Below are 57,671 nucleotides of genomic sequence, written 5' to 3'. Positions count from 1 at the left end.
TTCTCGGTGTCCTTGCCCAGCAGCACGTCGACCAGATGGCCGACGCCATAGCGCTGACCGGTGCGGAACACCGTCGACAGGGCTTGACGCGCAGGCTCGGTGGCATCCCAGGTCTGCACATTGTCGACACAGTTGTCACAATGCCCGCACGGCTGCTCGAGCACTTCGTCGAAGTAGGCCAGCAACGACTGGCGACGGCAGCGCGTCTCCTCGCACAGCGCCAGCATGGCGTCGAGCTTGTGCTGCTCGATGCGTTTGTGGCGCTCGTCGCCCTCGGAGTTCTGCAGCATCTGCTTGAGCATCACCATGTCCTGCAGGCCGTAGGCCATCCAGGCGTCCGAGGGCAGGCCGTCACGGCCGGCACGGCCGGTTTCCTGGTAATAGGCCTCAAGCGACTTGGGCAGGTCGAGGTGGGCGACGAAGCGCACGTTGGGCTTGTCGATGCCCATGCCGAAGGCGATGGTCGCGACCATGATCAGCCCTTCCTCGTTGAGGAAGCGGTGCTGGTTGGCGGCGCGGGTCTCGGCGGCCAGGCCCGCGTGGTACGGCAGCGCCGGGAAACCCTGGTCGCACAGGAAGGCAGCGGTCTCATCGACCTTCTTGCGCGACAGGCAATAAACGATACCGGCGTTGCCGCGGCGCTCGCCGAGGAACGCCATCAGCTGCTTGCGCGGCGACTCCTTGGGCACGATGCGGTAGAAGATGTTCGGCCGGTCGAAGCTCGACAGGAAACGCTCGGCGCCCTGCAGGTGCAGGCGCTGGACGATCTCCTCGCGGGTGCGCATGTCGGCGGTGGCGGTCAGGGCGATGCGCGGCACATGCGGGAACAGCTCGGCGAGCTGGCCCAGTTGCAGGTATTCGGGACGGAAGTCGTGACCCCATTGCGACACGCAGTGGGCCTCGTCGATGGCGAACAGGGCGATGTCCAGGCCACGCAGGAAGTCCAGCATGCGTGGCTGGACCAGGCGCTCGGGGGCCAGGTAGAGCATCTTCACCTCGCCACGGCGCAAGCGCCCGGCCAGGTCGCGCTGCTGCTCGGCGCTGAGGGTGGAGTTCAGCGCCGCGGCGGCCACGCCCAGTTCGTCGAGGGTGGCGACCTGGTCGTCCATCAGCGCGATCAGCGGCGACACCACCACAGTCAGGCCCGGGCGCAGCAGGCCAGGCACCTGGAAGCACAACGACTTGCCGCCACCGGTGGGCATCAGCACCAGGGCATCGCCGCCGCCTGCCACACATTCGATGATCGCTGCCTGGCGCCCGCGGAAACTGTCGTAACCGAAGACATCCTTGAGGACGCGCTGAGCCTGTTCGAGCATTTGCCACTCCAAAATCGCCGTACCATCCTGGACTCAGGCTGGACGATAAATCCGCCGCGCACACATCGAATGCGTAAGCGGTTTTTGCCAGATGGCAGGAAAACGCCACCGGAGCACGAAAAACTGCGGAGTATACCCGACTGCCACGCTGTGCCGCATGCCTCGCAGACAGACGTTCCCTTTGCCCCGCAGCCGCCGCAAGGTGCTAGAATTCACTATCGTTTATTCCCCAAGGTAGCCCTGTAATGTCCTTCGCCGAGCAACTGACCCGCCTGCAAGCCTTCCTCGACGCCGATGAGCTGCACGAAGAAGCGCTGGACTACGTCGCCGCACACGGCTACCTGACCGCGCTGTCGATCTGCTCGGAGCAAGTTCCAGACCGTGAGTGGATCGACGCGCTGTTCGCCGAGGAGCCCCACTACGCCAGCGAGGCACAGCGCACCGAAATCGAAGCGACGCTGGTAGCCCTCAAAGGCCATATCGCTCGCCAGTTGGCCAGCGAAGAGGAATTCGACCTGCCGTGCGACCTCGACCTCACCGACGAGCCGGACGACTCCGACCTGCGCGGCTGGTGCATCGGCTTCATGGAGGGCGTGTTCCTGCGTGAAGAGGCCTGGTTCGACAATTCCGAGGATGAAGTCAGCGAAATGCTCCTGCCGATCATGGTCGGCTCGGGCCTGTTCGACGAGCAGCCGGAGTTCGCCGACATCGCCAGCGATGCCAACTTGCAGGACGACATGATCGTACAGATCCCCGAAGCGCTGAGCGCGCTGTTCCTGCTGCAACACGCACCGGACGAAAAACCTGCCGTACTCAAACCACGCCGCCACTGATCAACGTGGTGCGCTACCTGCTGCTGGCCGTCGGCTGGCTCAGTGTCGCGCTCGGGGTGGCGGGGATCTTCCTGCCGGTGCTGCCCACCACCCCGTTCCTGCTGCTGGCGGCGGCCTGCTTCGCCCGCAGCTCGCCGCGCTTTCACCACTGGTTGGTGAATCATCCGAAACTCGGGCCGTGGATCCGCGACTACCTCAGCGGCGAGGGGATTCCGCTGCGGGGCAAGGTCTATGCGATCAGCCTGATGTGGGCCAGCATCGGTCTGTCCTGCTACCTGGTGCCGTTGTTCTGGGCACGGGTGTTCATGCTGACTAGCGCGGTACTGGTCAGTGCCTGGATCCTCAAGCAGAAGACCCTGCAGCGACCGTAGTGACGCCATCGCGGGGCAAGCCCGCTCCCACAAGGCCAATACAGCGCTTGTGGGAGCGGGCTTGCCCCGCGATACGCGCCTGCGTTACACCGTATCCACCTTCAACGAATGGTCATTGAGCATGCCGGTGATGATGGTCGCGGTGTCATGCCCCGCCGCGATCACCCCGCCCGCCCCGGCCGCGACCCCGTAGTGCTGTGCCAGGTCCACCCCGGCCAGGTCGATGGTCTGGGTCGGCGCCGCGCCGGCGACGCTGCTGACTTCGATGGTCGACACCACGTTGACGCCGCTGCCACTGACCTTGAAGTGCAGGTAATCATCCAGCGATGCGCTGGTGGCGTTCTCGCCCTGCAGCAGTTGCGACAAGTCCAGCCGATCACTGCCCGGGGTGAAGTCGGTCACGGTGTCGTGCCCGGTATCGCCCTTCTGCCAGACGAAGGTGTCATTGCCGCTGCCACCGGTGAGGGTGTCATCGCCGCGTCCGCCAATCAGGATGTCGTTGCCGGCACCGCCCCTGAGCACATCGTTGCCCGTGCCGCCATTAAGCAGGTTGTCGCCGTCGTTGCCGGTCAGGGTGTCGTTGTAGTCCGAGCCGATCAGGTTCTCGATGCCGTTGAGGGTATCCAGCCCCGCGCCGACGGTGTTCTGCTGGCCGAGATGGCTCAGGTCGACAGTCACGCCACTGCTTGCCCTGGCATAGCTGGCGGTGTCGTTGCCGGGGCCGCCGTCGAGCAGGTCATTGCCCGGCCCGCCGATCAGCAGGTCGTCGCCGTCGCCGCCATACAGGCTGTTGTTGCCTGCGCCGGCCACCAGCACATCGTTGCCGTTGCCGCCGTGCAGGGTGGTGTCGCCCGTTCCGGCCAACAGCACATCGTCCCCGGCAGTACCCGTGAGCGTATTGCCGGCCTGGTAGGTGATGTCCACTGCACCGGTGGCCGTGCCGCCGTGGTTGTCGCTGACGCTGTAGCTGCCGTGGTAGTCGTCATTGCTGGCGTTGCTGTAGTCCACCACCAGGCTCAGCTTGTAGTTCTCGGCGGCCTTGCTGTTGCCCGAGGCGTTCTCGGTGTTGATCACGTGGATGCTGTACACGCCGTCATGGGTAGCCGTGAAGCTGCCGCCATCGGCGATGGTCTGGTAGCTGCCGCTGGCATCCTTCCACTCCATCAGCAGGTTGCCGGCAGGCCGGTCATGGTCGAGGGTCAGGGTCTCGCCCTTGCGCAGGGTGACCGTCAGGGTGTCCTCGTCATTGGCGTTGGCGCTGCTGATCGAGCCCAGGTAACCGGCCACCACCAGGGCGGCGGTCATGCTGCCGTTGAGGCTGGTGAACTCGCTGCGGGCCAGGTCGCGCAACTGGTTCTCGGCCTTGTTGGCGGTGGCGTTGAAGGTGATGGTCTGCGCCTGCGTGCCCGCCGTGAAGCCCGCGCCCTTGTCGGCGAAGTTGGTGTTGAAGGTGGTCGGCGTGGCGCTCAGGGTGTCGTGGTCCGGATCGCTGTCATTGGCCAGCAAGGCCTCTGCCGGCACGCTCAGGGTGGCGCCCTTGATGTTGGTGATGATGTGGTCGGCGCCGGCGACCGGCGCGCCGTTGCTGTTGATGTTCACCGTCAGGCTGGCGCTGCGGGTATCGCCGTCGTTGTCGCTGGCGGTGAAGCCGAACTTCTCCACCTGGCCGCTGCCGTTGTCCTTCGGCGGTGTGTAGGTGAACTCGCCGTTGTCCATGTCCACCACCAGGGTGCCGCCCAGGCCGGTCTTGATGTTCAGGCTGTTGCTGACGGTGTCGAACGAGGCCTTGTCCACCCCGCCACTGACCGCATAGCCGCCCTGCCCGCCATTGGCCTTCGGATCGTAGGTGTAGGTGGTGCCGTCCACCAGCAGCGCCTTGATGAAGCCGCCGTCGGCCCCGAAGTCGCCGCCGCTCATCAGGCTGCCGGTGATCGGCGCGCCCTGCACCGTGCCGGAGAGCACCGCACTCAGCTGGCTGAGGTCGGTGACCACCACCGAGTTGGTGTCGGTATGGCTGCTGCCGTCGTAGGCCAGCGGGTCGAGGTTGCCCTCGTTGACGCCGCTGCCCATGCCGATGGCGTAGGACTTGATGCCGTTGTTGTCGAGGAAGGTTTCCCAGGCGGCCTCGCGCGGCGCCGTCATGGCGTGGCCGTTGGTGGGCTCGCCGTCGGAGAAGAAGTAGCTGATGTTCTGCGCCCCCACCAGCTTGCCGGTGGTGGCGAAGGCTTCCTGGGCCTTGGTGGCGGCCGAGTCGTAGTAGGTCGAGCCGCCGGGATTGAGCCCGGCGATCAGGCTCTTGGCCTCGCTGATCGAGACCCACACCGGCGTCTTCATCTCGGCGCCGGTGCCGAAGGTGACGATCTGCACCTTGATGTCGCCCATCTCGTCGTACTTGTCGAGCAAGGCATTGATGGCCTGCTTGGCCAGCTCCAGGCGGGTCAATCCCGGCACGCCTGAGCTTGCGGCCATGCTGCTGGAAACGTCCACCACCAGCAGGATGTTGGAGTCCACTTGGCCGGGCGTCATGCTGCGCACCGCGCACCGCACCGTCGGCACATCGTCGACGATGTTGATGGCGATGGTGCTGGTGACGCTGTTGCCCAGGGCGTCGGTGGCCTTGTAGGTGAAGTACTCGTTGACGGTGTTGGCCCCGTCGTTGGCGCCACCCGGGGTCTTCGGCGCCGAGGTCAGGGTGTAGGTGTAGGAGCCGTCACCGTTGAGCTGGATCTGACCGAACTGGCCCACGGCATTGCCGACCAGGCTGTAGGTCAGGGCGCCGACGCCGCCATGCACCGAGCCGACCAGGCTGCCGGAGGCGGTCTCGCCGGTGGAACCCGGGTCGCTGCCGGTCACGCTGCCGGCGGCCAGGTCGTTGCCATCCTTGTGCAGGTCCAGGGCTTTTTCGTAGACGGTGACGTCGTTGTCCTCGCACGCCACCAGCTTGCTGTCCTGGACATTGATGCGGATGGTCGTGGTGCTCTCGTCGCCATCGGCATCACGGATGGTGTAGACGAAGCTGTCGGTCGCCCCGGCGGGCGGCACGCTGTCGGGGTTGGCGTGGTAGGTGGCGTTGCCTTGGCTGTCCAGGGTCAGGTAGCCGTACTGGCCGACGATCGTGTCGCCGACATGGCCGATGGCTGACGTCGAGGTGTCAGAGCCTGCTCGCACGCCGACCACGTATTGTCCGTCGGTACGCACATCGGCGCCGACCACGTCGTTGTCCAGCACGTTGCCGCTGACACTGGCGCCCTCCTTGACCGAAGCCACATCGCAATGGGCCTTGGGCACGTCGTCGACGATGCTGACCACGATGGTGCTGGTGGTGGTGTTGCCGAGCGAATCCTTCACCTGATAAGTGAAGCTCTCGGTGACCACGTTCGGGCCATCGTTGGCATGGTTGGGCGAGTTCGGCGCCGAGGTCAGGGTGTAGGTATAGGTGCCATCGCTGTTCAGCTGGATCTGGCCATACTGCCCGGCGGCATTACCCACCAGGGTGAAGGTCAGGGCACCGATGCCGCCACTGACCGAACCGGCCAGCGAGCCGCTGGTGGTTTCCGTAGTGGCATGCGGATCGCTGCCGGTGACGGTACCTGCGGCCAGGTCGTTGCCATCCTTGGTCAGGTCCAGGGCTTTCTCGTAGACCTTGGCCGTGTCGTCCGGGCAGGCGACCAGCGAGATATCGTGCACATCGATGGTGATGGTGGTGGTGCTCTCGTCGCCATCGGCGTCGCGGATGGTGTAGACGAACACGTCCGTGGCTCCGGCCGGCGCCACGCTGTCGGGGTTGGCGTGATAGGTGGCGTTGCCCTGGGCGTCGAGGGTCAGGTAGCCATACTGCCCAACCACATTGCTGCCCAGCTGGCCAATGGCCGAGGTCGAGGTGTCGCTGCCTGCGCGCACGCCGACCACGTACTTGCCATCGGCCGGCACGTCCGCGCCGATCACATCGTTGACCAGCACATTGCCGCTGACGGTGCCGCCTTCGTAGACATTGGCAAAGTCGCTGTGAGCCTTGGGCACGTCGTCGACGATGCTGATCACGATGGTGCTGGTGGTCGAGTTGCCGAGCGAATCCGTCACCTGGTAAGTAAAGGTTTCCGTCAGCACGTTCGGCCCGTCGTTGACGTGATTCGGCGAATTCGGCGCCGAGGTCAGGGTGTAGGTGTAGGAGCCATCGGCATTCAGCTGGATCTGGCCGTACTGGCCGGTGGCATTGCCGACCAGGGTGAAGGTCAGCGCCCCGGTTCCGCCACTGATGGAGCTGGCCAGCGAGCCGCTGGCCGTCTCGCCGGTCGAGCCTGGCTGGCTGCCGACCACATTCCCTGCGGCCAGGTCGTTGCCATCCTTGGTCAGGTCGAGGGCTTTCTCGTAGACCGTGACCTCGCTGTCGGCACCGGCGATCAGCGAGCAATCACGTACGTCGATGGTGATGGTGGTGGTGCTTTCGTCACCGTCACTGTCCCGCACGGTGTAGACGAACACGTCCGTTGCCCCGGCAGGTGCCACGGCGTTGGGGTTGGCGTGATAGGTGGCATTGCCCTGGGCATCCAGGGTCAAGTAGCCGTACTGGCCCTGGACCTGGGTGCCCAGCTGGCCGCTGGCCGAGGTCGAGGTATCGGCGCCGGCCCGCACGCCGACCACGTACTTGCCATCGGCGCGCACGTCGGCGCCTGAGGTGTCGTTGTCGAGCACGTTGCCGCTGACCGTGCCGCCTTCGACGACACTGGCCGAATCAGGGTTGGCCTTGGGCAGGTCATCAACGATGTTCACGTCCAGCGAGCCATTGGCCGTGCTGCCGTCGGTGTCCGTGGCCGTGACGGTGAAGTGCTCGGACAGGCTGTTGGCGCCGTCGCCGTTGGCGTGGCTCTCATTGTCCAGCAAGGTATAGCTGTAGCTGATCACGCCCGTGGCCGGGTTGTAGCCGGTGATGGTCAGGGTATTGCCCAGGGCCGTGGTGATCGACTGCGGGAAGCTCGCCGCCACGCCGCCACTGACCACGCTGATGCCGCCGACGCTCAAGGATTGCAGGCCGTCCGGCGCTGCGACCGTGAAGGTGCCGCTCTGGGTCAGTGCACCTGGGTTCGGCGCGCTGCCGTCGGCCAGGTTCTTCTCGTAGACGGTCAGTTCGCCACCGTTCACGTTCAGACCGCCCAGCGTCACCGGATCGTCGAGGTTGCTGACGTTCAGGGTCAGGGTCGCGGTGCTGGTATCGCCGTCGGCGTCCTTCAGGGTGTAGGTGAAGGTCTCCACCCCGTTGCCACCGCCGTGCAGGTTCTTGAAGTCCGGGTCGTTGGTGTTGAGGGTGTAGGTGTAGGAACCGTCCGCCGCCAGGACCAGTGTGCCGTAGGTGCCGACGAAGGTGCCGGCCACCACCGGACCGCTGGGGATGCGGTCCGCCCCCTGGATATCGTTGCTCAGCACATTGCCGCTGAGTTCCACATGCTGCTCGGTGGCAGCGGTCGCATTGGTGTCGTTCACCGCCCGTGGCACATCGTCACGGATGATCACGTCGAGCGTGCCACTGGCGACGTCGCCATCCGTGTCGCTGACCAGCACCGGGAACTGCTCGCCCAGGGTATTGCTGCCCGCGCCGTCCGGGTGATGCTCGGCGCCGGTCAGGGTGTAGCTGTAGCTCACCACGCCGGTGGCCGGGTTGTAGCCGGTGATGGTCAGCACATTGCCGAGCCCGGTGACGATGGACTGCCCGACGCCGGTGACCACGCCCGCCGTGACCACATTGATGCCGCCGACACTGAGGTTGAACACGCCGTCGGCAGCCACCACCGTGAAGCTGCCTGACTGGGTCAGGGCCGCCGGATTGCTGGCCGAGCCCTGGGGCAGGTTGGCTTCGTCCAGGGTCAATTCGGCGGGGCTGATATCCAGGCCATTAAGGCTGACCGGATTGTCGATCACGGGGGTACTGGCCGGCAGCGGCCCATCGTCGTTGCCGTCGAGGCCACCGAGTTCGAGATTGGCCAGCAGGGGGAAACCGTTGAATCCTGCGGTGGGGAAGCCGATGGTGGGATCCACCCGGGCGGCCACCTCGGTCAGTATCACGAAACTGTGCCCCCCGCCGAGCGCCCCCGACACACCCGACGGGTTGCCGCCCGCCGCCGTCGCCTCGGCCTCCTGCGTGGGGTCGGCGCCTGCGGCAATGGCTTTTTGCAGCTGCTCGACATCACTGAGCTGGGCCTCGCTGGGCTGCGCGTCCGGCGCCTGCACATGGGGCGCGCGATTGGCCAGCAGGTCGGTGGTCATCTCCAGGCTGCTGCCGCGACCCAGGGTCAGCTGCGCGCCATTTTGCAGCCGCACCGCCACGGCGCCCTCGCTGCCGGTCTCGAGCTGTTCGCCGGCGAATAACCGGTCGCCCTCCACCAACAGGCGGCGATGACCATCGTCGCCCACCGCGAATACCTGGCCGATCACCTTGCCGACTACACCGACTAATTTAGCCATGAGCGTACGCCTCCCCTGCCGATGGGCTTTTCGCAGATCAAGGCGTGCCGGGTAATGTGCGCAACGTTCCGAGTGCCATGGCTGGTGGATCGTTGCTGTCACGTTCGTGAGAAACCACGCTCCTTGTGACGACTGCCGCGATAGCGAGAAGGGCGAATGGCCATTATTGAGTGCCATTTTTCTGTCGCCAAATTCCGCTTTCGCCTTCCTCCCCTGTCTCCTTAGCTGCAAAAAATCTGGAACTTTCACCAAGGCCCGAAAATCGCCTGTCCCAGCCAATTCCCGTAACCGCCTGAATGAAACAATGTCGCGGATTCCTTAGACCGCATAAGTTTTTTTTCGCATATATCTTATGAAAAAATCTTCTTAGCTCGCCCGATAAATGTTCTTAGCTCTGTTGTTACAAACCTGAAACGGTTTGATTCTAATTTTTCGTCATTTTTTTGGCGATTAGCAGGACATTATTCAAGACCAGGGAGATGTACCCCATGCGCGCTTTAACCCCCATCACCAGTGCGATTTTGTTGGCCATGGCGTGTGCCAACAGTCAGGCGATGTCGATCACCGAGGCTGTCCAGAACGCCGTGGACCAGCATCCCGAGATCAGCGCCAGCCGCAACAGCAGGCTGTCGGCCGACGAGGATGTGAAGTTCGCCCGCGGGGGGTACTACCCAACCGTCGATCTGGTCGCAGGCTACGGCCGGCAACGCTCGGACAACACCAACACCCGCGGCTTCAACCCCGACGGTACGCGTAACCACAACAAGGAAACCCTCAACTACACCCAGTCCGAACTGCGTCTGCGGCAGATGCTGTTCGACGGCTTCAACACCTCCAACGAAGTCGCCCGCACCGAGGCGGTGGCCACCTCGCGCGCCTACTACACCCAGGCCACCGCCGAGAGCATCGCCCTGCGCGCCATCGAGGTCTACCTCGAGGTACTCAAGCGCCGCGAACTGGTGACCCTGGCCAAGAACAACCTGCAGGCCCACCTGCGGGTCAACGACCAGATCGGCCTGCGCAGCGAACGTGGCGTGGGCAGCACCGCCGACCTCGACCAGTCCCGCGCCCGTCGCGCCCTGGCCGAGAACAACCTGGACACCGCCGAGGTCGACCTGGCCGACGCCGAGGCCAACTTCTACAGCGTAGTCGGGCGCATGCCGGACGAGCTGGAAACACCGGTCACGATCAAGGGTGAAGTACCGGGTGACCTGCTCAATGCCCGCCAGGGCATGCTGGAGAACAACCCCTACCTCAAATCGGCCCAGGCTGACGTGCGCTCCGCCGAGCAGCAATACGAAGTGGCCAAGTCGCCCTTCTACCCGCGCCTGGACGCGGTGCTGGCCACCGGCGCCAACAACAACATCGGCGGCCAGAAGGGCCATGACAACAACGACTGGCAGGCCGGCGTCGAGCTCAGCTACAACCTGTTCCGCGGCGGCAGCGACAAGGCCCGCCTGCAGTCCGACGCGCACAAGATCAACCAGGCAATGGACATCCGCAACAACGCCCTGCGCGAGCTGAACGAAAACCTCAGCCTGGCCTGGAACGCGATGAACAACGCCCGCAAGCAGACCCCGAGCGCCCGCGAGTACGCCGAAACCACCCAGCGCGTGCGCGCCGCCTACCAGGACCAGTTCGGCCTGGGCCAGCGTACCCTGCTCGACGTGCTCGACAGCGAGAACGAGCTGTACAACGCCAACCGGCGCTACACCGAAGTGCGCTACACCGAGGAGTTCTCCATGTACCGGGTCCTGGCGACCATGGGTGAGTTGCTGAGCAAGCAGCACATCTCGCTGCCGCCCGAGGCCATCGCCAAGACCGAAGTACGCAACGAGGCGAAACTGCCCGACATGCGTTAGGTTCTGACGAGACAAGGGACTTTTCGCCAGCGCCCATTTCCCGTCCACCGCGGCAGGAGTAGGCCATCGTGACCAGTATGCAAAGCGCGCAACCGCGCCTGGATGTTGATGATCCGTTGCTCGATGGCCTGCTGATCCTGTGCAAGCTGCACGGCTGCCCTGCCAGCCGCGCCAGCCTGTGCAGCGGCCTGCCGCTGGCCGAGCAACGCATGCCCCTGGCCCTGCTGCCCCGCGCCGCCGCGCGGGCGGGGTTGCAGGCGCGGGTGCTGCAACGTGACCTGGACGCCATCTCGGCACTCAACCTGCCGGTTCTGCTGATCCTCAACGACGGCCGCAGCGCCGTGCTGCAGCGCTGGGCGGACAACGGCCGGGCCCTGCTGCTGCCGTGCGAAGCCGAAGGCGGCGAGCAGTGGGTCGAACGCGATGCCCTGGCCGAGGCCTACAGCGGCCAGGTCCTGTTCGCCCGTCCTCGCCATACCCTGGAGGAGGTGCGCGCCCCGCTGATCCCACGGGTCAATGCCTGGTTCCGCGACACCCTGCGCCACTCGCGCTGGCTGTATGGCGATGCCCTGCTGGCCAGTCTGCTGATCAACCTGCTGGGGTTGATGGTGCCGCTGTTCGTCATGCAGACCTACGACCGCGTGGTGCCCAACCAGGCGCTGTCCACCCTGTGGGTATTGGTCGCCGGGCTGTTCATCGGCACCGCCTTCGAGCTGGTGCTGCGCATGGTTCGTGCGCACCTGCTGGACCAGGCCGGCAAGAAGACCGACCTGATTCTCTCGGCCACCTTGTTCGAACGCATCACCGGCATGAGCATGAAGGCGCGACCCGCCACCATCGGCGGCTTCGCCCAGAGCATTCATGACTTCCAGGGGCTGCGCGAATTCCTCACCGCGGTCACCCTGACCAGCATCATCGACCTGCCGTTCGTGGCGCTGATGCTGCTGGTGATCGGCCTGCTCGGCGGCTGGCTGGTAGTAATCCCGCTGATCGCCTTCCCGCTGGCCGTGGGTCTGGCGCTGTTCATCCAGGTACGCCTGCGTGACACGGTGCAGAAGAGCCTGAGCCTCGGCGCGGTGCGCCAGGCGTTGCTGATCGAGACCCTCGGCGGCCTGGAAACCCTCAAGGCCTGCGGCGCCGAAAGCGAGCGCCAGTACCAGTGGGAACACACCAACGGCGCCATCGCCCGCCTCGACGCCCATGCCCGCAACCTGTCTTCGCTGGCCAGCAACGGCACGCTGTTCATCCAGCAGTTCTGCGGCATGGCCACCATCGTCGCCGGGGTGTACAGCATCATCGCCGGCAACCTCAGCGTCGGCGCGCTGGTGGCCAGCTACATGCTCGGCAGCCGGGTCCTCGCGCCGCTGGGCCAGATCGCCGGGCTGATCACCCGCTACCAGCAGGCGCAGCTGACCATGCGCAGCACCGACGCGCTGATGAGCCTGCCCCAGGAACGCGAGGCCGAGCACCAGGCCCTGGAGCACACCGCGCTGCAGGGTGGCATCACCATCAACCACGCCACCTTCCGCTATGCCGGGCAAACGGCCCCGGCGCTCAACGATGTCAGCGCCACGCTCAAGCCGGGCGAGCGCATCGGCATCATCGGCCGCAGCGGCTCGGGCAAGAGTACCCTCGCCCGCCTGCTGATGGGCTTCCATCACCCTGACGAAGGCCAGGTGTTGCTGGACAACCTCGACCTGCGCCAGCTGGACATCGCCGACCTGCGCAGCCAGCTCGGCTACGTGGCCCATGACCTGCCCCTGCTGGCCGGCAGCCTGCGTGACAACCTCACCCTCGGCGCCCGCCATGTCAGCGATGCGCGCATGCTCGAGGTGGCCGAGCTGACCGGGGTCAGCGAACTGGCCCGCCAGCACCCGCAGGGCTTTGACCGCCCGGTAGGCGAGCGCGGCCAGCTGTTGTCCGGTGGCCAGCGCCAGGCCGTGCTGCTGGCCCGGGCCCTGCTGCTGGAGCCGCCGATCCTGATCCTCGACGAACCCACCAGCCACATGGACAACAGCAGCGAGGAGCAACTGCGCCAGCGCCTGCTGGACTGGGTGCCGGGCAAGACCCTGCTGCTGGTCACCCACCGCACCTCGATGCTCAGCCTGGTGGACCGGCTGCTGGTACTGGACAACGGCAAGATCGTCGCCGATGGGCCGAAGGACGCGGTCATCGATGCGCTGCGCAAAGGCCGTATCGGCGCGGCGCTGTGAACCAACAATCTAAGCCCGCTCCCACAAAGGCCCCGGCCTGCATCGGAGGTAGAACATGCCCCTCAGCCATAGCGTGCGCAGCTACCTCCAGGGCGCCGACAAGCGCGCCGAACGCGACTACATGCCGGAACTGGCCGGCGCCACCTTGCAGGAGTCCCCCAGCCTGTCGCGCCTGACCGTGTGGCTGGCGGCGATCCTGTTGCTGGTGGCCCTGGTCTGGGCCAATTTCGCGGTGCTCGACGAAGTCACCGTCGGCGAGGGCAAGGCCATCCCATCGAGCAAGGTACAGGTGGTGCAGAACCTCGAGGGCGGCATCGTCACCGAGATCTTCGTGCGCGAAGGGCAGATGGTCGACAAGGGCGCGACCCTGCTGCGCCTGGACGACACCCGCTTCAAGTCGAACAAGGGCGAGAGCGAGGCTGATCGCTATGCGCTGACCGCCCAGGTCGAACGCCTGTCGGCCGAATCCGACGGCCGCCCCTTCGTGCCGTCCGACGAGGTACGCGGCAAGGCACCGCAGGTGGCCGAGGACGAAATCGCCTTGTACCAGTCGCGCCAGCGGCGCCTGGCCAGCGAAAAGCAGACCCTCAACGAACAACTGCGGCAGAAGACCCAGGAGCTGGCCGAGTTCCGCTCCAAGGCCGACCAATACCGTTCGGCCGTGGGCCTTTTGCAGCAGGAGCTGGACATGTCCTCGCCGCTGGTGGGCAAGGGCGCCATCTCCCCGGTGGAGATCCTGCGCCTTAAGCAGCGCAGCGTGGAGGCGCGCGGCCAGCTCAATGCCACCAACCTGGCGATCCCCCGCGCCGAGGCGGCGATCGCCGAAATCCGCAGCAAGATCCAGGAATCCGACGCCAGCTTCCGCTCCGACGCCGCCAAGGAGCTCAACGACAAGCGCACGGAGCTGTCGAAGATCACCGCCACCAGCATCGCCATCGACGACCGGGTCAACCGCACCACCGTGGTGTCGCCGGTACGCGGCATCGTCAAGCTGCTCAAGGTCAACACCATCGGCGGCGTGGTCCAGCCCGGCAGCGACCTGGTGGAGATCGTGCCGATCGAGGACAACCTGCTGATAGAGGCCAAGGTAAGGCCCCAGGATGTGGCATTCCTGCACCCGGGGCAGACCGCGATGGTCAAGTTCAGCGCCTACGACTACACCATCTACGGCGGACTCAAGGCCAAGCTGGAGCTGATCGGCGCGGATACCGTCACCGACGACAAGGGCAATGCGTTCTACCTGATCCAGGTGCGCACGGACAAGAACCACCTGGGCGGGGACAACAAGCCGCTGCTGATCATTCCGGGGATGGTGGCCACGGTGGATATCATCACCGGGCAGAAGAGCGTGCTGGACTATCTGCTCAAACCCGTCCTCAAGGCCAGGACCGAAGCGTTGCGAGAGCGGTGAATGCCGATCGAGGCGCCTTCACGGGCAAGCCCACTCAGACAGGGATATCAGCGCAGCGAGATCGGTTGTGCGCCCCTATCCCCGACAAACGCCCTCAGCGGATATAAACCTCCGGCGGCTCCGGCAACGCGGCGAGCAGATCCCGCAGACCATCGGCCCATTGCGCCTGGATCCGCAGAAAATAGGGATCATGGGTGCCGATCCGGTGACAGTTGCTGGCAGCCAGGCTGTCCTTGCGATACACCAGCACATCCAGTGGCATGCCCACCGACAGGTTGCTGCGCATGGTCGAATCGAACGAAATCAGGCCACAGCGCAATCCCTCGCCCAGCGGTGTGTGATACAGCAGGTTGCGATCAAGGATCGGCCTGCCGTACTTGCTCTCGCCCAGTTGCATGAACGGCGTATCTTCCGTGGCCTGGATGAAATTACCCTGGGGATAGATGTTGTACACCCCCATGGGCTGCTCGGCGATCTGCCCGCCCACCAGGAACGAACAGCCCAGGTCGACCTTGCCTGACAGTTTGGTGCAGTCGCGGGCGATCACCTCGCGGATGGTCTCGGCCACCAGCGCCGTGGCGTCATACAGCGTCGGCACGTTCAATAGGTGCGCGCCGTCCTGGTTGCAGCGCTGACGGAGCAGGCTCACCACTGATTGCGACGTGGCCAGGTTGCCGGCGGTCTGCAGCACAATCACACGCTCGCCCGAGCGGTTGAAAACGAACAGCTTGCGAAACGTCGATATCTGGTCGATCCCCGCATTGGTCCGTGAATCCGAAATGAACACCAGCCCATCGGCCAGGTGCATCGCAACGCAGTACGTCATGGTGCTAACTCATGCAGAGGTAGGAAGTGTCGCTATTGCTGCTGAGACTGTGGCTTGGAGCTGACCAGAACCTGCGCCTGCATCGACTCGATCCCCCCGCCACGGCGCATGCCGCGTACCGGGCAAGCGTCCAGGTAATCATGCCCCACCGCCAGTTTCAGGTGGCGCTCGGGCCGAGCCAGACGGTTGGTCACATCGAAGCTGTACCAGCCATCGTCGAGCCAGGCCTCGGCCCAGGCATGACTGGCCAGATGGTTCTCGTCCTCGGTGCACAGGTAGCCTGACACATAGCGCGCCGGCACGCCCAGGCTGCGGGCACAGGCGAGAAAAGCGTGGGTATGGTCCTGGCAGACTCCGGCGCGGTTGGCGAACGCCTCGGCGGCCACGGTATCGACCGCCGTCGAACCAGGGCTGTAGGCCATGTGATCGGCCAATCCGTTCATCAACTCGATCAGCGCCGTCCGATCACGACGACTGCCACAGTGGCGCACGGCGAAATCATGCAACGCCTCGTCGGGGCTGCTGAGCTTGCTCGAGCGCAGGAAGGGCAAGGCCGATCGTGTGTCGTGCTCCACCTCCAGGGTCTGGTCGATCTCCACCTCGCCATGGGCGCTCAGCATCAACGCACCATGGGGTTCGTCGAGCGTCAGCACGTGCAGGACGTTGCCATAAGGATCAAGTTGGCTGCCTACCGGGCGCGGCAATTCCAGCTGCCATTGCAGGACGCGCTGGCGTTCGCTGCTCTGGGGCGTCAGTCGCAGCAGCTGAATGCTCATGCAGACATCGTCGGAATAGTGATAGGTGGTGTCGTGACGAATGGACAGTCTCATACTACCTCCAGATAGGAATCGTGAACGCTCTGCCCCAGATGATTGATCTGGCCAATGTGATGGTTCAGCCACTGATGCAATCCGGACGCGAGAATTTCCTCGATACCGGTAAAGCGCAACCGCGCACTCAGCTCTGCCGCGAGGCGTTGCGCCGGACGCCCGTTGTCGCCCGGCAGGCCGGCCAGCAGCTGTGCCAGCTCCTCGACGCAGGCATGCAGCGAACGCGGTACGTCCGCGCGTAGCAACAACATCTCCGACACCTGCTCGGCACCGGGAGCCGTGCGGTAGATTTCATTGAACGCCTCGAAGGAGGACAGCGCCCGCAGCAAGGCACTCCATTGGTAATAGCCACGGGCCGAATTGTCACTGACCTCCTCGGACTCCTCACCAAACATTTCGTAGCGCGCATCCAACAGGCGCAGCGTGTTGTCGGCCCGTTCGAGGAAGGTGCCCAACCGGATGAAGCCATAGGCGTCATTGCGCATAATGGTGCCGGCGGTGGCTCCGCGGAACAGATGCGAACGCTCCTTGACCCATTCGCAGAAAGAGTTGATGCCGTAGCGTGCCAGGCCCTTGTCGGCGATGTTGCGCATCTCGAGCCATGTAGCGTTGATGTTCTCCCACATGTCAGCAGTGATCCGCCCGCGCACGGCATGCGCATTGCTGCGAGCCGCGCGCAGGCAACAATAGATGCTGCCGGGGTTGCGTTCGTCCAGAGCGAAAAAATGCAGCATGTACTCGACGTTGAGTTCACCATGGCGACGGTGATAATCGTCCAGCGTTCCGGCCGCCAACAGCGACATCGCCAGCTCGGCGCGGCCATCGCTACGCCCCGCCTGCGGCATCAGCGAAAGCGAATAGCTGACTTCGAGCATGCGTGCGAGGTTCTCCGCGCGCTCAAGGTAACGGGACATCCAATACAGGTCGGCAGCCGTTCTTGAAAGCATGATTCAGTCCTCCACCACCCAGGTGTCCTTGGTGCCGCCGCCCTGGGAAGAATTGACCACCAGCGAGCCTTCACGCAGCGCCACGCGGGTCAGGCCACCTGGCACCAGGCGGGTTTCCTTGCCTGACAGCACAAACGGGCGCAGGTCGATATGCCTCGGCGATATGCCACTCTCGACAAAGGTCGGGCAAGTGGATAGGCACAGCGTGGGCTGTGCGATGTACGCATGGGGTCGCGCCTTGATACGGGCTCGGAACGCTTCGATTTCCGCCGTGCTGGCGGCCGGCCCGACCAACATGCCGTAGCCACCGGACCCTTGGGTTTCCTTGACCACCAGGTCCGCCAGATTGGCCAGCACATGGGACAACTCCGCAGGCTTGCGACATTGCCAGGTGGGCACGTTCTTGAGAATCGGCTCTTCGCTCAGGTAGAAGCGGATCATGTCGTCGACATACGGGTAGATCGACTTGTCGTCAGCCACTCCGGTGCCCACGGCGTTGGCCAGCACAACATTGCCGGCCCGGTAGGCCGTGATCAGTCCTGGCACGCCCAGCAGCGAGTCCGGATTGAACGTCAGCGGATCGAGGAAGGCATCGTCCAGCCGGCGGTAGATCACATCGACCGCCTGCGGGCCTGACGTGGTACGCATGAACACCCGGTTGTCACGCACGAAAAGGTCAGCGCCCTCCACCAGTTCCACACCCATTTCCCGCGCCAGGAAGGCATGCTCGAAATAGGCACTGTTGAAGCGGCCCGGAGTCAGCACCACGGTGGTGGGATTGTCCAGCGGGCTTGAGCGCTTGAGGGTGTCCAGCAACAGATTCGGATAATGGTCGATGGGCGCCACCCGCTGGGCGGCGAACAGCTCCGGGAACAGCCGCATCATCATCTTGCGATCTTCGAGCATGTAGCTCACGCCGCTCGGCGTGCGCAGGTTGTCTTCCAGGACGTAGTAGCTGCCGTCGCCATCGCGCACCAGATCGACACCGGCGATGTGCGCATAGATGCCTCGGTGCAGGTCCAGCCCCTGCATGGCCACCTGGTAACCGTCGTTGGCCAGTACCTGCTCCGGTGGGATGATGCCTTGCTTGAGGATCCGCTGGTCGTGGTAGATATCCTCGAGGAACAGGTTCAGCGCCTGCACCCGCTGGATGCAGCCACGCTCCACGACCTGCCACTCGCTGGCCTTGATGCTGCGCGGAATGATATCGAAGGGGATCAGCCGCTCGGTACCCTGCTCATCGCCGTACAAGGTGAACGTGATGCCTGCCCGGTGAAACAGCAGGTCCGCCTCGCGACGCCGCTGCTCGAGCAACTCCAACGGCGTGTCGGCCAGCCAGCGCGCAAACGCCTGATAATGAGGCCGGCAATCACCCGCCGCATCGTACATCTCATTGAAAAAGGCCCGAGGCATAATCAGTTCCTCACCACGCAATGCTTGTCCGTTATCGATGCATGGTTGACCTAGCAATAGCAGTGCCGGAAACACGGCACCTCAGGCGGGACGAGGTGTGCAGGGGTCGCAGCAGGCGGCGGCCACGCCCCAGATCAGGGCTTCACCGGCGAACGCGCCCCTGCCAGTGAACCAAAACAGGGTGCTGCTGATCGGCGTAGTGGTCACTTTTCGCCATGATTACGTTCGAACGTCTCCTGCCCCATCGCGCTGATCTGCCCCTCGATCAGCGCTTCAAAAGGCCTCAACAAAGCAGCGAAACCGCTCGGTGCCTCCAACACATTCAACGCCTGCACCACTGCCTCCAGGGTCGACAAGGCCCCCGGCTCCGGTGCCTTGCGCAGCCGATAGCGTGAGGGTGGGACGTTGCCCAGGGTCACCCGCGGCAGCGCCTCGAGCAGCGGGTTCAGGTACAGCATCTTGCGCGCCTTGCGCCATGTACCATCCGGCACGATCAGCATCAACGGCAGGTCGACGTCTTGACCATAGCCTTGCAGGACCTCGGCTTCATCACCGGGGAACAGCAACACGGGTCGATAGCCCGGCGTGGCCAGCAGCGTATGCAGGTCGTCGAACACCTCGCCGATCCGCAGCTCGGCGTTGACCAGCCCAAGGGCCGCCAGGCGTGCGGTGTTCAGGGCGTGGGCGGTTTCGCTGGGGTGCTGCAGCACGACCACGCGGGTGCGGCTGTCCAGGTGCGGGATCAGTGGGCAAAGGCAATAGGCGAGCGGGCGCTGGCAGCGCTCGCAACGGGGTCTGGGCATGGGGGGCTCCTTGGGGCGGGTAGTTTGCCACAGGGTTGCCATCCCCGGGGGCTGCGAGGCGTTCGTGGGAGCGGGCTTGCCCCGCGACAAAGCCAGCACTGCAATCGCGGGGCAAGCCCGCTCCCACGCCCCGCTCACACGGTCCAACTTCAGCGGTTGAACCGCTCCGCCAGGCTGTGCAGGTACTCCGCCATGCGCTCCAGGTCCTGGCTGATCTCGGCCCCCTGCCTGGCCTGCCCCGCGCTCTCGTCGCACAAATGGGCGATGCGCACGATCTGCTGGTTGATGTCCTCGGCGACATGGCTCTGCTGCTCGGACGCCGTGGCCATCTGCTGGCTCATGCCGGTGATGCGGCTGACCGCCTGGGCGATCCCCGACAACGCCGCCTGCACCGCCTCGACGCTGTGCACACTGTCGCTGGAGATCTGCTGGCCCCGGCTGGCGCTGGCCACCGCGCGATCGGCACCGGAGCGCAGGGTGGAGATGATGTGGTGGATCTCCTCGGTCGAGGCGCGGGTGCGCTGCGCCAGCGAACGCACCTCGTCCGCCACCACGGCGAAGCCCCGGCCCTGCTCGCCGGCCCGCGCCGCCTCGATGGCGGCATTGAGCGCCAGCAGGTTGGTCTGCTCGGCGATCGAGGTGATCACATCCACCACGCTGCCGATCGACTGGGTCTGCTCGGCCAGGGCGTTGACCGCCTGGCCGATGTCGCTCACCGCCTCGCTCATGCTGCCCATGGCGCGCAGGCTCTGCTGCGCCAGGTCGCTGCCCTGCTGGGCCAGCTGGTCGGCGTCGCTGGCGGCATGGGCGGTGCTCTGCACGTTGTGGGTGACCTGCTGGATGGTTGCCGCCATCTGCGCGATGGCGGTGGCCGACTGGTCGGTCTCGCTGCGCTGGCGGTCGAGCATCTGCGCCTGGGCATCGGACAGGTCGGCGGACTGCGCGGCCCGCGACTTGACCCCGACACCGGCGTCCACCAGGCGCGTCAGCGCGGTCTGCAGGCGCGCCTCCTCGCTGATGATCGCCAGGTCGAGCTGGCCCTGCAGCCCGGGATTGTCGCTGTAAGTCAGCGCCACCAACGGGCTGGTGAAGGCCTTGGGGTGCTCCTGCAGAGTGCGCCGGATCGACTGGTTCTGCCGGTGCTCGACCACGTACCAGGCCGCCAGCAGGCTGGCCATCAGCACACCCAATGCCGCATAGGGGGGCAGCCACAGGTAGGCGGCGGCCGACAGCAAGCCCGCGCCGATCAGCGGCCAGCCATGGCCGACTCCATAACCGAGCCGCGCCGCCAGCGGCACCGGCGAGCGCCCTGCCCGCAGCCGGGCGTACAACTTCTCGGCCCGGCGGATCTGCTCCCGGGTCGGCACCGAGCGCACCGACTCGTAGCCGCTGATGCGGCCATTCTCGTACACCGCCGTGACGTAGGCGCTGACCCAGTAGAAGTCGCCGTTCTTGGCGCGGTTCTTGACCACGCCCATCCAGGGTTTGCCTTGCTTGATGGTGTCCCACATATGCCCGAAGACCGCCGGCGGCATGTCGGGGTGACGCACCAGGTTGTGCGGCTGGCCGACCAGTTCGTCGTAGGTGAACCCGCTGATGGCCACGAATGCGTCGTTGCAATAGGTGATGCGGCTGTTCAGGTCGGTGGTGGAGATCAGCCGCTGGTCTTGGGGAAAGGTTCTTTCGTGCTCGGTGACGGGCAAATTCATGCGCATCGTTGGCGATCCCTTGCTTATCCAGATGAGTGGGAAAATCATCAAAGCAAGTAGATATTTAGCAGAAGGCCATCACGTCAGCGGTCAAGTTTTGTAGGAAATTAGCCCGACCTGACGGAATGTGCTGAAAACGACCTGCGTCAGCCCACGTTGAGCTGACTCTTGAGCAAGTCGCGGAACGTCTGGATCAGGGGTTCCCGGCTCCGGCCACGGCGGATGATCAGGGAAAACGGCGCCTGGTAGCCGAAGGTCGCTGGCGACAGCACGCGCAGGTCGCCCTTGTCGACCCAGGCTTGGGCGTAGTGCTCGGGCAGGTAGCCAATGTAGGCGCCGGAGAGAATCAGAATCAGCTGCGCTTCCATGCTCTCCACGGTGGCGGCGCTGTGCTTGAAACCGTGCCGGGCCAGCTCTGCCTGGCTCCAGTAGCCGCGCCCGACCATGCGCTGCTGGGTGATCACCGGCTCCGGGATCCGTCGCTCACCGAACAGCGCGTGGCGGCTGCTGCAATACAGCCAGTGCTGCTCGCGGTACAACGGCTGGTAGACCAGGCCGCTCATGCGCGACGAGAACGCGCCGATGGCCAGGTCCAGGCGATTGTCCTGCACGCCCAGTTGCAGTTCGTACGGGCTGGACACCGACAGGTGCAGGTGCACCGCCGGGTGCTCCTGGCTGTAGGCGCCGATGGCCTCGGCCAGCGGCAGGGCGCGGTCGCCCACGGTGGAGTCGATCACCCCCAGGTTGAGAGTGCCGCGCAACTCGCCCTTGAGCGCCGCCGCGTACTGCTCGAAGCCGTCCAGCTCCCCCAGCAGGCGCAAGGTCTCCTGGTGGAACAGCTCGCCCTTGCTGGTCAGGCTGAAACCGCCACGGCCTCGGTGGCAGAGCACGATGCCCAGGGCGCTTTCCAGCTGGCTCATGTAGGTGCTGATGGCCGAGGTCGACAGGTTGAGGTCGCGCTGGGCGTTGGCGAAGCCCTGGTGACGCACCACGCTGGCGAAGATGCGCAGCAGTTTCAGGTCGGGCAGCGATGAGGCCATGGGGCAACGGGTCCGTGGGCTGGAAATGGCCAGAGTCTAACCCGGCCGCACACCGATAGTTCAGAAATTCCTGAAGTAAGTTTTTGTCGGTAGCGATTCTTCCCGGGCACTACCTTGCGCAGACTGCGGCGAAATGTCCCTGCCCGCCGGCACAACCAGAGCAACGAGGCGCGCGGCGGCACAGGTTCGAACAAACAGAACAATCGACCGACTGATGAGGCCCACCGTGGACAAGATTCTCCACCAACCACTGGGCGGCAACGAAATGCCGCGTTTCGGCGGCATCGCCACCATGCTCCGTCTCCCCCACCTGCAAAGCGCCGAAGGGCTCGACGCCGCGTTCATCGGCGTGCCCCTGGACATCGGCACCTCGCTGCGCTCGGGCACCCGCTTCGGCCCGCGGCAGATCCGCGCCGAGTCGGTGATGATCCGCCCGTACAACATGGCCACCGGCGCCGCCCCGTTCGACTCGCTGTCGGTGGCCGACATCGGTGACGTGGCGATCAACACCTTCAACCTGCTGGACGCCGTGCGCATCATCGAAGAGGCCTACGACGAGATCGTCGAGCACAATGTCATCCCGCTGACCCTGGGCGGCGACCACACCATCACCCTGCCGATCCTGCGCGCCCTGCACAAGAAGCACGGCAAGATCGGCCTGGTGCACATCGACGCCCACGCCGACGTCAACGACCACATGTTCGGCGAGAAGATCGCCCACGGCACCACCTTCCGCCGCGCCGTGGAGGAAGGCCTGCTCGATTGCGAGCGCGTGGTGCAGATCGGCCTGCGCGCCCAGGGCTACACCGCCGACGACTTCAACTGGAGCCGTCGCCAGGGCTTCCGTGTGGTCCAGGCCGAAGAGTGCTGGCACAAGTCGCTGGAACCGCTGATGGCCGAAGTGCGCGAGAAAGTCGGTGGCGGCCCGGTGTACCTGTCGTTCGACATCGACGGCATCGACCCGGCCTGGGCGCCCGGCACCGGCACCCCGGAAATCGGCGGCTTGACCACTATCCAGGCGATGGAGATCATCCGCGGCTGCCACGGCCTGGACCTGATCGGCTGCGACCTGGTCGAAGTCTCCCCACCCTACGACACCACCGGCAACACCTCGCTGCTGGGCGCCAACCTGCTGTTCGAAATGCTTTGCGTGCTGCCGGGCGTGGTACGTCGCTGATTGATGCGTAATGGTTATTGAAGGGACGTGGGAGCGGGCTTGCCCCGCGATTGCAATCGCGGGGCAAGTCGCATCGACGCACCGCCGCTCCCACGCGCCCCGTGCAATGCCATTGAAATAACCCCGGCAGGAGCCATTCGGGAGGGCCATAGAGGCCCGTCAACACATGACAGGACCGCCGGGCGCCTTGCAGCGTCCGGACGGCCGATCTCGCCATAATAAAGATAATCGGGAGACCCCCAATGGCCTTGGACATCATCGTTGTACTGATCTATGCCGCCAGCATGCTGGCCCTCGGCTGGTACGGCATGCGGCGCGCGAAGACCCACGAAGACTACCTGGTGGCCGGGCGCAACCTCGGCCCGACCCTGTACATGGGCACCATGGCCACCACCGTGCTCGGCGGCGCCTCCACCGTCGGCACCGTGCGCCTGGGCTACGTCCACGGCATTTCCGGCTTCTGGCTGTGCGCCGCCCTGGGCCTGGGGATCATCGCCCTCAACCTGTTCCTGGCCAAGCCGCTGCTGCGCCTGAAGATCTTCACCGTCACCCAGGTGCTGGAGCGCCGCTACAACCCGATGGCCCGCCAGGCCAGCGCGGCGATCATGCTTGCCTATGCGCTGATGATCGCGGTGACCTCGACCCTGGCCATGGGCACCGTGCTGCAGGTGCTGCTCGACGTGCCGTTCTGGATGGCCCTGCTGTTCGGCGGTGGCGTGGTGGTGGTGTACTCGACCATCGGCGGCATGTGGTCGCTGACCCTGACCGACATCGTCCAGTTCGTCATCAAGACCGTGGGCCTGATGTTCATCCTGCTGCCAGTGTGCCTGTACAAGGCCGGTGGCTGGGACGCCCTGGTGGCCAAGCTGCCGGCGGCCAGCTTCAGCTGGACCACCATCGGCTGGGACACCATCATCACCTACTTCCTGATCTACTTCTTCGGCATCCTGATCGGCCAGGACATCTGGCAGCGGGTGTTCACCGCCCGTGACGAGAAGGTCTGCCAGCGCGCCGGCACCACCGCCGGTATCTACTGCGTGCTGTACGGCCTGGCCTGCGCCCTGATCGGCATGGCCGCCCACGTGCTGATGCCGGATCTGGCCAACCCGAACAACGCCTTCGCCGAGATGATCAAGGGCCAGCTGCCCGAGGGCATCCGTGGCCTGCTGATGGCCGCCGCCCTGGCCGCGATGATGTCCACCGCCAGCGCGGGCCTGCTGGCCGCCTCGACCACCCTGACCGAAGACCTGCTGCCCAAGCTGCGCGGCGGCAAGCAGTCGAGCCTGGGCATCAACCGTCTGTTCACCCTGCTCACCGGCCTGGTGGTACTGGGTATCGCCCTGGCGGTGAACGATGTGATCAGCGCCCTGACCCTGGCCTACAACCTGCTGGTGGGCGGCATGCTGATCCCGCTGATCGGCGCAATCTTCTGGAAACGCGCGACCACCGCCGGGGCCATCGCCAGCATGACGCTGGGCTTCGGTACCGCGCTGCTGTTCATGTTCAAGGACGGCCTGGAGGCCAACTCGCCGATCTACTACAGCCTGGCCATCGGCCTGGTGAGCTTCGTGGTGGTCAGCCTGGCTTCGCGCAAACCGGTGGCGACGGCGAACCTGGCCTGAGGCCAGATCACGGGGCAACAACGCAAAAGGCCGCCGCATCGATGAGATGCGGCGGCCTTTTTGTCAGTGATCAGCGCCGACGCGGCTGGCGCTTGCGCTGTTCTTCGTCGGTCGGGATCGGCACCGGCTGCAACGGTGGCGGGAGCAGGCCCAGGGCGACGGCGAGGTCATGGAGCCAGTTGTACATGCGTTCGTTCATAGTGCCCCCTTGACGGGTCAGCCTCACGGTCAATCAAACTTGCGATGCGTCATACAGATCATAGACCTATGTCCTGTATTGCGCATGCCTCTGTTCCTACACATAGGGGCGATTTTGACCCGGATCAAGCGCAGACGGCAGCTTCCGACGGTCGGTCAATCGTTTCGCTTTGTTGCAAGTCGATCCAGGCCTGCAGATTCGCCCCGCGTTTGCCCTGGCGCCACATCAGCCAGGTCATCGCCTGGTCGAACGGCGCCTGCAACCGATGCGCCCGCACCTGCTCGCGGCCCGGCAGGCTGTCGAGCATGGACTGCGCCATCAACGCCACCCCGGCCCCGGCGATCACGCAGGCCAGCATGCTCTGGTACGACTCGATCTCCATGACCCGCCCCATCGGCGTGTGGGCATGGGCGTACCAGGCTTCCAGGCGCATGCGGTACGAGCAGCCCTGGCGGAAGGTGAACACCGCCTTGCCGGCCACATCCCTGGCGCTGTGCACCGCCGGGTGCTCGGGGCTGGTGATCAGCACCAGGGTTTCCTCGCACAACGGCACGCCATCCAGCCCGGCCAGGTTGAGCGGGCCGTCCACCAGCGCCGCGTCCAGCCGATGGCTGAGCACCCCTTCCAGCAGCTCGGCACTGGGCGCCGCCTGCACCTGCAGGTTCACTGCCGGATAGGCCTGGTGGTAGCGCGCCAGCAGCGCCGGCAAATGAATGGCCGCCGTGCTGTACATGGTGCCCAGCACGAAGTCCCCCGCCGGCTGGCCGCCCTGCACCGCGGCCAGGGCCTCGTCACGCAGGTTGGTCAGCCTATGTGCGTAGTCGAGCAGCACCTTGCCGGCCGGCGACAGCTGCAAGCGCTGGCGCTCGCGCAGGAACAGCTCCACCCCCAGTTGCTCTTCGAGCTGACGCAGGCGCGTCGACAGGTTCGACGGCACCCGGTGCAATCGCTCGGCGGCGCGGGTCACCGAGCCCTCCTCGGCCACGGCCTGGAAGATGCGCAGTTGGCTGAACTCCATGAGATTCTCCAAAACAGAACAACTTGATCATCATTATTCAATTTTATTGAAAGTCAATGAGCCCTACCCTGCCATCCATCGCATCCCTTCGTGCAGGAGACTTTCCATGTCACCCATCGTGCAACTGCTGGCCAGCGCCGTGGCGCTGATGATGGCCATGGGCATCGGCCGCTTCGCCCTCACGCCGCAACTGCCCCGACTGATCGCCGAGGGCCAGTTCGACCTCACCGCCGGCGGCCTGGTCGCCGCCGCCAACTACCTGGGCTACTTCCTCGGCGCAGTGGACGCCATGTTCGCCCGCCAGCCCGCCCAGGTGCGCCTGCGTCTGCATGGAGGCCTGTGGCTGTGCGTGCTGCTGACCCTGGCCTCGTGGGCCGCCGACGGTTTCTGGAGCCACCTGCTGCTGCGCTTCGGTACCGGCGTGGCCAGCGCCTGGGTGCTGGTGATGATCGCCAGCCTCAGCCAGCAACTGGCCAGCGCCCATGGCCGGCAGCGCCTCGGCGCGCTGGTGTTCGCCGGGCCCGGCGTCGGCATCGCGGTGACGGGCGTACTGGCCCTGGGCGCGCACCTGCTAGGGCTGGATTCGGCGGCCCTGTGGCTGGTCTATGGCGTCGCCGCGCTGGTCATGCTGCTGGCGGTGCTGCCGTGGCTGCCACGGGCGCTGGAACCCACCGCCACGCCTGCGGCCGTCAACGAACAAGGCCGCGGCACCGGCATCGGACGCCTGGGCCTGGTCTATGCGCTCTACGGGATCGGCTACATCCTGCCGGCCACCTTCCTGTCGCAGATGGCCAGCCAGCAGTTCCATGGGCAGTGGCAAGCCGACCTGTTCTGGCCCGCGTTCGGATTGGCATCGGCGCTCGGCGTTGCCATCGTCAGCCTGCGCCGCCCGGGGCGAACCTCCGCCTGGCTGACCACCACCCTGTGGCTGCAAGGGCTGGGTGTACTGGCCTGCCTGCTCGGTGGCGGCGTCGGCCTGGCATTGGGCGTGCTGCTGTGCGGCGGGCCGTTCCTGGCCTGCATGCAACTGGTGATGCAGCGCTCACGGGAGCTGGCGCCCCATGCCACGCAGCGCAATGCCGGGTTGCTGACCGCGTGCTTTGCCCTGGGACAGTTGAGCGGGCCGTTGCTGGCGGCGTTGAGCAGCCATTTCAGTGGTGGATTACAGCCAGCGTTGGTGTTGGCGGCGGCAGGGTTGGCCGTGGCCGGAGTGCTGGCCGTGACAGGAGGTCATTACCTGCAGGAATGCCACTCAAATGCCCGAACTGCCGGATGATGGTGGGTTGAATTCAGCAACAGATCGAAATCATTTGTGCCTCTCTTGGCAACGTTTCATTGGCTACATTCTCCAACACTTGCAGAGGACGCAAAATGACTGAAACGTTCCATGAATTCGAGGCTGCCGCCTATTTGGCTTCTCCAGAAACCATCGCACAGTTCATGACTGACGCATTGGAGACAGGGGATGCAGCCTACGTAGCAAAAGCCGTGGCCGTGGTGAAACGCGCCAGGAGCCGGCGCGTCTACCCTCTCATCCCACCAGCTTGCGCAACTGCTGCCGCACCCACGCCTCGGCGCTGACCATGACCACCCCGAGCAACACCATTCCCGCACCGATCACGAAGTTCAGGCTCAGCGGCTCATCCAGCAGCAGCACGCCGAAGGTCACCCCGAACAGCGGCGTGATGAAGGAAAACACCGCCAGGTTCGAGGCCAGGTATTTGCGCAGCAACCAGAACCAGGTCAGGTAGCTCACAAACGACACCACGATCCCCTGGAACAGCACACTGCCCACCGCCAGCGGGGTCAGCGAGAAATCGGCGATCTGCCCGCTCACCAGGGCGATCAGCACCAGCCCGACAAACCCCACCGCCAGCTGGTAGAACAGGGTCAGGGTCGCCGGCGCCTCGGACAGTCGCGAGCCGCGCACCACCACCGTGGTCGCGCCCCAGGCTAGGCCCGCCAGGATCGCCAGGGCATCGCCCAGCAACATGCGTCCATCGAGGTGTTCGAGGGAAACCCCGCCGGCGAAGGCCAGGGCAATCCCCCCGAAGGCCAGCAGGATGCCCAGCCACTGCAACAGCCGCAGCCGCTCGCTGGGCATCATGAAATGCAGCCCCAGGGCGGTGAAGATCGGCGCGGTGTAGAGGAACACCGACATGTGCGCCGCCGAGGTCAACTTCAGCCCCTCGGCGATGAACAGGAACTCCAGGCCGAACAGCGCGCCGGCCAGCAACCCGGCGCGCCAGGTGCTGCCCACCTGGCTCCAGCCACCCCGCCAGCAGACCAGCAGCCCCACCAGCAGCGCGGCGATGCCATTGCGAAACGCCGCCTGCATGACCGGTGCGATGTCCACGGCAGCGGATTTGATCAGCACCTGCTGGCAGCCCCAGATCAGGCACAGCCCCAGCATGACCTGGAAGGCGAAGGCGTCGGGGTTCTTGCGGACCGCAGTCATGGGCGGCCCCTCAGCGGGTTGAACGACATGGCAAGGCTCGGCAGTGAGAATGGATCCCGATTATCGGGTGACCGGCCTTGGCGATGCCAGCCTAAATTGTCCCGTCTCCGGTCCGTGCCATGGCGAAGGCTTGAGTAATCAGGGGCGTACAGGTTTTCTTGCCCGCATCGCTCAACGGGAGATACGCCGGCTTGCCTCTGGGCGTCAACGCATCAAGCCCATCTATTCAGACTGAACTGAGCGCCATACGCCCCCCAATTACCGTGTCAGCCGATCATAGGATCTCTTCAGAAGGCACTTCAAAAGCAGAATCATCGCTTTGCCGGACTGCGCCTTGAGCGACAGGATCGAATCCCGCTGGCCACCGGGTACTGTCGTTGAACATGGCCAACTGGAATTCTGCCTTCTCGATCCTGCGCGCGCGTAAATCGGCACCGCATAGATTGCTGCCCTTGAATACAGCCCCTCCGATATCAGCCTCTGCCAGGTTTGCAGCGCGCAGGTCGGCCCCGCTGAAGTCGGCAGAGGCGGCCAGCGCCCGAGAAAGATCGGCATTGCGCAGCCGGGCGCCGTTGAACAGGGCATTGGCCAACGTCGCTCCTCGCATGTCGACAGCGGTGAGATCCGCCTCGATGAACGACGCGTTTCTGAGATCGCTACCTATGAACGTAGTCGCCCTGGCATCCAGGCCGTCGAACTGCGCCCGGTGCAATGACAGTCCATCGAGGTTGGCGCCGGGCAAGTTATCTTGGTCAAACATCCTGCACTCTCCCGTTTCAAAGCACAGTGAGATCATCTCGGCCCATCCAATGATTATCGCTTCCGGCGACCTTTGCGAGCGCCTGGGAAACAGCCTGAGCGTACAACCTGCTCTGCCTACGCCCGGTACAACGAACAAAAATGCTGGCTGACAAGCCTACTCTCCAGCATCTGGAGCAAAGAAAAGTCCAAGCTATCAGACACCACCAGCCCTCGCCTCAGCCCAACGGGAAAATCCTCAAGCGTGGCGTACTCTCCTGGCACTAAAAACCTGAAGTAATCACCCATCGCAGTATCCCCAGCATACCCTTCGGGGTAGTCCTCACCCGCACGGCTACCCTCCACGGCGTGATACACGAATAATCCCTTGTTAGAAGCAAGGTTCGCCTCGCTATAGTTCAGCCGTTCTTCCAGGTCATTTTGCAGTGCACTTGCCACACTGGCTTTCGACTTTTCTTGCCAGCGCCAAGCTGAGTAAAGATCCACTGCAAAGCCACCCTGCTTTGCTGGCGGGTAATCAGAATATTCCTGGGACTCCTGCCAAACAAATTCGCTTATCGAGTCCAGTACCCGCTCTACCTCCTCCAGCCTCAGCAGTACCTCGGGAATGGCCCCGTAGCAATTATTCAGCATGACTGCAATTCGACCGAATTTATCCATGGCGAACCAAGTGAATACCTCTCCAAAACCTGGAACCCATTTCTCATTCAGCCCCATCGGCATGCCTCCAAAAACAGACTTAACCCGGCCACGTTCAGCCCTATTCTATTTTCCGAACAACTTGCTACCAACCCTCAAGCCCCTGCCTGTTCTACGGCATAGGCCGTGAAACCATTCTTACCTTCCTCCAAATACAATCGCCTGCATTGAGGGCAACGGTAAACTGTCATGGCAGTCACTTCAATCGCCTCATAGAATTGCTCCGAAGACATTGGCCCCACCTCCAGGCGCTCAGCAACCCGCTCGATCACTGACTCAGGCATCAATGTCATTTCATGATCTGACCATCCCTGCGACAAATTCATGACATAACCACATCTACACAAAAACTTTGGCATTCTGCTTTTCCGCTGTCTGGTCTATCGAAGCGTGCCTCCGCCAGGTTGCGCTACTTAGACCATCACTAAAAAGACATGAAATATAACCTGATAACGGTGTCAATACCTACACCTGCACTGGGTGCCTTGGGATCCATAAACCCACTCAGTGAAGCATACGATCAAATACCATCCAGAAGCGCCTGAAGCTTTCGTGGATCAGCAATGCTGCCGAAGGAATAAATCCACGCTACTGGTAGAGAGAGATCTGGCGACTTCACCTTCAGATAGGGAACAAAATACTCAGCATCCAACAGATACTCCAGCCGTTTGCAGTCCTCGGCCCCCACAACATAAACGAAGGGTCCCTGCTCAGGGTCCAGATGAACCTGAACCCGCTCACCGGTTACAGAATCGATCATCAGTGACTTACCCTCTCTCTTGAAACCTTGGCGAACGCCTATAGCTCGATGCTGTCGAGCAGTGCCTGAAGTTTTACAGGGTCGGCGACGGTACCGAAATAGTACTCGCTCCCCCCATGAACACTAAGGTCCGGGCAAGGGCCCAACCAGTAGAGCACATTGAATTCATCATCAAACAGATCCCGGAGCGCCCCACTGTCCTGAAATGAAAAAACTCTGATATAAGGCCCATAACGGGGATCCATGAGAACCTGGACCCGTTGTTTAGTAATACCGTCAATCATTTTTCACTTCGTCGCCCGCCTAGCCATTTCAACTGATTTTTCACTTAGCCTGCTCTCTGACCTCACCCATATCGGTGATGGGAGCACCACCAAGCGACTCCATACCCCTGGGAAACATCATTGCAAAGAAAAATCAAAGAGAAAAGCTTTGTCAATCCAATGGATGTTCCCTGGCATAGGCCTGAAAATCCTCGAGCGCTATACCCGGTGCACCTGCCGCCAACCACAGCTGGAACTCTGCAGGATAGGGTGACAGCACTTGGCCGTCAGCGATCTGAGGCTTCGTCACCTCTCCATATCGCGTGACAAATCTGAGATGCGTTACAACAAGCACCCAGATTCTTCTCAGCCAAGGTGATTCCGGCACCCCCTGTGAAGCATCGGTCAGGTACGGAGACTCCCCCTCGACGAAAGCGAGAAGATCAGCCACCCTACCCGCCTTAATCAAAGAACGAATCAACTCAGTCTTTTCCATAAGGCCCTCTAATACCGGAACTTAACCGAATAACTTGATACCACCACCAATAAAAGCAATAAAAGGGAAGAGGTTTATTCTCCCTACTCTAACTTTTACCGTCCCTGCATGACCGCTAGCCTAAAGAGATCCAAATTAGAGCAAGCAAAATAGATCTATCCCCTTTTCCGTTCTACTTCACCCTCAACCCATCCTAAAATAATTCTTCATATGCGCGACAAGTCCCGCCATATCTTCATACGCCTGCTTTCCGAAACCAGGATCATTTCTAGCCAGAAACTGCTGCGCAGTTTCATCTTCCTGATTCGCCTGCCCCTCCACATCAAACAAACGCTGGGGTGCAATAACCCAATTATGTCGCCCATCCTCCCTGCCCTTGCCGATCATTGCCCACTTCAAATCCCCCTGATAGATATCCACGCACCTAATCAACTCAGCAACAACCGCAACATCCTCTTTAACGAAGCGAAAACAAACTGAGGGAGGATATTCAATCTGACTCCTGAGAGACAACCCCGCATGTGTTTTTACAACATACGTACTGGTAGACCCTTTACGCCACTCGGTCTCTCCCAAACACTCAACAACATCTAAAATCTGGCGCCCTTCATGCTTTGCACTTATATCCATCACCTAAGACCCTTCAACTTGTCCGAGATCTTTATTCCATCGCCATTTATTCCTTTAATGTGCTTTTCCCAATCACCTTTTGGTATCGGCTGTTTAGAAAGCCTAGGATCATAGACATAACGATCATCCGTATACACTTGATGGTACCATTGTTCAGCCTCGGTCCGCCCATTTTCATGAACGTTCAGCCCTGCAATCGAAAGCGGGCTCACCTCTATGATTTTACCCACCCCACCTGCAGCTTTTAACAGCTTGATTGCGATCTCCGAACAATCTGTACTCGTGCATTTCACCATATTCTTGATGAGATCACTGTTCATGGCATCGACCACGGCCTGGTTAGGTGGGAAGTCAGGGTTAACCGGACGAAACGGAATACCAATCCCGATGACTTTATCGCTTTCACTACTTTCGCTATAGACGTTCCCTGGGTTCAACTGGTGCCCTGGCGTCTCGTAATTTCCGCTAGTCGTCTGCCCATCAAGCTGTTTGCCTCCGGTATGCGGAGTCACAGTCACCTGCCCACCTTCCGCATATCCTCCGCTCGATGGGTTCTGGCGATTTTTCTCAGCCAGCATCCCTTCGTAGATTTTCGCCCGCGGGTCAAGCTCATGGATTGGTAAGACCGTACTCCCAAAGACAAGACCGGAGAGCACTACCATCAACTCCGCTCTCTTGCTCATGTCCGTAGTGGATGCCTCGATGGCATCGAACATGCTTGATGCGGCGGCGCGCATATCCGCCTGCCGTTCTGGCGAGCCCTGACTCAGGCTCAGTGACACACCGAGCCCCGCAACCAGGGCCGCACCCAATGCAGCAACGGGCACGAAGTTCGTTCGCCCGTCTTTTTGATGATTGGCGGAATCCAGGGCGGCCAGCACCTTCAGTGCCGCTTGTGGGTCGTTACCTGCCAAATCGACCAGGCGCTGGGCAACTGCATCGAACTCTTTACCCGATGAGCCCTGGGTAATCCTGCCGAGAACGGTATTAACCACCGCGCTACGTGTTTCTTCGTTGCGACTGCCCAACTGACGAGTGAATGCAGCCATGCCCACGGCAAGACTCACCGCATCGGCATCAGCCCCTGCGCCCAATGCCTTCACAGTCAGGAACAGATCACCCAGTTTCTGCAAGGCCTCTTCACTGTTCTCACCATACTTGGCCGCACTCTTCTGCCACTGTTCCAGGGTTTTCTTCGGGTTCAATACCGCCTTGACAGAGGTATCCGAGACATACAAATCGGTACGCGACTCGCTATCCCGGGTGATCTCGTAAGCCTTGTCCAGATCCCGATTCAGCCCGGCTACCGAGTCCTTGCCGGTCTCAGCATCCTGGCGAACGTTAACCTCGCCAGCCCCCACGGTGCCACGGACAATCTGCTCGCGGTCCTTTTCATACTCCCAGCCGCTGAGGTTGCCATGGGTTTCGGACTTGCCGCCGCTTGTCTGCGACCAACTGCCGCCGACGTTGAGGTAATAACCGTGCTCCTTGTCCTTGCCGGCGATATCGCTGTAACCCAGCGTGCCGGTGTCGAGCTTGAGGTTGCCGTTGTCGGCGGCGATCAACGCGCCATCGAGCTGGGTGTGGTGCTCGGTGCGAATGTCGACCTTGTTCCCAGCGGTGATGCGTGTCTGGTCCTGGACCCAGTTGGTCTTGCCGGTCGTCTGTCCGTAGCCCACCGAACCGCTGACACTGGCGCCGACACCCACGGATACCGTTGCACTCAGGTCGAACTCCTTGCCCTCGACCTTGCCGGTATCCGCTACGGAGGCAACCTTGAGATCGCCTCCCACACGGCCGATCACCTCATCGCCACGCACCTGCGCGCCGGCGATGGTGGTGTCCTTGCCGCTGCTGAACTTCAGCTGGTCCCCGGCATACAGGAACGCCTGTTGCTGCTGCTCGGCCTCGCGCTTCAGGTCGCCCTTGCCGATATCGACACTGGCGTAGAAACCGACCTTGCCCTCGCCAAACGCCAACCCCGCCTCGCCGCCACCGTTATGGCGGGTGTTCTGGCTGTTGCTGTCGTTCTGCGCCGAACGGATGTTGATGTCATTGGCCGCGGCAATATCGATATCGCGCCCGGCACTGAGCTGACCGCCGATCACGTTCACGTCACGGCGGGCATCGAACTTGACGTCACGACCTGCGTTCAGCTGGCTCGCGGTCGAAGTACCCTGGACACTGTCCTGGTCGGCAACGCCATAGCTGCCGCCCGCCCCCAGCTTGATCCCGCCAGTGGTTCCGCCATGGATACCGCCCCAGCTCTGGGTCTGCTGGTTCTCCTGGCTGAAGCTGCCCTTGGCCACATCGAGGTTGATATCCCGACCACTGATGCTGATGTCCCGGCCCGCCTGCAACTGCCCGCCCTTGATGGTGACATCGTTGCCGGCCTTGACGTTGACGTCGTGCCCGGCATCCAGGGTGGAGCCACGCTGACTCTCCTCGACCACCCGCTCGCGGCTGCCTTGCTTGGTGGTGCCAAGCTTCACATCGGCGGTAGGCCCGGCAAAGAACTGACTGACAGCATCGACTGCACGCAAGGTGCTGGAGGTCTGGCTGACACCGTTCTCACCTTTGCCGGCGCCTTCGAGCGCATCCTTGGTTCTACCCAGGTTATGGTTGATCGTGACCCCAAGCCCCTGGCTCTTCTGCTCACGCTCGTGCTCCACCAGCAAGCGCTCGCGGGCGGCATCGATGTTGATATCGCGGCCGGCATCGAGGTTGATGTCGTGCTCAGCCTTGAGGTCGGAGCCGGTCTGGTTGATATCTCGTCCAGCACGAATACCCAGGTCCTGCCCGGCCTTGACCTGGCTGGCCGCCGCCAATTGCTGCTCGAGGCGGTCCTTGGCCTTTTGCTGTTCGCTGCCGAGGAACACGCTGACGCCATTGTCATCGCCGGAGACGCCGAAGCCTGTGCGTTTCTCGCTCGACCACTGGTGCTCGCTGTGCTCGTTCTGCGCAGCGGCAACGTTCACGTCGCGCCCGGCGTTGAGGCTTACGTTACGCCCGGCCGAAATACCGCTGCCGATGACGTTGATGTCGCGCTCGGCACTCAGGCTCGCGTCCTGCCTGGCCGTAAGCTGGCTGCCAACGCTGGTACTGCTCTGCGCCTCCTGACCGGCTTTCTTCGCCGAGGCCACGGAAACGAAGCCGCCTGACACCGACAGCCCGGTCTTCTTCTTGTACTGCTCCGAGTGGCTATAGGCCGTGTCATTGGCCGACACCAGGTTGATGTCACCCGCCTTGTCGATCAACCCGGCACGCAGCTCGACGTCCTTGCCGGCATTGGCCTCACTGGCGCGCAGGCCCACATCGCTGCCTGCGGCGATGACGATGTCGTTGCCGGCATTCAGCTCGCTGCCGACCTGCGTGGCGCGGGTCTGCAGCTGGCTCTTGCCGCTCTTCGACAGGCCCAGGAAGCCGGACTTGGTCTTCTTGCTGTACTCGCCGTGCTCCTCCACGCCGGACAGCACCGCCACATCGCCGGTGGCACCGAGCATGACATCGCCGCCGGCCTTGAGCTGGCTGCCGATCACCGAGACATCGCGACCACCGTCCAGGGCGATGCCGCCGCCTTCCTTCTTGCTGACGTTGACCGTGAGGTCGCCACCGGCCTCGATCACCGAGGCGACGTTGGTGCTGTGGTAGCTCTCTTTCTGCGTCGAGCTGCTGCGACCGAACGAGCCCTTGCTCTTCTTCAGGTAGTACGAAGCGCTTTCGTTCTGCTCGGAGGCGATGGTCAGGTCGCGTTCGGCGTCGATGTCGACAGCGCCCTTGCCCTTGACCTGGCTGGCGACGATGGCCATGTCCTGGCCCGCGGACAGCGAGACATCGCCACCGGCCTTGAGCGTGGTCGAGACCTGGGTGACCTGGTCCTTGGACTGGGTGACTTTCTTGCTGCGGCTGAAACTGTGGGCTTCGTTGGCGGCAGAGGTCAGGTTCAGGTCCTCGCCCGCGGCCAGGGTAAGGTTGCGGCCTGCGTCAATCTGGCTGGCCACGGCGGTAAGGTCGCGGCCGGCGCCAATGCTCAGGTCGCGGCCGGCGGTGACCGTGGCGCCGTGCTGCTGCACCGTGTTGTTGCGCTGTCGGTCGCTGTAGAAGCCTTCACGCTCCTCGACCGACAGCATGCTGACATCGCGCCCGGCACTGAGCGACAGGTCGCCGGCGCTCTGGATCACGCTGGCGACGTTTTTGATGTCCTGGCCCGCCTTGAGGCTGAGGCTGTTACCGGCTTCGATACGGGCGGCGCTGTCCAGGTAGTCCTGGTGCTGGCTGGTACCACCAAAGTTGGTGACGGCACGTACCTGGTCGCGCTGGTTGATGATGTCGCCGTTGACCGCCGTGAGGCTCACATCGCGCCCGGTGATGATGCCGCCGGCGCTGTTGCTCAGGTTGTTGCCAGCCAGCAGTTCCAGGCGCTCTCCGGCCTGGACCAGGCCGGTGTTGACCAGGTTGTTGCCGGCGGTGGCGGACAGGTTGCGGCTGGCCTGCAGGGTACCGGCGTTGGTCAGGTTCTCGCCGGCGATCAGCTGTACGTCCTGGCCGGCGATCAACGCCCCGTTGGGCGCCAGGCGGTTGTTGGCCTGGGCCAGGTAGAGCACCGGGACCAGCACTTCCTCGCCATTGACCTGATGTTTTTCCATCCACACGATGTCATGGGTCAGCGCCGCGACCTGGGAGGCCGTCAGGCCCACACCCAGGCTGAGCTGGAGCTGGTCCTTGCTGCGGATGGCGTTGTCCATCAGGTACTTGAACAACTGCTCGCCGGAGGTCTGGCCATCGATGAACTGTTGGCCGGTACGCGCTACCACCGCCTGCTGGATCAGGCGCTGTTCGTAAAGACCATCGCCCAGGCGCTTCCAGCTCTGGTCCGGGTCATAGCCCAGGTTGCCGAGCAGATAGTCGGAACTCATGAACTGCTTGAGGTCGGTGAGGGCCGGGTTGGTCTCGATCAGATACTTGTGCGGCTTGCTGGTGTATTGGCTATCCGGCATCCGGGTGACCCCCGGGATGTCAGGACGAGCGCTGATGCCCAGGTTGCCACCGGCAGCCAACTCGCGAACATCGGCACCGGGATGTCGTTGCGGCAGGGATACTTCAACCGGCGCGCCATTCGGCGCGTTGACACCGATGGCGCTGGCAGTGCCACCCACGGCTCCACCCTGATGGGCAATTCGGTCGATTTGCTGATGATTCTGTTCCACCGCTCTGGCATCCATGGCCTGCAGCGCCCCAGGCTGGGTGCCGGACACCATCGTCTGACGGTCCTGGATCGTTACGTCTGCACTGCCTAGCTTCCAGCTCTGTGCCGGGCTACCCGAAGCGCTCCCTCCCTGGCCACTCAGGCGGAACAGGCCATTCTGGCCGGTTGGGAGATTAAAGGTACCCAGTGTCAGCGGATTAACCTGTTGCCGGGCGAGATCCGGAGGTAATTGAGCGTGAAGATTGACTATGGTGTTGTTCAGGTTGCCAGGAAGCGCCGGGTCAAATACCTTGCCTACGACTGGACCAAGGGGCTGCCCTTCCCGAATAACACTGTTTTCAAGGTTCTTTGTGGCATTGATCTGTACAACACCCCCCGCCTGGACCACCGCGCTGGCGGCAGCAACACCTCCAGCCTGGCTGACAGTCCTTGTGTCAAAGAATTTTGGGTTGCTTATGGCATCCGGTAATGGCGTTCTGGTGTCAGGGTTATAGGCTGGAGAAGGCCCGTAGTAGTTTCCTTGGTAAAAATTCCCCATAACCCGCACCCAGCCGAACGAAACGGAGGCATCCCAATTAGGTGCCATTCCGGGACTAGAGCGTACAAATTTTACCGTCTCATTCCAATTTGCGTCCCAGTAGCGCAAACTACCTAGCACACTTTTGTAACCGTTTTTCGTTACATAACCAGGATCATTGGCCGCATTATACCGCAAGACCGAACCCCAAAATGAACCCTGATATTTGTTTTTTATATAAGGAACATCAAATGATCTGAGTGTCGTATAACTACCCAGCGTCGCGCCGGTATTATTGAACTCATCTACACTAGCAACAATATTTCGCTGAGCAGAAATGATAGATGCAAAATTGACCACATCTCCGCCCGACATTACTAGATCTCTTCCTGAAGTAATCACCCCAGAAGGCGAGTCGCTTGAAACCTCCGCTTCATAGTGTTCCAGCAACACCATGTGCCCCCCTCCGGGGGAGGTCTCACGCATCCCAATAGCGCTGGAAATGAGCTTGCCAGGCGCGCTGAAATTTTCTTTTCTGTTACTAATTGATGTAGCGCCAAGGTGCATATCACCGACACTTTCTAAACTACCGGAAATATTCTCCAGTACATCAGCCCTGGCGCCCGCCCCATCCCGCGCCACGGTCAGCCCACCCAGGCTGTAAACATCCCCGTAGAAGTTGGTCAGGCTGTCGGCATACAACTGCATGTCCCCGCCACTGAACAGCAGCCCATGGTCATTGCGCAGGCTGCCGCTGGTCACCCGCACCAACTGGTTGCCACCCAGAGTCCCCAGGTTGTTCACGCTATCGGCGTTGACCAGCAGATCGCCCGCCGTGCTCAACCGCCCCTGGTTGCTCAACAGACCCGCAATATTGATCGTGGTGTTGCCCACGCCCGTGACGCTGCCATTGGCGCCCAGGGTCATCTGCGCCGCGCTCAACCCCAGCGTGCCCAGGCTGCTGACCCGGCCATTGCCGTCGTAGCTGCCGCCCAGGTTCAGGCTGAGGGTACCGTCACTGGCGATCAGGCCATCGTTGCTCCAGTTGCCGCCGTTGCCCACCAGGCTGTCGAGTGCCAGCAACTGGCCGCCTGCAGTCTGGGTGAGGTTGTTGACGTTGACCGTCAGGCGCCCGGCCTGGATCACGCTGGCGTTGGTCCAGCTGTCGGCGGTCAGGGTCAGCCCACCTCGGGTGCTGAGGCTGCCGCCGGCGCGGGTGAGGTTGGCGGTGTCGATGTCGAACACGCCCTTGCCGGCGTGCAGCACCTTGCCACCGACGTTCTGCAGCAGGCCGGCGCCGAGGGTCAGGTCACTGCTGCCGATCTCCACCTGGCCGTTGCGGTTGTCGAACAGCCCGCCAATGGCGAACTGGCTCTTGCCGCTGGTGCCCACGGCACGCAGTTGTCCTCCCTGGTTGTCCAGGCTGGCGGCGGTAATGGCCAGGGTGCTGGCGCTTTCGACGACACCGCCGCGGTTGTCCAGGGCACCATTGAGCCCCAGTTCGATACGCTGGCCAACCATCTCGCCACGCGCGTCACCACCGTTGAGCAGGCTGGTGCCGGTGACCTTGAGCAGGCCGCTGGCGGAGATGCCGCCGTCGCGGTTGTCCAGCTGCCCGGTGCGGATCAGTGCATCACCGCCCACTGCTGCGATACGCCCGCCGTGGTTGTCGAGGCTGGCGCTCTGCACATCGAGGCCCAAGGCCTGGAGGATACCGCGCTGGCCATTGGCATCGCTGCCGTTGCGCAGCACACCGGTGGTGCGCACGCCCAGCGACTGCTTGAGGCTGGCGAGGATGCCGCCGCGGTTGTCGAGGGTATCGGCGGTGACGGTGAGCGCGCCATCCTGGGCGATCAGCTTGCCGCCCTGGTTGTCGAGCACACCGTGGGCCTGCGCGGTGATCGCGCCCTTGGCCTGCACGGTGCCCTTGCTGTTGTTCAGGCTTGCCGCCTGCAGGCTCACGTCACCCTGCTGGCTGTAGATCAGGCCATCGCCCGTGTTGCTCAGCGCCCCGCTGCTGTCGAGCGTGAGCGGGCCGCTGGCGGCCAGGGTGCCGCGCTGGCTGTTGTCGATGCTGCCGGCCAGCACCTTGAGCAGGCCCTGGCTGGCGATCTGGCCAGCCTGGTTGTCGACCAGCCCGGCGCGCTGGATCAGCAGGTCCTTGCCGGCGAACAGCGTGCCCTTGCGGTTGAGCAGCTCGCCGAGCAGGTCGAGGGTCAGGGCGCCCTGGGCGGCGAGGTTGCCGTCGTTGTTGTTCAGGCTCGCGGCGGTCAGACCGAGGTCCTGGCGGGTGGCCACGCGACCGCCATGGTTGTCGAGGGAACCTGCGCTGATGACCAGCTTTTCACCGGCATCGATCAGGCCGCCTTCATGGTTATCCAGTGCCCCCGTGATGGTCAGCTGCTGGCCGCTGCCGCTGGACAGGATGCCCTTGGCGCTGTTGTCGAGGCTGTCTGCCTTGACGTCCAGGCGCTGCTGGGCGACCAGCGCGCCGCCATCACTGTTGCGCAGGGCGCCGGCCACGGTCGCCTGCACGGCGCCGGAACGACTCGACAGCGTGCCTTGCTGGCGGTTGTCCAGGCTCTGGCCGGTAACGGTCAGCCCCTGCCAGCCCGAAACCAGGCCGTTGCGGTTGTCGATGGCGCCGCTGGTGATGCTCAGCGTCTGTTCGCTGATCAGCTTACCGTCACGGTTGTCCAGCTCGCTGACATCCAGGCGCAGGGCCTGGGCGGTGGAGATCTCGCCGCCCTGGTTGGTGAGCTTGGCCAGGTTGGCGAGGGTCAGTGGGCCGGCGGTGGTGATCAGGCCGGCGCCGTTGTCGAGGTCGGCGCCGAGCAGGTCCAGTGCAAGGCTGCTGCCGAGCAGTTTGCCGCCGTGGTTGTCCAGGCCCTTGCTGGTGAGTGCGAGCGCGTCCTTGGCTTCGATGCGGCCACCGTCGCGGTTGCTCAGCAAGCCCTCTACGGTCACCTGCAAGCCACTCTGGCTGGTCAGGGTGCCGCCGCTGTTGTCCAGCACACCGGCATGAACCTCCAGCGACTGGCCACCGATCAGGCCCTTGAGGTTGTCCAGGCGCTGGCTGACCCGCAGCAGCAGGTTCTGGTCACTGAGCAAGCGGCCATTGCCGTTGTCCAGTTGCTCGGCGGCGAAGGTGAACGCTTTTGCGCTGGAAATCTCGCCGCCCTGGTTGGCCACGGTCTTGAGATTGCTCAGCAGCAGCGACGGGGCATTGATCAGGCCGCCACGGTTGTCCAGGTGGCCATGGCCCAGGTCGAGGTTCACCGAGGTGTCGCCGAACAGCTTGCCGCCCTGCTGGTCGAGGCCGGTGACCGTCGCGCTGAGTGCTTCGCGGCTGCCCACCCGACCGCCGTCACGGTTGTCCAACTGGCCGGCGTGCAGAGTGAGGGTGCGGTTACTGCTGACACTGCCCTGGCGGCTGTTATCCAGGTGGCCAGTGGTAATGGCCAACGCGCCCTTGCTGGCAATAACACCCTTGTCGGTGTTGTCCAGGCTGGCGCTGGCCAGGGTGATGTCGCTGTCGCTGAGCAACTCGCCAGCCTTGTTGAGCAGCGCGCCCGTCGTGGTCAGCTTCAGGCTGCCGGCGCTGTCCAGTTTGCCGGTGCTGTTGTCCAGGCTTTGCGCGGCCATCAGCAACTGGCCCTCGGCACTGATCAGCCCGAGGCGGTTGAGCGCCGCGCCGGTCAACGTCAGGGTCATGTCCCGCTGGCTGGTCAGGCGGCCACCGTCGTTGTCCAGGGTCAGACCGGTCAGGGTCAGGCCGGTCTGGGCCTCGATGCGTGCCTTGTTGCGGTTGAGCAACGCCTGCAACGCGAGGGTCATGCCGGTGCCGGCGACCAGCAGGCCGCCGTCGCTGTTGTCCAGCGAGGCGCCGGTCACGCCGACGGCAGCCTTGCCGGTGATCTCGCCGCCACGGTTGTCGATGCGATCAACGTCCAGGGTCAGCGCGCCGTTGCTGCCGAGCAGGCCCGCCTCGCGGTTGTCCAGCTCGCCACCCTTGACCTGCAATTGCTCCAGGCTGACCAGCGAACCTGCGGTATTCAGCAGCGTGGCGGCCTCGATCTCGCCACGGCCCTTGCCGGAAATCTTGCCCTTGCTGTTGTCCAGGGTCTTGGCGGCGAGCTTCAGCGAGGTGTCGCCCACCAAGGTGCCCTGACGATTGTCCAGGCGATCATCGATGGTCAGGGCCAGATCGGCTCGGCTGCTGACTTCACCTTCGCGGTTGTCCAGGCTGGCGGCACGCAGGTCCAGGCCCTTGGCCGAGACCAGCCCCTTGGTATTGTCCAGTGCCTGGGCAATGCGCACCGTCAGAACCTGATCGCTGACCAACTTGCCCTGGCGGTTGTCCAGTGTACCGGCGGCCAGGGTGAAGCCTTGCGGGCTGACGATCTCACCGCGCTGGTTGTCGACGCTGCCGAGGTTGTTCAGCACCAGCAGCGGGGCCTTGATCAGGCCATGGTTGACCAGCGCGCCCTGGCCCAGGTCAAGGGTAATCGAGGCCTTGCTCAGCAGGCGCCCGGCCTGCTGGTCGAAGCCCGTGGCGGTCAGGCTCATTGCGCCATCGCTGTCGATGCGGCTGTCTGCGCCGGCATTGTTGACCTGACCGGCGTTGATGGTCAGGCGATCGTTACCGACCACATGGCCACTGTCGCGGTTGTCGAGGGTCCCGGTGGCGATGTCCATGGCCCCCTGCGCGCCGATCTCGCCGGCACGGTTGTCCAGGCTGGCGCTGCGCAGGTCGAGGGTGCCGTCGGCGGTGATCGAACCGCGCTGGTTGTCTACCTTGCCGGTGGTGGCCAGGGTGAGCTTGCCGGCGCTGCTCAGCTCGGCGTCGGTGTTGTCGAGGCTGGCGGCGCCGATATCGAGGTCACCCTCGCTGGTCAGCAGCCCCTTGCCGTTGTCGAGCGCCTGCCCCAGGCGCAGGCGTGCGCCCTGCTCGCCGGAAACACGCCCGTCGCGGTTGTCCAGGGTCTGGCCGTCGAGAGTCAGTTGGCCCTTGCCGCGCAGCAGGCCCTGGGCCTGGTTGATGACTTCGGCCACCGTCAGCGCCAGGTCGGTTTCGGCCAGGACCTGGCCGCCGGTGTTGTCCAGGCGCTGGCCGGTCAAGCTCAACGCCTTGGCTGCGGACAGCTCGCCGCCACGATTGTCGACGTTGTCCACGGTCAAGCGCATGCCTTGCCCTGCGCCCAGCACGGCACCCTGGCGGTTGACCAGCGAACTGCCCTTGAGGGTCAGCTTGCCGTCGGCGGACAGCTTGCCGCCGAGCTGTTCCAGGCGCGTGACCTGCCCATCAAGATCGCCGCCGCTGGTCAGGCTGCCACCGCTGTTGTCCAGGTGCGCAGCGACCAGGTCCAGGTTGCCCTTCGCGCCGAAGATGCCGAGCTGGTTAAGCAGTTCGGTGCCATTGAAGCGCACCCCGGCCTGGCCGCTGACCAGGCCCTGGTCGCGGTTGTCGAGGTGGTCGATGGTCAGCGTCATCGCGCCATCGCCCTCGATCTTGCCGCCGCGGTTGTCCCAATGCTGGCCATGCAGGGTCAGCAGGTCCTTGCCCTGCACCCGGCCGCCACGGTTGTCCAACTGCCCCGCGTCGATATCAGTAGCACCCTGGCCATTCACCAGGCCCTTGGCCTGGTTGTCCAGCAGGCCGGTGACCTTGGCGGTCAGCGTGCCATCGCTGAGCAGCTTGCCCTGCTCGCGGTTGTCGAGGCTGGCGGCGTTCAGCGTCATTGCCTTGCCGGTGGCCAGCACGCCTTGGCGATTGTCCAGCGCCTGGGCGACCACCAGTTCCAGCGCCCCACCCGTGACCATACCCTCACGGTTGTCGAGGCTGCCTGCCTTTACCTGGCCGTGGCCGGTGCTGGAGATCTCACCGTGCTGGTTGTCGATGGCTGCGCGGGTGGTCAACACCAGGCCGGACTTGCTGGTAACTACGCCGCCCTGGTTGTGCAACGCCAGGGCCTGGATATCCAGGCCCTCGGCCGAGACCAGGCCATCCAGGTTGTCGAGCAACTGATCGAGACGCACGGTCAGGGCCTGCTCGCTGTAGAACTTGCCACCCGTATTGTCGAGACGGCGGCCCGTCAGGCTGAAGGCGTCCTTGCTGAAGATCTCGCCACGCTGGTTGTCGATATCGGCCATCTGCCGTAGACGCAGCTGGTTGGCGACGATCTCGCCGTCGCGGTTGTCCAGCCGGCCATGATTCAGGTCCAGGGTCAGCTCGGTGACGCTGCTCAGGTGGCCACCTTGCTGGTCGAGCCGACCGACGTTGACCGTGACCGCCTGGTTGCCGCTGATATGGCCGCCCTGACCGTTGTTCAGGGCCTGGGCAGTCAGGTTGAGGGAGGTCTGGCTGGCGATCCGGCCGGTCCGGTTGTCGACCAGGCCCTGACTGGTGACGCTGATGCCCCGGTTGGCCAGGACCTTGCCATTGCGGTTGTCCAGGCTGCCAAGGTTCAGCGCCAGGGCATCAAGGCTGGACAATTCACCGGCCTGGTTGTCGAGATGCGCCCAAGTGGCGTTCAACGCGCCTTGGCTGGTGATCTGGCCACGGTCGCTGTTAAGCAGTTGCCCACCGGCCAGGGTCATGCGCCCGTCCGCGACAACCTTGCCCTGCTGGCGGTTATCCAGCGTTGCGGCGTTGATGTCGACATGGCGCCCGGCGCTGAGGCTGCCGCCCTGGTTATCCAGGCGGCCACCCGTGGACAGCGTCAGGTCACCGCTGGCGATCAGGCGTTGGTTGCGGTTGTCCACGGCACCGGCGTTGATCTTCAGGTCGGCGTCGGCCGCGCGGCTGCCATCGGCCTGGATGCCGGCCTGGATGCCCGCGAGGTTGCTCAGCTGGCCAGCTGCGTCCAGTTGCACCGAACCCGCCGCAGTCAGCCCCTGGCGGTTAACCAGGTCACCACGGCTTTCCACCTGCAGTTGCTTGCCGGCATGTACCGGCCCCTGCGCATCGATACCGGTCGCCCGGATGCGCACATCGCCGCCGGCGCTGGTCTGGGCCATGCGCAACTGGCCATTGGCATCGAGCTGGATATCGCCACCGCTGGCAATCATCCGCCCATCAAGGCGCACACCGACACCGGCCTCGGTGCCCACCAGCCTGACCGCGCCAGCATACATGCCGCCCAGCGCGCTGGAGTCGATCGCCAGGCTCGGCTTGGCGCTGCCGTCGTCAGCACGCGCAGTGGCCGCCAGGGTGCGGGCATCGACATCGTTACGCCCGGCAACGATGGCCAGGTTGCGGGCCTGGATCTCAGCGTTGATCTTGGTACTGCGGGCAATCAGCTCGAAGCTGTCGACGTTGCTGGCGTTGATCCCCGCCCCTTCGATGGCGATGTGGCCCTGGTCGACCTGGTAACGGGTCAGCTGGCCGCCCTCGATCACCGGCTTGCCGGTGCTGAGCGTGGCCTGTGGCGTGTTGATGAAGCCGCAGCCATCGCAGGTGATGCCGTGGGGGTTGGCGACGATGACATGCGCCCCTCGCCCGGCCACCTCGGTATAGCCACGCAACTGGCTGGCGTTGGCGCCGTTGACCTCGTTGAGGATGATGCTGGCCGCCTGGCCTTTCAGGTTCGCGTTGCCGAGAATGATCCCGCCCAGCTGCGTGGCCTGGGTGCGGTCGGTGGCGTTGTTGAGGATCAGCCCCTGCTGGCCGACGTTGTAGTCGCTGAACTGGTTGTGCGACAGCCCGCTGCCGTTGGGCGCGGCAATGTTGACGATCGGCACGCCGTTGCCCGCCTGGCCCAGGCTGGTGCCCGGCCCGCTGACCACCACGCCTTCGGCGGCCTGTGCCCACAGCGGCTGCCAGAACATGGCATTGGCCAGCAGGAAGGCCAGGCCACGCTTGGGCAGCCCGCAGAAGTGCTCACGGGGCTGTATTTCGGCCGAGCGTTGGCGGGCCAGGAAGGCAAACAGGCGGACGTCCATGTCAGGTCTCGTGAGTCAGGGGATCAGATGAAGAAGTCCAGGCGCAAATACACCGGGCGTTCCTTTTCGGTCAGCACGTCAGGGCGTTCCAGGCTGTGGGCGAAGGTCACGCTGGCAGCCATATGTTGGCCGCGGGCGAACAGCTCCAGCGAGTGGCTGCTGGCACGGCCGTGGTACTGGCCGTTGTAGCGTTCGTTGCGGATCACCCCGAGGTCGTAGCCCAGGCCCAGGCCGTACTCGGCCACCAGCGGCTGCAGCACCGGCCAGCTCACCGGGCGGGTCCAGCGCAGGTCGTTGCGCCAGTAGCCGCCGCTGTCGCCGGACAACGACTGGTCCTTCAGCCCGCGCACCGACGACAGCCCGCCGAGGCTGATGCGCTGCGGGCTGAACAGCACGTCCTCGCTGCGCTGGCCGGTGGCCAGGCTGCTGAAGCTCAGCCGCTCGCCGAACACCTCGAAACCCTGCACATAGCTGAGCGTGGCGCTGTACTTGCGGTAGCGCGCCACCGGCTGGCCCGGGCGTGGATGGCCATTGTCCTGGGCGTCAAAGGCGCCGATGCCTTCCTGGGTGCCCAGATCGAGGTTGACGAAGGCATTGCCCAGGCGCCGGCCATGGTTGATGCCGAACTGCGCCTCGCTCAGGCGGTTGCTGCTGCCTTCCAGGCGGCTGTCCTCGATGTAGTTGTTGGTGCGCAGGTGGGCCATGCCGACATTCAGCGAAGTCTTGCTGGTGGCATCGCGGTGCACCACGCGCTCGGCGCGCAGTTGGTGGTTCTGGCTGTCGCCGGTCTGCTTGAAGGCAAAACCGTTGGCCTGGGCCAGGGAGCGGTATTCGCTCTCGCTGTAGCTGTAGGTGAAGTTCCACCAGCCCCACGGCAGGTTGTAATACAGCACGCCGTTCTTCGAACCCTGGGTATGGTCGCTGACCACGTCGTGGCCACCGCGCAGCATCAGCTGGTCGGCCAGGCCCAGCGGGCTGTCCCATTCCAGGCCGAGGTTGAGCATCTGCTCGCCGGTGCTGCGCTGGCCTTCGTTGTTGCGCGACAGCGAGGCGCGCCAGGGTTTCTGTTGGGTGTTGCGCACCAGCACTTCGCTGCCGCCGACGGCCTTGCCCGGGGTCAGCTCCATCTGCGCCTTGTTCGACGGCAGGCGGTTGAGCTGGTCGACCATCTGTTCGACTTCGCGCAGGTTCAGGCGCTGTTCGACTTTGCCGGGGAAAACCATGGCCAGCTCACGCTCGCTCAGGCCGCTGGCCGGGTCCGGGCGCAGCCCTTCCAGGCGCCCTTCCACCACCAGCACCTGCAGGTGGCCCGAGGACAGGTCCTGCTGCGGCAGGTAGGCGCGGCTGGTGACCAGGCCGCGGCCCAGGTAATGGTCGGTGATGGCCTTGAGCAAGGCATTGAGCTGGGTGACGCCCAGGCACTGGTCGATAAAGGGCTTGAGCAGGCTGTCGCGGTCGGCGGCGGACAGGCTGTCGGCGCCCTTGAGCTCGATGGTGTGGATGGTGAAGCAGCGGCTGTCGGTCGCCTGTTGCGCTTCAGCGGATTCGGCGGCCTTGCCGGGCAGGTTGCGCAGCTCTTCGAGACGGCGCTGCTGCTCTTCGAGCAGGCGGTCCTGGCGGTCGCGGATCAGGTCCTGGTCGCCAGGCGAGGCAGCACGGGCCGTACCCATGGTCGTACAGGCCAACAAGGCGACAAGTACGCAAGCTCGCCCCCGGTGAAAACGCATAGACATCATCCAGTCCCTGGACCACGGAAAAAGAGCGCGAGATATTATTTTGCCATCATTATGACGTCAAATTAATATCGCCAAAAAACCGTGAAACCTTCAAGGAACCCTTCCAGCAATCACCTCGACTGAACTTCCAGGCAGCCCGGCGCCTCCACCGGACTGAATCCACTGGTAACCAGGGAGTCGAGGGATGAAGACGTTGCCATGCCTTATTTGCGCGGCCACCCTGCTCTGCGCTCAGCCCATCTGGGCCTGCACACCGGAAGAGGCCACGCAGAAAAGAGAAGAACTGGCCGGGCTGGTCAGCCAACTGACCGAGCAGAACCCGCGCAAGGCCAAGGAGATCAACGACGAGCTCCAGCACATGGAGCTCGGAACGGCGAGCAAGGACCTGCCGGACAAATGCCAGTTGATCGACAAGCGCATCCAGGAACTTAAAGAAGCGGAAAGGAAAACCTGACCGCGCCTGGATCAGCGCCGCTGCTGGGCCTGCATGTACTGGCGAAGCAACTGGTTGATGCGGGTCTGGTAGCCGCTGCCCTGCTCCTTGAACCAGGCCAGTACGTCGGCATCCAGGCGGATGGTCACCGTCTGCTTGGCCGGCACCCGCAGCTCGGCGCGACGGAAGAAGTCGTCGTCGAGTTCGGGGATGTCCGAGGTATCGACCGGGGCTTGGTCTTGCTCACAGCTTCTGGACGGTTTCGACATAGCGCATTACCTCACGTCGAGTGGCTCTTCTGGCGGAAATGATGCGGATCACATCACCCTGCCGTTCGGTGTAGGCGACCACGCTGACCCAGGCATTGATCCAGCCCATGCCGATCCAGCGTGCCTCCGGGTACTCGAATCGCTCATCCCGCAACGCCAGCATCGGCTGGCGGAACATCTCGGGCACGTCGTTGAAGTCGATACCGTGCTTGCGGATGTTGAGCAGGTTCTTTTCCTCGTCCCATTCAAATCGCACGGGACAATCGTATTTACAGCTGTACATACGCTACTCCTCCTTGACTGCAGATGCCAGAGGAGTGTGGCGGTCGGGCGGCAAAATGCCCGGGCTGGAATACGGTTTGGGAAACGGGCTACGCGCCCTGGGGAAAGAGGTGAAGCAACCCGCCACCGTTGCAGTGGCGGGCTCATTGCCAGACGCGCTTACTCAGCCGCCGGCTTGCGCTTTTTCAGCGGTGCCAGGCCGTCGGAGCTGGCCAGAGGCGCATTGGCCTTCGGCTTGGCGGTAGGCTTTTTCTTGACGGCGCCCTTCTTGTCGGCACCCGACTTCTTATCGCCCTTTTTCTTCTTGCTGCCGGCTGCCTTGCCCGAGGCCTTGACCTTCTTCGGCCCGCTGTAGGTGCCCTTGACCTCCTTGATGACGCGGCGCTCGAACTGCTGCTTGAGGTAGCGCTCAATGCTCGACATCAGGTTCCAGTCGTTGTGGGTGATCAGCGAGATCGCCAGGCCTTCGCCACCGGCACGGCCGGTGCGGCCGATACGGTGCACGTACTCGTCACCGCTGCGTGGCATGTCGAAGTTGATCACCAGGTCCAGGCCGTCGATGTCCAAACCGCGGGCGGCGACATCGGTGGCCACCAGGACCTTGGAGCCGCCATCCTTGAAGCGGTCGATGGCCAGCTTGCGGTCCTTCTGGTCCTTCTCGCCGTGCAGGACGAAAGCCTTGACCTCCTTGGCCACCAGATGGCCGTAGATACGGTCGGCCAGGGCACGGGTGTTGGTGAAGATGATTGCCTTCTGGTAGGTCTCGTTGGCCAGCAGCCACTGCACGATCTGCTCTTTATGCTGGTCGTGGTCGGCGGTGATGATCTGCTGACGGGTGCCTTCGGCAAGTTGCGAGACACTGTTGAGCATCAGGTGCTCAGGATCCTTGAGCACTTTACCGATGATGTCGCGCAGGGCCGCACCGCCCGTGGTGGCCGAGAACAGCAGGGTCTGCTTGCGGTTCTCGCACTCCTTGCACAGGCGCTCCATGTCTTCGGCAAAGCCCATGTCGAGCATGCGGTCGGCTTCGTCGAGGATCAGCACTTCCACATGCGACAGGTCCAGGTTGCCGGCATTGAGCTGCTCGAGCAGGCGGCCGGGGGTGCCGATCAGCACATCCGGCACCTTGCGCAGCATGGCGGCCTGTTCCTTGAAGTCTTCACCGCCGGTGACCAGCCCCGACTTGATGTAGGTGAACTGCGAGAACAGTTTCACCTGCTTGAGGGTCTGCTGGGCCAGCTCGCGGGTCGGCAGCAGGATCAGCGCCCGGATCTCCACGCTCGGGCCACTGCGATCGACCAGGCGGTTGAGCAGCGGCAGCACGAAGGCGGCGGTCTTGCCGCTGCCGGTCTGCGCCGTCACCCGCAGGTCACGCCCTTGCAGGGCCAGGGGAATGGCCGCTGCCTGCACCGGCGTCGGCTCGACAAATTTCAGCTCGGCCACGGCTTTGAGCAGGCGTTCGTGCAGGGCGAATTGGGAAAACACGGGGTAACCTCGGGCAAGTGCGAAAAATTCAGTTGCATAGGGTAACGTTTTCCGTGGCCAGAACCGAATTTCTTTTGGCAACTTTGCGCCGATCCACGCTCTAATAACCCTTCATACCGCAACACAGACCGCTTCCACGCCCATGGACATCCAACGCTTCTGGCGCGACGCCCTCGACCTCTGGGGCACGCTCGACCAACACCCGCTGCTGCACGCCGCCCTCGGCCTGATCGTGCTGCTGCTGGTCTCGCTGCTGGTCGGCCGCCTCGCACGCTTCCTGATCCTGCACTCCACCCGCCTGCTCGGCCGCCAACAGGCACTCAGGTGGCTGGACGACCTGCGCCATAACAAGGTGTTCCACCGCCTGGCGCAGACCACCCCGTCGCTGGTGGTGCAGTTCGGCCTGAAGCTGGTGCCGGAGCTGTCGACCACCACCCAGCACTTCCTCGGCAACGTCGCCCTGGCGGTGACCTTGCTGTTCATGACCCGCGCCCTGTCCTGCCTGCTCGACGCGCTGCTGGACATCTACGCCCGCAGCGAGCACGCCCGCACCCGCTCGATCAAGGGCTACATGCAGCTGGCCAAGATGATGCTGTGGATCTTCGCCGCCATCGTCATCGTCGCCACCTTGATCGACCGCTCGCCGCTGCTGCTGCTGTCGGGTCTGGGCGCCATGTCGGCGGTGCTGCTGTTGGTGTACAAGGACACCCTGCTGTCGTTCGTCGCCAGCGTGCAGCTGACCAGCAACGACATGCTGCACGTCGGTGACTGGATCGAGATGCCCCAGGCCGGCGCCGACGGCGACGTGGTGGACATCACCCTGCACACGGTCAAGGTGCAGAATTTCGACAAGACCATCGTCTCGATCCCCACCTGGCGCCTGATGAGCGAGTCGTTCCGCAACTACCGCGGCATGCAGCAGTCCGGCGGGCGTCGGATCAAGCGCAGCCTGTTCATCGACGCCGCCGGCGTGCGCTTCCTCAGCCCGGACGAAGAACAGCGCCTGGGCCAGGTACGCCTGCTGGGTGACTACCTGGCGCAGAAGCGCCAGGAACTGCATCACTGGAACGAGTCCCTGGGCCCGGTGGCGGAGCTTTCGGCCAACCGCCGCCAGCTGACCAACATCGGCACTTTCCGCGCCTTCGCCCTGGCCTACCTGAAGAACCACCCCAACGTGCACCCGAACATGACCTGCATGGTCCGCCAGATGCAGACCACCGCCGAAGGCGTGCCGCTGGAGATCTACTGCTTCACCACCACCACGGTGTGGGCCGAGTACGAGCGCATCCAGGGCGATATCTTCGACTATCTGCTGGCAGTGCTGCCGGAGTTCGGGCTGAGCCTGTACCAGCAACCGAGTGGCAATGATATGCGGGTGGGGCTGGCGGCCAGGCCGCTGCCTCAGACCCAGCCACGCAGCCTGGACGCATTGAGCGAGGCCTGACCGTCCAATCGGGGTACCCGAACGGGTGCCCCCTTTGCATTGCGCCCCCAAGGCGCACTACCCTAGGGCCATCCAGGACGACGTCATCACGGAAGATCGACGGCCCACTCGCCACGCCCATCCCTGACGCTCGACAGACGCCTGCCACAGCCTGCGTGAGCGAGCCATGCCTCAGGACATTTCCAGCGTTCCACTGCACGACGCCCCGCCATCGCCTCGGCGCAAGGCCCTCGCCGCCGCCAGCCTCGCCCATGGCGTACATGACGGCCTGACGGATGTCATCTACGTGTTGCTGCCACTGTGGCAGGTCGCCTTCGGCCTCAGCTACGCCCAGGTCGGACTGCTGCGCGGCGCCTACGCTGGCATGATGGCGGGCTTTCAGCTGCTGGCCAGCAAAGGTGCCCGGCGCTGGGGCCGCGAGGCCCTGTTGGTCCGGGGCACGGCGCTGGCCGGGCTGGCCTACCTGCTGGCGGCCCAGGCCAGTGACCTGAGTCTTCTGCTGATCGCCCTGATGCTCGCCGGCCTCGGCGCCAGCACCCAGCACCCGCTGGCCAGCGCGCTGGTCGCCGATGCCTACGAAGGCAGTGGCAAGGTGAAGCAGGCCCTGGCCCAGTACAACTTCGCCGGGGATATCGGCAAGGCGCTGATCCCTGGGCTGGTCGGCCTGGTGCTGGTGTATGTGTCATGGCAGGCCAACGCCAGCGTGCTTGGCCTGCTCGGCCTGGGGGCGGCAGCGGCGCTGTGGTGGCTGTTGCGACAGGCGCCACCCGCAGGGCGATCAGAGCGCAAGGCCACAGCCCACGACCAGGTTGGCTCAAGGTCGGGGCTGGCGGCGCTGATCGCCACCGGCACCCTCGACAGTGGCGTGCGCATGGGTTTTCTGACCTTCCTGCCGTTCCTGCTGCAGAGCAAGGGCGCGACCACCGCGCAGATCGGCCTGGCCCTGACATTGCTGTTCATCGGCGGCGCCTTCGGCAAGTTGTTCTGCGGCTACCTGGGCGCCCGGCTGGGGCCGGTACGCACCGTGATCTGTACCGAGCTGCTGACCGCCGGGTTGATCCTGGTGGCGCTGCCGTTGCCCTACCTGCCGTTGATGCTGGTGATGCCTCTGATCGGCGTCGCCCTCAACGGCACTTCATCGGTACTGACCGGGCTGGTGCCGGACTTCGCCGGCCGCGAACAGCGCGAACGGGTGTTCGCCTGCTTCTATACCGGCACCGTCGGCGGCGGCGCGCTGGCGCCGGTACTGATCGGCGCGATATCCGACCACACCGGGGTGGAACAGGGATTGATGGCGCTGGCAGGCACGCTGCTGCTGACCCTGCCATTGTGCCTGGTCGTGCACACTGGCCTGCCGCGCCGGCAATGAGCCTCAGGCTGCTCCCGGCAGCCTCGCGCGCTGGCCACCCAAGCGGCTCAACCACACCGACGCCAGGATCACCGAACCGCCAATGGCCAGGCGCCCGAGCGGTTCGTCCTGGTTCCAGATCAGCAGGTTGAGCAACAAGCCCACCGGCACATGCAGGTTGTTCATCACCGCCAGGGTGCCGCCGGAGACCAGGCAGGCGCCCTTGTTCCACCAGTACAACCCTAGCGCCGTCGGACACAGGCCCAGGAACAACAACACCAGCCACTGGGTGTCGGTGCTCGGCAGGTGCTCGGCATTGCCGAACAGCAGGAAGGCCGGCAACACCACCAGCAACGCGCCCAGGTAGAAATAGCCGAACCGGCGATAGTGCGGCAGGTCGCTGGGGTGACGGGCCACCAGGTGACGGTACATCACCTGGCCGGCGGCGTAGGTGAAGTTGGCCAGTTGCAGCAACAGGAAGCCCATGAAGAACTCACCGGTGACCGTGTCGAAGCGGATCACCGCCGCGCCGGCCACCGCCACCAGGGCAGCGAGCAGCGCCCAGGGATTGAAGCGCCGATTCAGGGCATCCTCGATCAAGGTGACATGCAGCGGGGTGAGGATGGTGAACAGTAGCACCTCCGGCACCGTCAGCACGCGGAAGCTGAGGTACAGGCAGACATAGGTGATGCCGTACTGCAACGCGCCGATCAGCAGCATCGAACGCATGAAGCGCGGCTCGACCTGGCGCCAGCGGGTCAGCGGCAGGAACACCAGGCCGGCCAGCAGCACCCGGACCAGCACGGCGAAGTAGCTGTCGACGTGGCCGGCCAGGTATTCACCGATCAGGTTGAAGGAGTACGCCTGGATCAGCGCGACGATTATCAGGTAGCCCATGGTTGGCCCTCGTGGATCAAGGCGGGGACCTTAGCGGGTTGGGCCTGGGCAGTTCAACCATGGGGATTGTGGGGGTGCTTGGGGTCTCCGCCCTCCTTTGTTGCACGCTCGCCTGGCGGATATGCGTGGGAGCGGGCTTGCCCCGCGATGGCACAGGCCCGGCAAACATCATCGACCGATCTGGCGCTATCGCGGGGCAAGCCCGCTCCCACGCCGTTCTCCCACGTCGTTGTTACGAGCATAAAAAAGCCCGGCCATGAACTGGCCGGGCAGGCACACCCAAAGGAGCAACAAGGTGTCAGGGTTGGGAATTCGTCGCGGTTCAGGCCACCGCGGCCAGCCTGGCCTTGGCCTGGTTCAGGCCCTTCTCGTGGAACTCGCCGCTCATGTTCAGGCCTTCGGCGTGGATGAAGTCCACATCGTGGATGCCGATGAAGGCCATCACCTGGCGCAGGTAGGGTTCCTGGTGGTCGCTGCTGGCACCGGCATGGATGCCGCCGCGGGCGGTCAGGACGATGGCGCGCTTGCCGTTGAGCAGGCCCTGCGGCCCGGTCGGGGTGTACTTGAAGGTGATGCCGGCGCGCAGCACGTGGTCCAGCCAAGATTTCAAAGTGCTGGGGATGGTGAAGTTGTACATCGGCGCGGCCATCACCAGCACGTCGGCAGCCAGCAGTTCGTCGGTCAGCGCGTTGGAACGCTCCAGCGCCTCACGCTCGGCGGCGCTGCGCTGTTCCTCGGGCTTCATCCAGCCGCCAAGCAGGTTGGCGTCCAGGTGCGGCACGGGGTTCACGGCCAGGTCGCGCACCTTGATCTCGTCGGCCGGATGCGCCGCTTGCCATTGCTGGATGAAGTCCAGAGTCAGTTGACGGGAAACGGAATCCTGCTGGCGGGCGCTGCTTTCGATGATCAGTACGCGGGACATGGGGTGCCTCCATCGGCGGTAAAGGGTGGCGATTCGATGGAGGTGAGATTAGTGGTTGACCTATCGATAAAAAAGCGTAAAAAGTGGGATCAACCTATCGATTAATCTGTTTTATTCCGCTTTGCAGTCGAGCACGATGCGCAGTTTGATGATCTGCCGGTTGAACTTGGCGGTGACATCCACGCTCCTGCCGGCGGGCACGTTGACCCGGCGCACCCGTGGCGCCTCGGGGCCGTTGCGGAAGGTGACCTTGCACGCCGCCGGCACCTGCCCATAGTTGTTGAGGCTGATCGAGCCGATGTCGTAGGCCGTGTCGTAGGCGGTGTAGTCGACCTTGACCCCGGTCAGGTCCTTCTCCACGTCGATCGGATATGCCATGGCCCCGAGGGGCAGGCACAACAGCAAAGCCGCACAACATTTCTTCATACGGGCGCTCTCCTTGGGAAGAGCGCAGCTTAGGACAACAGGAGCCCTGGATGAAAGCACCGCGCGTTACCCTGGATCAGTGGCGGACCCTGCAGGCGGTGGTCGACCACGGCGGGTTCGCCCAGGCCGCCGAGGCCCTGCACCGTTCGCAGTCGTCGGTGAGCTATACCGTGGCGCGGATGCAGGAGCAACTGGGCGTGCCGCTGCTGCGCATCGATGGGCGCAAGGCGGTGCTGACCGAGGCCGGCAGCGTGCTGCTGCGCCGTTCGCGGCAACTGGTCAAGCAGGCCAGCCAGCTGGAAGACCTGGCTCACCACATGGAGCAAGGTTGGGAGGCCGAGGTGCGCCTGGTGGTCGACGCCGCCTACCCCAGCGCCCGCCTGGTGCGCGCCCTGGCCGCCTTCATGCCGCAGAGCCGCGGCTGCCGGGTACGCCTGCGCGAAGAAGTGCTGTCCGGGGTCGAGGAAGTGCTGCACGAAGGCATCGCCGACCTTGCCATCAGCAGCTTCAACATCGGCGGCTACCTGGGCACCGAACTCAGCCCGGTGGAGTTCATCGCCGTCGCCCACCCCGAGCACGCCCTGCACCGCATGGGCCGCGAGATCACCTTCCAGGACCTGGAAAGCCAGCTGCAGGTGGTGATCCGCGACTCGGGCCGGGCCCAGCCGCGCGATGTCGGCTGGCTCGGCGCCGAGCAGCGCTGGACGGTCGGCAGCCTGGGCACCGCGGCGACCTTCGTCGGCAGCGGCCTGGGCTTTGCCTGGCTGCCCCGGCACATGATCGAGCGCGAGCTGCGCGAAGGCGTGCTCAAGCCCCTGCCGCTGGATCAGGGTGGCAGCCGCCATCCGCTGTTCTACCTTTACTCGAGCAAGGAAAAGACCCTGGGCCCGGCCACGCAGATCCTTATCGAACTGCTGCGCAACTTCGACACCGCGCCGCTGGACGTGCCCTTCGCAGCCCCCCCGCAAGCCTGAGAGGACCGCGCCCATGGCCTGTTTCGAACATGACGGATGCCTGCTGCATTACGAGGAACACGGCCAGGGCGAGCCCCTGGTGCTGCTGCACGGGCTGGGTTCGAGCAGCCAGGACTGGGAACTGCAGGTGCCCGAGCTCAGCCGCCAGTACCGGGTGATCCTCATGGACATCCGCGGCCACGGGCAATCGTCCAAGCCGCGCGCGGGCTACCAGATAAAGACCTTCAGCGAGGATCTATTGGCCCTGCTGCGCCATCTGGACACCGGCCCGGTGCACTTCGTCGGCCTGTCCATGGGCGGCATGCTCGGCTTCCAGTTTGCCGTCGACCACCCCGACTGGCTGCGCAGCCTGTGCATCGTCAACAGCGCCCCCGAGGTCAAGCGCCGCACCCGCAGCGACTGGATCTGGTGGCTCAAGCGCTGGGGCCTGGCGCGCCTGCTCAGCGTCGAGACCGTCGGCAAGGGCCTGGCCGCGCGGCTGTTCCCCAAGCCGGAGCAGGCCGAACTTCGGCGCAAGATGGCCGAGCGCTGGGCGCGCAACGACAAGCGTGCCTATTTGAAAAGCTTCGACGCCATCGTCGACTGGGGCGTGCAGGAACGCATTGGCCAGATCCGCTGTCCCACCCTGGTGATCGCCGCCGACCACGATTACACACCGATACAACTGAAGGAGCGTTACGTCGCCCTGATGCCCAACGCCAGACTGGCGGTCATCGACGATTCGCGGCACGCTACGCCCCTGGATCAACCTGAAGTCTTCAACCGTACCGTGCTGCAGTTCCTCGCAGCCGCTTCCACCTCTCAAGGATCTTTGAGCCCATGCTGAAAAAATTTCTGCTCACCGCCTGCTCGGTCGCCTTCGCCACCAGCGTCATGGCCTCCGACAAGACCCCGCACGTTGAGCTGGTCACCAGCTTCGGCAAGATCGAGATCGAGCTGAACGCAGAAAAAGCGCCGATCAGTACCAAGAATTTCCTCCAGTACGTGGACAGCGGTTTCTACAACAACACCATCTTCCACCGCGTGATCCCGGGCTTCATGGTCCAGGGCGGCGGCTTCACCGACCAGATGGTGCAGAAGAGCACCAAGGACCCGATCCGCAACGAAGCGAGCAACGGCCTGCAGAACACCCGCGGCACCCTGTCCATGGCCCGTACCTCCGACCCGAACTCGGCCACCAGCCAGTTCTTCATCAACGTCGCCGACAACGATTTCCTCAACCCGGGCCGCGACCGTGGCTACGCGGTGTTCGGCAAGGTCACCAAGGGCATGGAGGTGGTCGACCAGATCGTCAACTCGCCGACCACCGTCAAGAAAGGCATGCGCGATGTGCCGGCGGATCCGGTCTACATCAAGTCGGCCAAACGCATCGATTGATCCCGCGCCGCACAGGGACGTGAGTCGGGTCGAACAGGAGTGTCGTCACCCATGCTGTACCGTCGTTTCGAGCAGTTGATCGATATCTTCCGCGAGGCGCCCAGCGAGGCGCCTCCCGGCAAGGTCTGGCCCTTCTATCTCTATTACCTGCGCCAGGTGTGGCCGAGTTTCCTTGCCCTGCTGATCGTCGGCCTGGTCGCCTCGCTGATCGAGGTGGCGCTGTTCAGCTACCTGAGCCGGATCATCGACCTGGCCCAGGGCACGCCCAACGCCAACTTCTTCAGCGAGCACAGCGGCGAG

General features: G+C 63.9%; 41 protein-coding genes and 1 pseudogene (2 of these 42 running past the window's edge). 15 read left to right on the top strand and 27 right to left on the bottom strand.

The genetic code is table 11. The features are described from left to right. Window positions 1-1,316: the 5' portion of a DNA helicase RecQ gene (gene recQ / locus HU751_RS24700; protein WP_186732972.1), read on the bottom strand. It extends 832 nt beyond the left edge of the window; 1,316 of the gene's 2,148 nt are visible here — the first part of the coding sequence; the start codon lies at window positions 1,314-1,316; the stop codon falls past the left edge of the window. 245 nt (window positions 1,317-1,561) lie between these two features. Between recQ and HU751_RS24695 the strand changes: the two genes are divergently transcribed. Then, the gene (locus HU751_RS24695; RefSeq protein WP_186732974.1) at window positions 1,562-2,149 is read left to right on the top strand and encodes a YecA/YgfB family protein; all 588 of its coding nucleotides are present in this window, start codon (window positions 1,562-1,564) and stop codon (window positions 2,147-2,149) included. 8 nt (window positions 2,150-2,157) lie between these two features. Next, window positions 2,158-2,520, top strand: coding sequence for a YbaN family protein (locus HU751_RS24690; RefSeq protein ID WP_186732976.1), 363 nt, complete (start codon window positions 2,158-2,160; stop codon window positions 2,518-2,520). Between the two features lie 84 nt (window positions 2,521-2,604). Here the strand turns inward: HU751_RS24690 and HU751_RS24685 are convergent, their stop codons facing one another. Continuing rightward, the gene (locus HU751_RS24685; protein WP_186732978.1) at window positions 2,605-8,976 is read right to left on the bottom strand and encodes a retention module-containing protein; all 6,372 of its coding nucleotides are present in this window, start codon (window positions 8,974-8,976) and stop codon (window positions 2,605-2,607) included. Between the two features lie 488 nt (window positions 8,977-9,464). On the opposite strand from HU751_RS24685, the gene HU751_RS24680 reads away from it, so the two are divergent. From HU751_RS24680 to HU751_RS24670, 3 genes are all read left to right on the top strand, one after another. Beyond that, a complete protein-coding gene (locus HU751_RS24680) occupies window positions 9,465-10,838 on the top strand; it encodes a TolC family outer membrane protein (protein ID WP_186714529.1) in 1,374 nt (457 codons plus the stop codon). Between the two features lie 77 nt (window positions 10,839-10,915). Then, window positions 10,916-13,051, top strand: coding sequence for a type I secretion system permease/ATPase (locus tag HU751_RS24675; RefSeq protein WP_186733058.1), 2,136 nt, complete (start codon window positions 10,916-10,918; stop codon window positions 13,049-13,051). A 55-nt stretch (window positions 13,052-13,106) separates the two neighbouring features. After that, window positions 13,107-14,462: an HlyD family type I secretion periplasmic adaptor subunit gene (locus HU751_RS24670; RefSeq protein ID WP_186732980.1), complete on the top strand. Its 1,356-nt coding sequence runs from the start codon at window positions 13,107-13,109 to the stop codon at window positions 14,460-14,462. Between the two features lie 94 nt (window positions 14,463-14,556). On the opposite strand, the gene HU751_RS24665 is transcribed toward HU751_RS24670, so the two are convergent. The 8 genes and pseudogenes from HU751_RS24665 to HU751_RS24635 form a co-directional block, all read right to left on the bottom strand. Beyond that, window positions 14,557-15,288 (bottom strand): proteasome-type protease, encoded by a 732-nt coding sequence (locus HU751_RS24665; protein ID WP_186732981.1) that lies wholly within the window; start codon window positions 15,286-15,288, stop codon window positions 14,557-14,559. Between the two features lie 32 nt (window positions 15,289-15,320). After that, window positions 15,321-16,118 carry a transglutaminase family protein gene (locus HU751_RS24660; protein WP_186732983.1) on the bottom strand — a complete coding sequence of 266 codons (798 nt, stop codon included), beginning with the start codon at window positions 16,116-16,118 and terminating at the stop codon, window positions 15,321-15,323. Further along, window positions 16,115-17,065 carry an alpha-E domain-containing protein gene (locus HU751_RS24655; RefSeq protein WP_028691113.1) on the bottom strand — a complete coding sequence of 317 codons (951 nt, stop codon included), beginning with the start codon at window positions 17,063-17,065 and terminating at the stop codon, window positions 16,115-16,117. The genes HU751_RS24660 and HU751_RS24655 overlap by 4 nt, the downstream gene beginning before the upstream one ends. Before the next feature lie 3 nt (window positions 17,066-17,068). Beyond that, window positions 17,069-18,478, bottom strand: coding sequence for a circularly permuted type 2 ATP-grasp protein (locus HU751_RS24650; protein ID WP_028691114.1), 1,410 nt, complete (start codon window positions 18,476-18,478; stop codon window positions 17,069-17,071). A gap of 203 nt (window positions 18,479-18,681) precedes the next feature. Then, the gene (locus tag HU751_RS24645) at window positions 18,682-19,281 is read right to left on the bottom strand and encodes a tRNA-uridine aminocarboxypropyltransferase (RefSeq protein ID WP_186732985.1); all 600 of its coding nucleotides are present in this window, start codon (window positions 19,279-19,281) and stop codon (window positions 18,682-18,684) included. Window positions 19,282-19,430: 149 nt separating this feature from the next. Beyond that, window positions 19,431-20,459 (bottom strand): methyl-accepting chemotaxis protein, encoded by a 1,029-nt coding sequence (locus HU751_RS24640; protein ID WP_371263157.1) that lies wholly within the window; start codon window positions 20,457-20,459, stop codon window positions 19,431-19,433. A gap of 234 nt (window positions 20,460-20,693) precedes the next feature. Continuing rightward, window positions 20,694-20,990, bottom strand: a pseudogene (locus HU751_RS27395) (PAS domain-containing protein); the annotation flags it as partial. A 146-nt stretch (window positions 20,991-21,136) separates the two neighbouring features. Further along, window positions 21,137-22,030 carry a LysR family transcriptional regulator gene (locus HU751_RS24635; protein WP_028691117.1) on the bottom strand — a complete coding sequence of 298 codons (894 nt, stop codon included), beginning with the start codon at window positions 22,028-22,030 and terminating at the stop codon, window positions 21,137-21,139. A 226-nt stretch (window positions 22,031-22,256) separates the two neighbouring features. Between HU751_RS24635 and speB the strand changes: the two genes are divergently transcribed. Together speB and HU751_RS24625 are read left to right on the top strand one after the other, a co-directional pair. Beyond that, complete coding sequence (gene speB, locus HU751_RS24630; protein ID WP_028691118.1) at window positions 22,257-23,207, top strand: agmatinase; 951 nt, start codon at window positions 22,257-22,259, stop codon at window positions 23,205-23,207. 242 nt (window positions 23,208-23,449) lie between these two features. After that, window positions 23,450-24,829 (top strand): sodium:solute symporter family protein, encoded by a 1,380-nt coding sequence (locus HU751_RS24625; RefSeq protein ID WP_186732989.1) that lies wholly within the window; start codon window positions 23,450-23,452, stop codon window positions 24,827-24,829. 70 nt (window positions 24,830-24,899) lie between these two features. On the opposite strand, the gene HU751_RS27065 is transcribed toward HU751_RS24625, so the two are convergent. Beyond that, a complete protein-coding gene (locus HU751_RS27065; RefSeq protein WP_256206021.1) occupies window positions 24,900-25,028 on the bottom strand; it encodes a PA1414 family protein in 129 nt (42 codons plus the stop codon). A gap of 124 nt (window positions 25,029-25,152) precedes the next feature. Further along, complete coding sequence (gene ptrR / locus HU751_RS24620) at window positions 25,153-26,046, bottom strand: putrescine utilization regulator PtrR (protein WP_186732991.1); 894 nt, start codon at window positions 26,044-26,046, stop codon at window positions 25,153-25,155. Between the two features lie 106 nt (window positions 26,047-26,152). On the opposite strand from ptrR, the gene HU751_RS24615 reads away from it, so the two are divergent. Beyond that, on the top strand, window positions 26,153-27,322 hold the full coding sequence (locus HU751_RS24615; RefSeq protein WP_186732993.1) for an MFS transporter: 1,170 nt from the start codon (window positions 26,153-26,155) through the stop codon (window positions 27,320-27,322). A 255-nt stretch (window positions 27,323-27,577) separates the two neighbouring features. Here the strand turns inward: HU751_RS24615 and HU751_RS24610 are convergent, their stop codons facing one another. The 9 genes from HU751_RS24610 to HU751_RS24570 all read right to left on the bottom strand — a co-directional run bounded on the left by HU751_RS24610 (window position 27,578) and on the right by HU751_RS24570 (window position 47,448). Further along, a complete protein-coding gene (locus tag HU751_RS24610; RefSeq protein ID WP_186732995.1) occupies window positions 27,578-28,504 on the bottom strand; it encodes a DMT family transporter in 927 nt (308 codons plus the stop codon). 274 nt (window positions 28,505-28,778) lie between these two features. Continuing rightward, entirely contained in the window at window positions 28,779-29,264 is a 486-nt protein-coding gene (locus HU751_RS24605) for a pentapeptide repeat-containing protein (protein WP_225933407.1), read from the bottom strand. Between the two features lie 116 nt (window positions 29,265-29,380). Then, window positions 29,381-29,980, bottom strand: coding sequence for a hypothetical protein (locus HU751_RS24600; RefSeq protein ID WP_186732998.1), 600 nt, complete (start codon window positions 29,978-29,980; stop codon window positions 29,381-29,383). Between the two features lie 77 nt (window positions 29,981-30,057). Next, the gene (locus tag HU751_RS24595) at window positions 30,058-30,321 is read right to left on the bottom strand and encodes a DUF8617 domain-containing protein (protein ID WP_186733000.1); all 264 of its coding nucleotides are present in this window, start codon (window positions 30,319-30,321) and stop codon (window positions 30,058-30,060) included. A gap of 161 nt (window positions 30,322-30,482) precedes the next feature. Then, the gene (locus HU751_RS24590; protein ID WP_110739570.1) at window positions 30,483-30,722 is read right to left on the bottom strand and encodes a hypothetical protein; all 240 of its coding nucleotides are present in this window, start codon (window positions 30,720-30,722) and stop codon (window positions 30,483-30,485) included. Between the two features lie 435 nt (window positions 30,723-31,157). After that, window positions 31,158-31,481 carry a hypothetical protein gene (locus HU751_RS24585; protein ID WP_186733001.1) on the bottom strand — a complete coding sequence of 108 codons (324 nt, stop codon included), beginning with the start codon at window positions 31,479-31,481 and terminating at the stop codon, window positions 31,158-31,160. A gap of 183 nt (window positions 31,482-31,664) precedes the next feature. Beyond that, complete coding sequence (locus HU751_RS24580) at window positions 31,665-32,111, bottom strand: hypothetical protein (RefSeq protein WP_186733003.1); 447 nt, start codon at window positions 32,109-32,111, stop codon at window positions 31,665-31,667. Beyond that, window positions 32,111-45,778, bottom strand: a complete 13,668-nt coding sequence (locus HU751_RS24575; protein ID WP_186733005.1) for a hemagglutinin repeat-containing protein — start codon at window positions 45,776-45,778, stop codon at window positions 32,111-32,113. Before HU751_RS24575 ends, HU751_RS24580 begins: the two co-directional genes overlap by 1 nt. A 23-nt stretch (window positions 45,779-45,801) precedes the next feature. After that, window positions 45,802-47,448 carry a ShlB/FhaC/HecB family hemolysin secretion/activation protein gene (locus HU751_RS24570; protein ID WP_225933406.1) on the bottom strand — a complete coding sequence of 549 codons (1,647 nt, stop codon included), beginning with the start codon at window positions 47,446-47,448 and terminating at the stop codon, window positions 45,802-45,804. 250 nt (window positions 47,449-47,698) lie between these two features. Between HU751_RS24570 and HU751_RS24565 the strand changes: the two genes are divergently transcribed. After that, on the top strand, window positions 47,699-47,968 hold the full coding sequence (locus HU751_RS24565; RefSeq protein ID WP_186733008.1) for a hypothetical protein: 270 nt from the start codon (window positions 47,699-47,701) through the stop codon (window positions 47,966-47,968). Window positions 47,969-47,979: 11 nt separating this feature from the next. On the opposite strand, the gene HU751_RS24560 is transcribed toward HU751_RS24565, so the two are convergent. From HU751_RS24560 to HU751_RS24550, 3 genes are all read right to left on the bottom strand, one after another. Beyond that, window positions 47,980-48,216 carry a BrnA antitoxin family protein gene (locus HU751_RS24560; RefSeq protein ID WP_186733010.1) on the bottom strand — a complete coding sequence of 79 codons (237 nt, stop codon included), beginning with the start codon at window positions 48,214-48,216 and terminating at the stop codon, window positions 47,980-47,982. Next, window positions 48,191-48,472: a BrnT family toxin gene (locus HU751_RS24555; RefSeq protein WP_186733012.1), complete on the bottom strand. Its 282-nt coding sequence runs from the start codon at window positions 48,470-48,472 to the stop codon at window positions 48,191-48,193. Before HU751_RS24555 ends, HU751_RS24560 begins: the two co-directional genes overlap by 26 nt. Window positions 48,473-48,657: 185 nt before the next feature. Next, on the bottom strand, window positions 48,658-49,983 hold the full coding sequence (locus HU751_RS24550; protein WP_186733014.1) for a DEAD/DEAH box helicase: 1,326 nt from the start codon (window positions 49,981-49,983) through the stop codon (window positions 48,658-48,660). Between the two features lie 142 nt (window positions 49,984-50,125). Between HU751_RS24550 and HU751_RS24545 the strand changes: the two genes are divergently transcribed. After that, window positions 50,126-51,427: a mechanosensitive ion channel family protein gene (locus tag HU751_RS24545; RefSeq protein WP_186733015.1), complete on the top strand. Its 1,302-nt coding sequence runs from the start codon at window positions 50,126-50,128 to the stop codon at window positions 51,425-51,427. 166 nt (window positions 51,428-51,593) lie between these two features. Then, the gene (locus HU751_RS24540) at window positions 51,594-52,796 is read left to right on the top strand and encodes an MFS transporter (protein ID WP_186733016.1); all 1,203 of its coding nucleotides are present in this window, start codon (window positions 51,594-51,596) and stop codon (window positions 52,794-52,796) included. Between the two features lie 3 nt (window positions 52,797-52,799). Here the strand turns inward: HU751_RS24540 and HU751_RS24535 are convergent, their stop codons facing one another. The 3 genes from HU751_RS24535 to HU751_RS24525 all read right to left on the bottom strand — a co-directional run bounded on the left by HU751_RS24535 (window position 52,800) and on the right by HU751_RS24525 (window position 55,020). Beyond that, window positions 52,800-53,672 carry a carboxylate/amino acid/amine transporter gene (locus HU751_RS24535; RefSeq protein ID WP_186733017.1) on the bottom strand — a complete coding sequence of 291 codons (873 nt, stop codon included), beginning with the start codon at window positions 53,670-53,672 and terminating at the stop codon, window positions 52,800-52,802. Window positions 53,673-53,994: 322 nt separating this feature from the next. Beyond that, window positions 53,995-54,594, bottom strand: coding sequence for an FMN-dependent NADH-azoreductase (locus HU751_RS24530; RefSeq protein ID WP_050706797.1), 600 nt, complete (start codon window positions 54,592-54,594; stop codon window positions 53,995-53,997). A gap of 111 nt (window positions 54,595-54,705) precedes the next feature. After that, complete coding sequence (locus HU751_RS24525; RefSeq protein WP_050706798.1) at window positions 54,706-55,020, bottom strand: hypothetical protein; 315 nt, start codon at window positions 55,018-55,020, stop codon at window positions 54,706-54,708. A gap of 50 nt (window positions 55,021-55,070) precedes the next feature. Between HU751_RS24525 and HU751_RS24520 the strand changes: the two genes are divergently transcribed. The 4 genes in view from HU751_RS24520 to HU751_RS24505 are tightly spaced (at most 51 nt apart) and all read left to right on the top strand, a layout consistent with a single transcriptional unit that may run on beyond the window. Continuing rightward, on the top strand, window positions 55,071-55,994 hold the full coding sequence (locus HU751_RS24520; protein WP_028693074.1) for a LysR family transcriptional regulator: 924 nt from the start codon (window positions 55,071-55,073) through the stop codon (window positions 55,992-55,994). A 13-nt stretch (window positions 55,995-56,007) separates the two neighbouring features. After that, complete coding sequence (locus HU751_RS24515; RefSeq protein ID WP_186733018.1) at window positions 56,008-56,820, top strand: alpha/beta fold hydrolase; 813 nt, start codon at window positions 56,008-56,010, stop codon at window positions 56,818-56,820. Continuing rightward, window positions 56,814-57,371, top strand: a complete 558-nt coding sequence (locus tag HU751_RS24510) for a peptidylprolyl isomerase (RefSeq protein WP_186733019.1) — start codon at window positions 56,814-56,816, stop codon at window positions 57,369-57,371. Before HU751_RS24515 ends, HU751_RS24510 begins: the two co-directional genes overlap by 7 nt. A gap of 51 nt (window positions 57,372-57,422) precedes the next feature. Beyond that, window positions 57,423-57,671 carry the beginning of an ABC transporter ATP-binding protein gene (locus tag HU751_RS24505; protein ID WP_186733020.1) on the top strand. It continues 1,584 nt past the right edge of the window, so 249 of the gene's 1,833 nt are visible here — the first part of the coding sequence; its start codon is at window positions 57,423-57,425; the stop codon falls past the right edge of the window.

This window comes from Pseudomonas peradeniyensis (assembly GCF_014268935.2).
In the GTDB taxonomy this organism is placed as follows: domain Bacteria; phylum Pseudomonadota; class Gammaproteobacteria; order Pseudomonadales; family Pseudomonadaceae; genus Aquipseudomonas; species Aquipseudomonas peradeniyensis.
Note: the sequence above shows the minus strand (reverse complement) of the source record. Positions and strands in the feature narration are given on the sequence as shown.

What these genes read in the sequence shown, in the direction of transcription:
- HU751_RS24520 (WP_028693074.1), top strand. Translation starts at nt 55,071, where the DNA reads ATGAAAGCACCGCGCGTTACCCTGGATCAGTGGCGGACCCTGCAGGCG.
- HU751_RS24525 (WP_050706798.1), bottom strand. Translation starts at nt 55,020, where the DNA reads ATGAAGAAATGTTGTGCGGCTTTGCTGTTGTGCCTGCCCCTCGGGGCC.
- HU751_RS24560 (WP_186733010.1), bottom strand. Translation starts at nt 48,216, where the DNA reads ATGTCGAAACCGTCCAGAAGCTGTGAGCAAGACCAAGCCCCGGTCGAT.
- HU751_RS24515 (WP_186733018.1), top strand. Translation starts at nt 56,008, where the DNA reads ATGGCCTGTTTCGAACATGACGGATGCCTGCTGCATTACGAGGAACAC.
- ptrR (WP_186732991.1), bottom strand. Translation starts at nt 26,046, where the DNA reads ATGGAGTTCAGCCAACTGCGCATCTTCCAGGCCGTGGCCGAGGAGGGC.
- HU751_RS24685 (WP_186732978.1), bottom strand. Translation starts at nt 8,976, where the DNA reads ATGGCTAAATTAGTCGGTGTAGTCGGCAAGGTGATCGGCCAGGTATTC.
- HU751_RS24625 (WP_186732989.1), top strand. Translation starts at nt 23,450, where the DNA reads ATGGCCTTGGACATCATCGTTGTACTGATCTATGCCGCCAGCATGCTG.
- HU751_RS24615 (WP_186732993.1), top strand. Translation starts at nt 26,153, where the DNA reads ATGTCACCCATCGTGCAACTGCTGGCCAGCGCCGTGGCGCTGATGATG.
- HU751_RS24590 (WP_110739570.1), bottom strand. Translation starts at nt 30,722, where the DNA reads ATGATCGATTCTGTAACCGGTGAGCGGGTTCAGGTTCATCTGGACCCT.
- HU751_RS27065 (WP_256206021.1), bottom strand. Translation starts at nt 25,028, where the DNA reads ATGAACGAACGCATGTACAACTGGCTCCATGACCTCGCCGTCGCCCTG.
- HU751_RS24610 (WP_186732995.1), bottom strand. Translation starts at nt 28,504, where the DNA reads ATGACTGCGGTCCGCAAGAACCCCGACGCCTTCGCCTTCCAGGTCATG.
- HU751_RS24675 (WP_186733058.1), top strand. Translation starts at nt 10,916, where the DNA reads ATGCAAAGCGCGCAACCGCGCCTGGATGTTGATGATCCGTTGCTCGAT.
- HU751_RS24595 (WP_186733000.1), bottom strand. Translation starts at nt 30,321, where the DNA reads ATGCCAAAGTTTTTGTGTAGATGTGGTTATGTCATGAATTTGTCGCAG.
- HU751_RS24605 (WP_225933407.1), bottom strand. Translation starts at nt 29,264, where the DNA reads ATGTTTGACCAAGATAACTTGCCCGGCGCCAACCTCGATGGACTGTCA.
- HU751_RS24530 (WP_050706797.1), bottom strand. Translation starts at nt 54,594, where the DNA reads ATGTCCCGCGTACTGATCATCGAAAGCAGCGCCCGCCAGCAGGATTCC.
- HU751_RS24640 (WP_371263157.1), bottom strand. Translation starts at nt 20,459, where the DNA reads ATGGCCAGCCTGCTGGCGGCCTGGTACGTGGTCGAGCACCGGCAGAAC.
- HU751_RS24635 (WP_028691117.1), bottom strand. Translation starts at nt 22,030, where the DNA reads ATGGCCTCATCGCTGCCCGACCTGAAACTGCTGCGCATCTTCGCCAGC.
- HU751_RS24660 (WP_186732983.1), bottom strand. Translation starts at nt 16,118, where the DNA reads ATGAGACTGTCCATTCGTCACGACACCACCTATCACTATTCCGACGAT.
- HU751_RS24695 (WP_186732974.1), top strand. Translation starts at nt 1,562, where the DNA reads ATGTCCTTCGCCGAGCAACTGACCCGCCTGCAAGCCTTCCTCGACGCC.
- HU751_RS24585 (WP_186733001.1), bottom strand. Translation starts at nt 31,481, where the DNA reads ATGGAAAAGACTGAGTTGATTCGTTCTTTGATTAAGGCGGGTAGGGTG.
- HU751_RS24580 (WP_186733003.1), bottom strand. Translation starts at nt 32,111, where the DNA reads ATGGATATAAGTGCAAAGCATGAAGGGCGCCAGATTTTAGATGTTGTT.
- HU751_RS24665 (WP_186732981.1), bottom strand. Translation starts at nt 15,288, where the DNA reads ATGACGTACTGCGTTGCGATGCACCTGGCCGATGGGCTGGTGTTCATT.
- HU751_RS24575 (WP_186733005.1), bottom strand. Translation starts at nt 45,778, where the DNA reads ATGGACGTCCGCCTGTTTGCCTTCCTGGCCCGCCAACGCTCGGCCGAA.
- HU751_RS24545 (WP_186733015.1), top strand. Translation starts at nt 50,126, where the DNA reads ATGGACATCCAACGCTTCTGGCGCGACGCCCTCGACCTCTGGGGCACG.
- HU751_RS24655 (WP_028691113.1), bottom strand. Translation starts at nt 17,065, where the DNA reads ATGCTTTCAAGAACGGCTGCCGACCTGTATTGGATGTCCCGTTACCTT.
- HU751_RS24600 (WP_186732998.1), bottom strand. Translation starts at nt 29,980, where the DNA reads ATGGGGCTGAATGAGAAATGGGTTCCAGGTTTTGGAGAGGTATTCACT.
- HU751_RS24670 (WP_186732980.1), top strand. Translation starts at nt 13,107, where the DNA reads ATGCCCCTCAGCCATAGCGTGCGCAGCTACCTCCAGGGCGCCGACAAG.
- HU751_RS24535 (WP_186733017.1), bottom strand. Translation starts at nt 53,672, where the DNA reads ATGGGCTACCTGATAATCGTCGCGCTGATCCAGGCGTACTCCTTCAAC.
- HU751_RS24650 (WP_028691114.1), bottom strand. Translation starts at nt 18,478, where the DNA reads ATGCCTCGGGCCTTTTTCAATGAGATGTACGATGCGGCGGGTGATTGC.
- HU751_RS24645 (WP_186732985.1), bottom strand. Translation starts at nt 19,281, where the DNA reads ATGCCCAGACCCCGTTGCGAGCGCTGCCAGCGCCCGCTCGCCTATTGC.
- HU751_RS24565 (WP_186733008.1), top strand. Translation starts at nt 47,699, where the DNA reads ATGAAGACGTTGCCATGCCTTATTTGCGCGGCCACCCTGCTCTGCGCT.
- HU751_RS24540 (WP_186733016.1), top strand. Translation starts at nt 51,594, where the DNA reads ATGCCTCAGGACATTTCCAGCGTTCCACTGCACGACGCCCCGCCATCG.
- HU751_RS24510 (WP_186733019.1), top strand. Translation starts at nt 56,814, where the DNA reads ATGCTGAAAAAATTTCTGCTCACCGCCTGCTCGGTCGCCTTCGCCACC.
- HU751_RS24570 (WP_225933406.1), bottom strand. Translation starts at nt 47,448, where the DNA reads ATGGGTACGGCCCGTGCTGCCTCGCCTGGCGACCAGGACCTGATCCGC.
- HU751_RS24680 (WP_186714529.1), top strand. Translation starts at nt 9,465, where the DNA reads ATGCGCGCTTTAACCCCCATCACCAGTGCGATTTTGTTGGCCATGGCG.